This window comes from Pseudenhygromyxa sp. WMMC2535, from assembly GCF_011083025.2.
Genome location: NZ_JABJWV010000001.1, coordinates 7,887,021 through 7,944,691, shown reverse-complemented (window position 1 = coordinate 7,944,691; position 57,671 = coordinate 7,887,021). Strand labels below are relative to the sequence as shown.

The 57,671-nt window shown below is 72.2% G+C and carries 36 protein-coding genes (2 of these 36 cut by a window edge); 23 read left to right on the top strand and 13 right to left on the bottom strand.

Annotated features, from left to right (window positions below):
- The 3 genes from G6O69_RS30725 to G6O69_RS30715 all read left to right on the top strand — a co-directional run.
- On the top strand, positions 1-1,373 hold the 3' portion of the coding sequence (locus G6O69_RS30725) for a hypothetical protein (RefSeq protein ID WP_172307031.1). It extends 280 nt beyond the left edge of the window; 1,373 of the gene's 1,653 nt are visible here — the last part of the coding sequence; its start codon lies off the left edge, out of view; it ends in the stop codon at positions 1,371-1,373.
- Between the two features lie 188 nt (positions 1,374-1,561).
- The gene (locus G6O69_RS30720) at positions 1,562-2,521 is read left to right on the top strand and encodes a restriction endonuclease (RefSeq protein WP_176397188.1); all 960 of its coding nucleotides are present in this window, start codon (positions 1,562-1,564) and stop codon (positions 2,519-2,521) included.
- A 183-nt stretch (positions 2,522-2,704) separates the two neighbouring features.
- The gene (locus G6O69_RS30715; protein ID WP_172307029.1) at positions 2,705-3,049 is read left to right on the top strand and encodes a hypothetical protein; all 345 of its coding nucleotides are present in this window, start codon (positions 2,705-2,707) and stop codon (positions 3,047-3,049) included.
- Here G6O69_RS30715 and G6O69_RS30710 read toward each other — a convergent pair.
- The 3 genes from G6O69_RS30710 to G6O69_RS30700 form a co-directional block, all read right to left on the bottom strand.
- Complete coding sequence (locus G6O69_RS30710) at positions 3,021-4,232, bottom strand: thioredoxin family protein (RefSeq protein ID WP_172307028.1); 1,212 nt, start codon at positions 4,230-4,232, stop codon at positions 3,021-3,023. The genes G6O69_RS30715 and G6O69_RS30710 overlap by 29 nt on opposite strands.
- A 28-nt stretch (positions 4,233-4,260) precedes the next feature.
- Entirely contained in the window at positions 4,261-6,432 is a 2,172-nt protein-coding gene (locus G6O69_RS30705; RefSeq protein WP_172307027.1) for a cyclic nucleotide-binding domain-containing protein, read from the bottom strand.
- Positions 6,433-6,648: 216 nt separating this feature from the next.
- Positions 6,649-7,941: a hypothetical protein gene (locus tag G6O69_RS30700; protein WP_172307026.1), complete on the bottom strand. Its 1,293-nt coding sequence runs from the start codon at positions 7,939-7,941 to the stop codon at positions 6,649-6,651.
- 113 nt (positions 7,942-8,054) lie between these two features.
- On the opposite strand from G6O69_RS30700, the gene G6O69_RS30695 reads away from it, so the two are divergent.
- Entirely contained in the window at positions 8,055-8,729 is a 675-nt protein-coding gene (locus G6O69_RS30695; RefSeq protein WP_172307025.1) for a hypothetical protein, read from the top strand.
- Positions 8,730-8,732: 3 nt separating this feature from the next.
- Here G6O69_RS30695 and G6O69_RS30690 read toward each other — a convergent pair whose 3' ends face one another.
- Positions 8,733-9,806 (bottom strand): tetratricopeptide repeat protein, encoded by a 1,074-nt coding sequence (locus tag G6O69_RS30690; protein WP_172307024.1) that lies wholly within the window; start codon positions 9,804-9,806, stop codon positions 8,733-8,735.
- 203 nt (positions 9,807-10,009) lie between these two features.
- Positions 10,010-11,545, bottom strand: a complete 1,536-nt coding sequence (locus G6O69_RS30685) for a serine/threonine-protein kinase (RefSeq protein ID WP_172307023.1) — start codon at positions 11,543-11,545, stop codon at positions 10,010-10,012.
- A 237-nt stretch (positions 11,546-11,782) separates the two neighbouring features.
- Between G6O69_RS30685 and G6O69_RS30680 the strand changes: the two genes are divergently transcribed.
- The 10 genes from G6O69_RS30680 to G6O69_RS30635 all read left to right on the top strand — a co-directional run bounded on the left by G6O69_RS30680 (position 11,783) and on the right by G6O69_RS30635 (position 23,302).
- Complete coding sequence (locus G6O69_RS30680) at positions 11,783-12,325, top strand: hypothetical protein (RefSeq protein ID WP_176397187.1); 543 nt, start codon at positions 11,783-11,785, stop codon at positions 12,323-12,325.
- A gap of 45 nt (positions 12,326-12,370) precedes the next feature.
- Positions 12,371-12,904, top strand: a complete 534-nt coding sequence (locus G6O69_RS30675) for a DUF6249 domain-containing protein (protein ID WP_172307021.1) — start codon at positions 12,371-12,373, stop codon at positions 12,902-12,904.
- Positions 12,901-13,527: a sigma-70 family RNA polymerase sigma factor gene (locus G6O69_RS30670; RefSeq protein WP_172307020.1), complete on the top strand. Its 627-nt coding sequence runs from the start codon at positions 12,901-12,903 to the stop codon at positions 13,525-13,527. Before G6O69_RS30675 ends, G6O69_RS30670 begins: the two co-directional genes overlap by 4 nt.
- Entirely contained in the window at positions 13,524-14,018 is a 495-nt protein-coding gene (locus tag G6O69_RS30665) for a hypothetical protein (RefSeq protein ID WP_172307019.1), read from the top strand. Before G6O69_RS30670 ends, G6O69_RS30665 begins: the two co-directional genes overlap by 4 nt.
- Before the next feature lie 155 nt (positions 14,019-14,173).
- On the top strand, positions 14,174-14,992 hold the full coding sequence (locus tag G6O69_RS30660) for a PhnD/SsuA/transferrin family substrate-binding protein (RefSeq protein WP_176397186.1): 819 nt from the start codon (positions 14,174-14,176) through the stop codon (positions 14,990-14,992).
- 76 nt (positions 14,993-15,068) lie between these two features.
- On the top strand, positions 15,069-15,809 hold the full coding sequence (locus tag G6O69_RS30655) for a hypothetical protein (RefSeq protein ID WP_172307017.1): 741 nt from the start codon (positions 15,069-15,071) through the stop codon (positions 15,807-15,809).
- Between the two features lie 5 nt (positions 15,810-15,814).
- Positions 15,815-18,676, top strand: coding sequence for a hypothetical protein (locus tag G6O69_RS30650; RefSeq protein WP_172307016.1), 2,862 nt, complete (start codon positions 15,815-15,817; stop codon positions 18,674-18,676).
- Between the two features lie 153 nt (positions 18,677-18,829).
- Entirely contained in the window at positions 18,830-19,756 is a 927-nt protein-coding gene (locus tag G6O69_RS30645) for a hypothetical protein (RefSeq protein ID WP_172307015.1), read from the top strand.
- Positions 19,743-22,241, top strand: coding sequence for a sulfatase-like hydrolase/transferase (locus G6O69_RS42455; protein WP_176397185.1), 2,499 nt, complete (start codon positions 19,743-19,745; stop codon positions 22,239-22,241). Before G6O69_RS30645 ends, G6O69_RS42455 begins: the two co-directional genes overlap by 14 nt.
- 14 nt (positions 22,242-22,255) lie before the next feature.
- Positions 22,256-23,302, top strand: a complete 1,047-nt coding sequence (locus G6O69_RS30635; protein ID WP_172307013.1) for a hypothetical protein — start codon at positions 22,256-22,258, stop codon at positions 23,300-23,302.
- Between the two features lie 100 nt (positions 23,303-23,402).
- On the opposite strand, the gene G6O69_RS30630 is transcribed toward G6O69_RS30635, so the two are convergent.
- The 4 genes from G6O69_RS30630 to G6O69_RS30615 form a co-directional block, all read right to left on the bottom strand.
- Complete coding sequence (locus G6O69_RS30630) at positions 23,403-24,530, bottom strand: hypothetical protein (RefSeq protein WP_172307012.1); 1,128 nt, start codon at positions 24,528-24,530, stop codon at positions 23,403-23,405.
- 718 nt (positions 24,531-25,248) lie between these two features.
- Positions 25,249-30,372, bottom strand: coding sequence for a tetratricopeptide repeat protein (locus tag G6O69_RS30625; protein ID WP_172307011.1), 5,124 nt, complete (start codon positions 30,370-30,372; stop codon positions 25,249-25,251).
- A complete protein-coding gene (locus tag G6O69_RS30620; RefSeq protein WP_172307010.1) occupies positions 30,369-35,216 on the bottom strand; it encodes a hypothetical protein in 4,848 nt (1,615 codons plus the stop codon). The genes G6O69_RS30625 and G6O69_RS30620 overlap by 4 nt, the downstream gene beginning before the upstream one ends.
- 286 nt (positions 35,217-35,502) lie before the next feature.
- Complete coding sequence (locus tag G6O69_RS30615) at positions 35,503-36,225, bottom strand: hypothetical protein (protein WP_172307009.1); 723 nt, start codon at positions 36,223-36,225, stop codon at positions 35,503-35,505.
- Between the two features lie 51 nt (positions 36,226-36,276).
- On the opposite strand from G6O69_RS30615, the gene G6O69_RS30610 reads away from it, so the two are divergent.
- Entirely contained in the window at positions 36,277-38,568 is a 2,292-nt protein-coding gene (locus G6O69_RS30610; RefSeq protein WP_172307008.1) for a HEAT repeat domain-containing protein, read from the top strand.
- 19 nt (positions 38,569-38,587) lie between these two features.
- A complete protein-coding gene (locus G6O69_RS30605) occupies positions 38,588-39,322 on the top strand; it encodes a metallophosphoesterase family protein (protein WP_172307007.1) in 735 nt (244 codons plus the stop codon).
- Positions 39,323-39,521: 199 nt separating this feature from the next.
- Here G6O69_RS30605 and G6O69_RS30600 read toward each other — a convergent pair whose 3' ends face one another.
- Positions 39,522-40,274 (bottom strand): hypothetical protein, encoded by a 753-nt coding sequence (locus tag G6O69_RS30600; protein ID WP_172307006.1) that lies wholly within the window; start codon positions 40,272-40,274, stop codon positions 39,522-39,524.
- Positions 40,275-40,549: 275 nt separating this feature from the next.
- Between G6O69_RS30600 and G6O69_RS30595 the strand changes: the two genes are divergently transcribed.
- The gene (locus G6O69_RS30595) at positions 40,550-41,983 is read left to right on the top strand and encodes a WGR domain-containing protein (protein ID WP_172307005.1); all 1,434 of its coding nucleotides are present in this window, start codon (positions 40,550-40,552) and stop codon (positions 41,981-41,983) included.
- Positions 41,984-42,013: 30 nt separating this feature from the next.
- On the opposite strand, the gene G6O69_RS30590 is transcribed toward G6O69_RS30595, so the two are convergent.
- The 3 genes from G6O69_RS30590 to G6O69_RS30580 form a co-directional block, all read right to left on the bottom strand.
- A complete protein-coding gene (locus G6O69_RS30590; protein WP_172307004.1) occupies positions 42,014-44,110 on the bottom strand; it encodes a GGDEF domain-containing phosphodiesterase in 2,097 nt (698 codons plus the stop codon).
- A gap of 478 nt (positions 44,111-44,588) precedes the next feature.
- The gene (locus tag G6O69_RS42450; protein WP_172307003.1) at positions 44,589-46,748 is read right to left on the bottom strand and encodes a biosynthetic peptidoglycan transglycosylase; all 2,160 of its coding nucleotides are present in this window, start codon (positions 46,746-46,748) and stop codon (positions 44,589-44,591) included.
- Positions 46,749-46,761: 13 nt separating this feature from the next.
- On the bottom strand, positions 46,762-47,799 hold the full coding sequence (locus G6O69_RS30580) for an ATP-grasp domain-containing protein (protein WP_176397184.1): 1,038 nt from the start codon (positions 47,797-47,799) through the stop codon (positions 46,762-46,764).
- 192 nt (positions 47,800-47,991) lie between these two features.
- Between G6O69_RS30580 and G6O69_RS30575 the strand changes: the two genes are divergently transcribed.
- From G6O69_RS30575 to G6O69_RS30550, 6 genes are all read left to right on the top strand, one after another.
- Positions 47,992-49,689: a winged helix-turn-helix domain-containing protein gene (locus G6O69_RS30575; protein ID WP_172307001.1), complete on the top strand. Its 1,698-nt coding sequence runs from the start codon at positions 47,992-47,994 to the stop codon at positions 49,687-49,689.
- A gap of 3 nt (positions 49,690-49,692) precedes the next feature.
- The gene (gene lipB / locus G6O69_RS30570; RefSeq protein ID WP_172307000.1) at positions 49,693-50,349 is read left to right on the top strand and encodes a lipoyl(octanoyl) transferase LipB; all 657 of its coding nucleotides are present in this window, start codon (positions 49,693-49,695) and stop codon (positions 50,347-50,349) included.
- Positions 50,350-50,355: 6 nt separating this feature from the next.
- Positions 50,356-51,315, top strand: a complete 960-nt coding sequence (locus G6O69_RS30565) for a HEAT repeat domain-containing protein (RefSeq protein WP_176397183.1) — start codon at positions 50,356-50,358, stop codon at positions 51,313-51,315.
- Positions 51,312-52,202: a hypothetical protein gene (locus tag G6O69_RS30560; protein ID WP_172306998.1), complete on the top strand. Its 891-nt coding sequence runs from the start codon at positions 51,312-51,314 to the stop codon at positions 52,200-52,202. The genes G6O69_RS30565 and G6O69_RS30560 overlap by 4 nt, the downstream gene beginning before the upstream one ends.
- 45 nt (positions 52,203-52,247) lie before the next feature.
- Positions 52,248-57,416, top strand: coding sequence for a sigma 54-interacting transcriptional regulator (locus G6O69_RS30555; RefSeq protein WP_172306997.1), 5,169 nt, complete (start codon positions 52,248-52,250; stop codon positions 57,414-57,416).
- 123 nt (positions 57,417-57,539) lie between these two features.
- Positions 57,540-57,671 carry the 5' portion of a hypothetical protein gene (locus G6O69_RS30550; RefSeq protein WP_172306996.1) on the top strand. The gene runs 399 nt beyond the window's last position, so the window shows 132 of its 531 coding nt (coding positions 1-132); the start codon lies at positions 57,540-57,542; its stop codon lies off the right edge, out of view.

Genomic DNA, 57,671 nt, shown 5'->3' with positions numbered 1-57,671 from the left:
TCGTGGTCTTCGCGGCCGCCTGTGCGGCCCTCGGCGAGCCCGGCGTCGTGCCTCTGAAGATCCTCGGTTGCGCTGGTCTCGGGGTGACGGTCTATCTTCAATGGGCGATCGCCCGGCGCTTCGTCGCCCCCGTCGCCGCGCTGATCCCCGCGGCGATCTATACCTGCGCGCGTGGGGTGTTGTGGTGGACGGTCAGCGGGCTCGAGACGAGCGCGTACACGGCGCTGACTTGCGCCATCGTCCTCTTTGCGCTGCGCGGCATGGGCTTTGAACGCGTCCCCGCGAGCTGTGCAGGCGTGGCCACGCGGCGCAGCGAGAGCTGGCGGGCGAGGGACCTCGGCGTCGCTGGAGCCCTGTGCATGGTGGCGACAGTGACCCGGCCAGAGGGCCCGCTGCTGTGGATATTGGTTTTCGTCGCGGTTATCGCCCAGGCCGCCTGGGACGGTTACAAAGCTGGGGATAACTTGTGGAATAGCTGTGGGCGAGTGCGACGATCGCTGTACGCCTTAATGCTGTGTTTTTTGCCATCCGCGTTGCTCTACTTTGGCTGGAGGGTGTTCTATTTTGGTGAGCTCGTACCACACAGCGTGCTTTGCAAGTCAGGGTATGACGATCGCTTCGTGTTGCTGCGAGACTACTGGCAAGCCGCCGGGATCGTGGTGGTTGCGGCGCTGCTCCATCCGCTGCGAGAGCTCGACGCGAGGGTGCTGCTCCCGGCGACCATCGCGGCAGCCTACGCGCTCGCGTTGATCGGCGCCGATCCAGTCGTCGCCCACGACCTGCGCCACTTCCTCCCGGCGCACTCGCTGGTCTGCGTCCTCGCCGCGACCGGCGCCCTGCGAGTTGCGAGCTCGCTGTGGGCGGGCGAGGGCAGCGGCGGCCGGTGGATCTCGATCGGTCTTTTGGTGGTGCTCTTGGCCACAGCGAGCTCGCTGGGCCAGCTCCCCAGCCGCGACTCGCTGCACCAGCGCGCAGCTGGATATGCCAAGCGAGGGCAGACTCGTGCGGCTCTGGGCAAGTTTTTGACGCGGGAGCTCGGCGAGGGTGAGGCGGCCGTGCTCGGTGACGTGGGCGTGGCTGGATGGGTCAGCGAGCGCGACATCATCGATGCATTTTGTCTAAACGAGCCTGCGATGACTCAGCCGGCGCTCGCTGGCTCGAGCGCTCGCGCGGCCGACTGGCTGCTCTCGCAGGCGCCGGCCTTGATCGTGGTTCATTCGAAGCGAGCCGACGCCATCGAAGCTCGCGGGGCGATTTATCGCGAGCTCATCGAACGACCAAACTTTGTCTCGCGGTGGCGAGAGGTCTCGCGCTTCGTGACGGAGGGTGGCCGCTTTCACTACTTCGTGTTCGCGCCAAAAGGTGAACAATGAGCGCTCCCGCCCCCTCCCCATTGATTCAACAGTGGTGTTTCCTGAAGTAGCGCTGGGCTGGGATTTCGTGGCAAGTTAGATGTGTGGGGAGGGCTGAGCAACCGGAGCTCGCAGGGGCAGCGAGGCCGCGTCGTCTCTACCGCACTGTAGATATTCCCCAGGCCGATCGCCTCGCCAACGTTCGCCGCTTGGCGGTAGCAATTCGTGACGGGATCAGTCACCCGGACACGATGCAAGAATTTCTGGGCGTCGATCCGCGGCACTTCAACTACTACCGACAAGCGAGCGAGATCCTCGGTCTGGTCGAAGAGGGCGACTCTCGGGCGTTGGTGCTCACGGGCCTCGGGGACCGGCTGTTGGCGACCGGCGAGGGCTCCTTGGAGGAGCGCGCGGTGTTCCGCGAGGCCATCTCTGGGGCGACCTCGCTGCGTCCTTTTCGGTCTTTCTTCGAAGGTGAGGTGGTCGGTGTCCAGCAGCTCGCTGGGCGGCTGCAATCGCTGACTGGCATGGCGCAGAGCACCGCCGAGCGCCGCGCCCGGACACTGGTTCAGTGGCGTCGCTATGTCGAGTTCGAAGGTGGCGACGAGTCCGAGGCCGGCCCGCGGCTGCCCGATCTCGGCGATCAGCTCGAGCGGATCGTCGCCCACCACAACGCCGTGGCCAAGCAGCGCATGCTCGATTGGCTGGCCACGCTCAACCCGAGCCGCTTCGAGTCGCTGGCCGCGGATCTGTTGATCGCCATGGGCTACGTCGGCGTCGAGATCGTCGGTGGCAGCGGCGACGGTGGCGTCGACATCGTGGCCGATCAGATCGATCGCTGGGGACATCGTGTCAGCGTGGCGGTCCAGGCCAAGCGCTGGACTCGGGTGCTGGGCAGGCGGGTGATCGACGAGATGCTCGGCGTGCTCGTCCGCCAGCGCATCGGCCACTGCATCCTGATCACCGTATCGAGCTTCTCCGTGGCCGCGCGCGAGGCCGCTGCCGCGGATCCACGCCTGCGCCTGGTCGACGGCGCGCAGCTCGTCGAGCTGATGGCAGCCAACGGCGTGGTCGTGCGCCTGGGTCGTCACGGCGAGATCGTGCCCAAGGACGAGGGCATGGGCGTCCACGCCAGGGTTCGGCACGAACCTTGCTCTCCATCATCGTGAAGGCACTAGGAGCCCGTGGTGAAACCCAACACGACACCTCGCTTGGTCTTTTCGCCGAGTGCGTTGTCGCCAAAACTTGCAGTACGCCCGGTACAGCTGCGCTTTGGCTTCGCGCCCTCGACGAAAATCCCGGCGCCAGGAGCCGCGCTGGGTTCCACCACGGGCTCCTGAGATGGAGGGGAAGTGTTCGAAGCGCTCATCGCCGGGCTGATCATCGTCGCCCTGCTGCTCGCGGCCTGGCTGCCGCCGACGTGGATCCTGTGGCTCGGGGTCGGCCTGGGCGCGCTCGGGGCGATCGTGGGCGTGCCTGCGGGGATCGTCTATCACCTGCGCCTGTGGCGAGCGCTGCGGGCTGTCGGTCACCCGACCGCGGGGATGTGGATCCGACCCCACGCCCTCCACGAGCACCTCGACGAGGGCACGCGCGAGGGCATCCGGGTGATCTTCGCCCTCGGGGCGGCGGGCTTCGTGGTCACGCTGATCGGGGCGGCGGGGGTGGTCACTGCCGTGGCGCGCCTGCTTTGGTGAGCGCCTCGAAGCGCCGGACCTGGCGCTTGTAGTAGGCGCTCTCGGGCTCGAGGCGGCTGGCCGCACGGATCGCCTCGAGGGCGGCCGCGGGCTGATCGAGGAGGCGGCGCAGCTCGGCCTCGAGGTAGCGCAGCTCGGCGCTGTCCGGATCCTGCTCGATGCCGGCGAGCACGGCCTCGAGCCCCGCGTCGGGGCGGCAGTCGTGGCGGAAGGCGAACCAGCCGAAGCTGGCCTTGAGCTCGGGGTCCTCGGGGTCGGTCGCGACCATGGCCGCGAGGGCGGCGACGGCCTGATCCGGCTGCTCGAGCTGGCAGTGGGCGCGGCCGATGATCCGGTAGGCGCTGCGGGCCTGTCGGCTGTCGGGGAAGCGGGCCTGGAGGGCCTCGAGCTCGGTGATCGCCCGGGCCGGATCGGCGTCGAGCTTGAGGGTCGAGAACAGCGCGCGGTCGTAGAGGACCCGGGACGCGACGCCGGCGGTGTTTTGGGGATCGGCGGCGAGCAGCGCGTCGAAGATCGAGTCGGCCTGGGCTCGCTTGGCGGCGAGCAGGTAGGCGTGGCCCAGGCGATAGCGCAGCTCGAGGAGCCGGTCCTGCGGCTGATCGGGGTCGGCGGTCTCGACCGCGCGCTCGAGGTCCTCGAGCACGTTGCCGCCGGCGGCCGCGGCCTCGAGCTTGGCGATCAGCGCCTCGGGGGCGTGGGCGTCGACGAGCCGCGACTTCTCGACGCCGCTGCTCTCGAGCACGAGCATGGTTGGATAGGCCTGGACCTGGTAGCGCTCGACGAGCTCGGGGCCCTCGCCCTTCTCGGCGTCGATGTGCAGCGCGATGGCGTGCTCGCGCAGCCAGTCGCCGACGGCGGGGACCGTGAACACGGTCTCGTCGAGCTCGTGGCAGGGCGGGCACCAGTAGGCGCCGACGTCGACGAAGATCAGCTTGTCCTCGCGCTTGGCCGCGGCGATGGCCTGCTCGAGGTTGCCCTCGAACCAGTCGACGGCGAAGGTGATGTCGCCGTCCTCGCCGACGCCTGGGGTGGCCCTGGCGGGGGGCGGCTCGGGGGGCGGCTGGGGCTGCTGCGCGCTGGCGCCGGCGTCAGCGCTCGTCGGGGTCGCTGGCTCGTCTTTGCAGGCGGCCGAGAGCAGCGCGAGGGAGAGCAGGGAGGCGAGCCGAGAGGCGGAGGTGGACATGGCGTGGGGCGAGGGGGCTGCTCGGGCCTCAGGCGTCCCGGCCGTCGTCTTCGTCGTCTTCGCTGCCGAAGCTGGGGGCGTCCTGGACGATATCGATGGGCCGCGTGGCGCGGGTGTGGATGTCCGGAGGCAGGGGGGCGCCGTCCTGGAGGACGTCGATGGGGCGGGTGGCGCGGGTGTGGATGTCGTCGTCCGTGGACGGCGTCTGCGGAGGTGGCGGCGCGGCGGGCTTGGGCGCTGGCGCGGCCGCAGCGGGAGCTGGCGCGGCCGCAGGGGGCGCTGCCACCTTGGCCGGCGCGGGGGAGGGCGTCGCCTGGGGCGCGGCGGCAGGCTTGGGCTTGGCAGCGGGCTTGGGCGAGGCCGCGGGCGTGGGCGCGTCGGGGGTCGAAGTCGAAGTCAGCGGCGCGGGCTGGACCGAGGGCTTGGGCTTGGGCGAGGCCGCGGGCGTGACCGAGGTCGTGGGCGTGACCGCAGGCTTGGGCTTGGGCTTGGGCTTGGGCTTGGTCGCAGGCGAGGCCGCAGGCTTGGGCGCGGTGAAGGTGGGCGCCGCGGCCTCGGGCTGCCCGGGCTCGGCGGTGGCGCTCGGGGCCTGGGTCGCCGACGCGTGCCTCGCAGCCGTAGCGACCGCTGGCACGCCATCTTCTTGCCGCGGGGTCGGAGCGTCGGGGGAGCGTCGTGGCGTGGGCGCGTCGGGGGAGCGCCTGGGCTGCGGCGCCTCGGGATCGCGGTCTTCGTCGCGCTCGTCGAGGTTTTGCAGCTCGGGGATGGTCATCACGATCTTGCGCGCGGTGGTCGTGCGCTTGCGGCTGGTGCCGACCACGTGCTGGGCCGTGGGCGCCGCCCCCAGCGGGGTCGGGACGCCGCTTCGCTCGCGCAGCGCCGCCCGGGACATGGCGGTGCTCGACTCGCTCGGCATCAGCTCGTCGCTGAGGTCCTCGATCTCCTCGATCTCCTCGACCTCGGCGGGGGCCTCGACCGGGCGGACGGTCGAGAGCGCCTGAGAGGTCTGGCGCAGGCGCAAGTTGAGCTCCTGGACGAAGGACCACAGCAGCTTGACGGCCAGCGGGGCCTCCTTGCGCAGGATCTCGTAGAAGTCCTCGCTGTTGATGGTCAGCAGCTTGCCCTCGCCCAGGGCGGTGGCCGTGGCGTTGCGCGGCGCGGCGTCGATCAGCGCCATCTCGCCGAAGTACTCGCCCTGCTTCAGGGTGGTCAGGGGCTGGCCGTGGTTCGAGAGCTCGACCTCACCGCGCAAGATCACGAACAGCTCGTCGCCGATGTGGCCCTCGTGGCACAGCACGCTGCCTTCCTCGAAGGGGATGACCCGGGTCAGGTTCATGATCCGCACGAGCTGCTGGTAGGTCAGCTGGGCGAAGAGCGGGATGTTCTTGAGGGTGTCGAGGGTGAAGTTGATCTCGGCGGCGCGGTCGCTGCCGTCGGCGTTCTCGGGCACCTGGATGACCAGGGCGGTGATGTTGTCCTTGCCGCCGCGGGTGTTGGCGAGATCGATCAGCCGGCCGGGGATGTCCTTGATCTCGGTCAGGGAGAGCATCCGCGAGATGTCGCTGTCGTCGGTGTACTCGTAGAGCCCGTCGCTGCACAGCAAGAACGCGTCGCCGGGGATCATGTCGAAGTCGAGGGTGTCGACCTCGACGATCTCCTGGGGACCCACGGCCCGGGTCATGGCGTGCTTGAACTGGGCGTAGGGGCTGTCGTCGAAGTCCTCGGCGGTGATCTTGCCCTGGCGGATCAGCTCGTTCATCAGCGAGTGATCCTCGGTCAGCTGATAGACGATGCCGCCGCGCAGCAGGTAGATGCGGCTGTCACCGACGTAGGCGATGTAGCCGCGGTCCTCGACGATCAGCAGGGCGACGACGGTGGTGCCCATGCCCTTCTTCTCGGGCTCCTGCACGCCCTTGCGGAAGATCTGCTCGCAGGCCATGTGGACCGCGTACTCGAGCAGCATGCAGACCTCCATGTGCCAGGCCGGATCGTCGACGGGGTTCTCGAGCAGGTCGAGCTCGCGGTGCACGATGTTGCGGATCGTGTGCACCGCCATGGCGCTGGCGACCTCGCCGGAGGCGTGCCCGCCCATGCCGTCGGCGACGATGAACAGGCGCAGCTGCTGATCGATGAGGAAGTTGTCCTCATTGTGGGTGCGCTTGCGCCCGACGTCGGTTGCTGCCCAGTACTTGAGGTCCATGGGGACTGACACGATAAGCCGATCGCAGGGTGCGCCCAAGCCCTTCGCGCGCCGGAGGATGAGCGCGTAAGGAGGGGCACCCGGGAGGCGAGGGGCCCCAGGCTTGGACCACCGGCCGCTGACTCGCTCCTCGCTCCTCGCGCCTCGTCAGCAACCGGCGGTCCGGCGCCTGAGAGCCCTCGAGTCCTCTGGAGCGCGCACTCGCGGCCCGTGGGCTCAGAACTCGAAGGGGGTCATGAGCGTGTCGGGCTGGGAGAGCCAGTCGACCAGGCTCGGCTGGGCGGAGCTCGACAGCTGCCACTCGAGGCCCTCGAGCTCGCCGCGGTTGACGGGGCGGCCGTCGAGCCAGGCCCCGCGCGGGTGCCCAAAGTCCGTGCCGCGGCGGGTGTCCGTGCCAGCGCTGGGTCCGGGATCGAGGACCTCGCTGTCACTGCAGGCGTCCGAGTCCGCGACCGGCTGGATGACCTCGTCGAGATCCTGCTGGTGCAGGCGGCGGACCGCCGGGCGCTCGGCGAGGTGCATCAGAAATTCGACCTCGAGGCCGAGGGTTCGCGCCGCGCACAGCCGCCGGCGCAGGCGGATCGCCCGGGTGCCGACGCCGGCGGCGATGACCTGAACAGAGAGCTCACCGGGGTTTTGTGCCCGGTAGCGCATGGCGGGGCCCAGCCAGCTCGGCAGCTTCCCGCTGTCCTCGTCCTCGATGAAGATCACCAGGCGGTGGGCGAGGGCGCGGCCGCCGACGAGCACGCCAGTGCTGGGGAAGGTGCGATCGAGGCGGGAGGCCTGGCCGCCCAGGGTGGGGCCGTAGGGCACGGAGATCATGGCCTCGTCGGCGCTCGGGCTGGTCTTGCGGGCGCGCTCGAGCTGCCCGCGCAGATCGCTGAGCTGGGCGTCGACGGGCTGGATGCTCTCGTTGCCCTCGGCGTCGACGATACCGACGATCATGTTCGGCTGGCCCATGGTCAGGGCCGCCATGTGCTGGGACTCGTGGTCGAGGCGCCGGAGCAGGCAGGCCCCGGCGGCGCCGGTGCGCCGGGCCTCGATGTGCTCGGGATCGAGGTCGAGGGTCTGCGCGAGGGCGGCGCGGCCCTCCGCCGAGCGCAGCTGAACCGCGACGCGCTGCCAGTCGCGGCCCTCGAGCATGCGCAGGCCGTCCTCGGCCTCGCCGAGGGCGGCCACGGCCATGAACCACAGGCGCACGGGATCGGCGGCGTCGTCCTCGGCCAGGCCGCCGCGGGTCACGACCAGCTCGATGCGCAGGCTGTCCTTGCGCTCGCCCGCGATGCGCCGGGCCTCGAGCCAGCTCTGGAGCTGGTTGCCCGTGCTGGGGTCGACATAGAGGCGCAGCAAGGTTGGCGCTGTGCGCGGGCCGTAGCCCACGAAGAGGTCGTGGCCGTCTGTGCTGCAGCGCTCGAGGGTGCGCTGGCCCGAGTCTGCGCTCGCGGCTTCACCGCGGCCTGGCGCGAGGGCGAGGGCGGACGCGAGGGCGAGGGTGGACGCGAGGGGCACGGTGCAAGCCTGCCGTCGCGCCCCCGTGGGCGCAAGCGCCGAGGCAGATGGCCCGCGCGCTCGGCTCGGGGAGGTGCAGCAAGATGGGCGGCGATCGGGTAGGCTGCGTGGCCATGCGCGCCAGCTCTCGCGCTTTGCTCGCTCTATTCGTCGCCACGGGTGTGGCCGCGGTCCCGACTCGGGCTCGGGCCGCGCCGACGCAGGTCCAGGCCCCCGAGGGGGACGAGGCGCGCACAGGAGACGAGCCCGATGCGGGGGAGGGCGTGACGGAGCAGGTCCCGCCGGAGCAGGTCCCGCCGGAGCAGGCCCAGCCGGAGCAGGCCCAGCCGGAGCAGGCCCAGCCGGAGGAGACTCGGGCAGCGCCGAGCCAGCTGGAGCCGAGCCAGCTGGAGCCAGCGCCCACGCAGGCGGAGCCCGAGCCGGACGAGGATTGGGACGACGAGGACGACGCGCGCTTCGACGACTACAACCCGGTCCTCGACAGCCCCGAGGCCGCGGTCGCGCGGCGGTGGCTGGGGGCAGGGATCGCGGCGACCGTCGCTGGGGGCGTGCTCGTCGGAGGGGCGATCGCCATGGCCTCGACCAGCCCCTGTGACGCCTACGCGGGCAACAACTGCTTCGCCGACGCCCGCAACCGCGCGGCGCTGACCATGGGGGCGCCGGGCGTCGCCATGCTCATTGGTGGCGTGGCGATGACGATCGTCGGCGGCGTCCAGCGCAGGCGGCTGTGGATGAGCCTCGAGATGGATCGCGAGCGCGCCGGGCTCGTGGTCTTTGGCCGCTTTTGAGCCTCAGCGCGGCGTGAGCGGGGCCTCCGCGGGCTCGCGCGGCGCGGCGTGTCCTCGCGGAAAGGGACGCTCGGCCAGCTGCACGCCGGGGATGGCGGGCGGCGGCAGGGCACCGGCCGCGAAGGTCACGGGGTGGGCCGTCGCAGTGTCGAGCTGGAGATCGATGCGCTGCTCGAGGGTGGGCGAGCCCGGGCAGCTGACCGCGGCCTCGCGCCCTTTGGACTTGGACGACTTGGACTTGGACGACTTGGACTTGGACTTGGACTTGGACGACTTCGGGGGGCGCCCGCGGGCGATGCGGCGCTCGATGAGCAGGGCCGTGAGTCCCGTGATCATCGCGACGCCAGCGCTGGCCGCCGCGCCGCTGGCGAGGCCGAGCTGGACGTCGCCATCGCGGCTCGTGGCTGCGCCGATGCCGAGGCCGAGGCCGAGTGCGCCGGCGCCCACGGTGGTGCCGAGGAGGGCCGGGACGGCGCGCCCACGGGGGCTGTCGGGCCCCGAGCCGCCCGCGTCGAGGAGCAGCACGCGGCGCTCTCCCGCCTGGATCTCGAGCGGGAAGGGGTGCGCGTCGAGGAGGAGCTCGTGGCGGCCTGGCTCGACGGCGAGGCGATGGCTGGCGCCCTCGTGTTTGGGCATGGCCACGCCGTCGATGCACAGCCGCGAGCGCGGGCTGGCCGTGACCTCGACGATCGCGATCTGGGCCTCGATGGCCTGCATGTGCCGGCGAATCTCGCGGCGCTCCGCGGCGCTCTCGACCACGGTGACGACCTCGTCGAAGAGCTCCCAGGCCTCCGGCAGGCGCTGGGCCTTCTCGAGGGTGAGCGCGAGGTTGAAGAGGGTCACCGGATGGGGGTGGAGCTCGTGGGCCCGCATGAACGCGGCGATCGCCGTCTCGTAGTTGCCCTTGGCCGCGGCGTCCAGGCCCTCGTCGAAGGCCTGTTTGGCGGCGCTACGCGAGTCTCCCGCGGGCTGGTCTGGGGCCTCGGCGGTGGGCACCGGCGCGTCTTCGCTGGGGGGAGCGAGGACGCCGGTGATGGCCATGAGGGCCAATGAGAGCGAGAGGGGAGCGCTGGCCATGAACATGGCGAGGAGAGCACGCGAGGCTCAATGCGCTCTTCGAGGCGTCTCGAGGCGCTCGCGCAGCTACTCATAGCTACCAAGGAAGCTCGCTAGCGTCACGGGCTTTTGCCGCGCGTCGGCGGTCGAGAGCCAGCGAAGGTCACGTTCGGGTGACACGCGAGCTCGACGAGCTTGCCCTTTCGATCAGGCCGATCAGCCGATCAGATGTAGGGGTTGGGTTTGTAGTCTTCCAGCGGGCTGGGTTTGCCGCGGGCGTGGCCGCGCCTGGTCTTGCGAGGCACGTCGCCCTGCGCGTCGTCGTCACCGGGATCCGGCGCGCTGGCCTCTGCTGCCGAGTCGGCGCTCGCGTCCTCGCCCGCGGTCGGGGCGGGATCGGGCGCGGTCGTGCGCGCGGGCGAAGGTGAGCCCGAGAGCTCGTCGATCTCGTCATCGCCGACGGTGCCGGAGCTCGCGGCCTCGCTGCGCGCTTCGTCGCCGTCGCCGTCGTCACGATCGAAGAGATCGACGACGACGAGGCCGAGGAGGACCAAGAGCGCACCGGCGGCGGCCATGCTCAACCCGCGCGCCCAGGTCGGCAGCAGCGGCCTGGCGAGGGTGCGGTTGGGCCCGGTGGGATCGGCGGAGATCAGCGGGGGCAGGGGATCGGCCGGCTGGATCGCGCCCATGCGCTCGGTCAAGGCTCGAGCCCTGCGCGCGAGCTTTTGGCGGACCTCGGACTGGTTGACGCCCGCCCGGCGCATGCCCTCGTCGAGGGCGTCGGCGAGGGCCTCGGCGCTCGAGTAGCGATCGCTGGGATCGGCGCGCAGGCAGGTGAGCACGACCTGCGCGAGCCAGCTGGGGACGCGCGCGTCGCTGAGCGCCTCGCCGATCCGCTCGGGATCGCAGTTGCGCAGGCGCTCGAGGGTGCCGGGGGTGTGGTCGTCGCCAAAGGGCGCCACGCCCACGGCGAGTTCGAAGAGCACGCTGCCGAGGCTGAACACGTCGGAGCGCGCGTCGAGGGGCTCGATGCGGCTCTGCTCCGGGCTCATGTAGGGCAGCTTCCCGCACAGCACCCCGGTCTGCGTGTGGCCGAGCTGACCGCGGGCCTTGGCGAGGCCGAGGTCGATCAGCACCGTGCGACCGGTGACGTCGAGCATCAGGTTGTGCGGCGAGAGATCGCGGTGCACGACCTCGAGGGCCTCGCCGCGATCATCGACGACGGTGTGCACGGCGTGGAGCCCCCGGGCGGCGTCACAGACGACGCGCGCGGCCTCTGTGGGCCGGAGTCGACGCTCGGACTCGTTGGCGCTGCGCTGGAGATCGACGACCTGGAGCTGGCGCAAGGTGACGCCGTCGACGAGCTCGAGGACGAGGAAGTGGTAGCCGCGGTCTTGATCCGAGTCGACGGTGGCGACGACGTTCGGATGGTTGACCCGCGAGGCCACGCGGGCCTCGTCGAGGAAGCGCTCCTTGAAGCCGTCGGCGGCCGCGAGGTGCGGGTGGATGACCTTGAGCGCGAACTCGCGGGCGAAGCCTCCCTCGCTCTCGAGGCGTGCGCGATAGACCGTCGCCATGCCGCCGCTGGCGATGCGGCCGGTGATCAAATATCGGCCGAGGCTGAAGGTCTCGTCGTCCCCGCGCGCTCGCTTCGGGCGCGCGTCTTCCCACGCAGGTTGCGGGTCGTCGAGCACGACCGGGCGCGCGCTCGTGTCTCGGTCCTCGCTGACCGGGTTGCTCAGGGCGGGGAGACCAGGCATGACTGGCTGGTGAAGGGACGAAAGTCCGGTGCCAGCCTACCAGGGCTCGGGTCGAATGCCGAAGCATTATTTGGGCTTACATCGGATCCCATCCGTAATAATGGGACCTACAGCGCCAGTGGCGCGAATGCGCCGCTGATTGTTGCCATTGCAGCCATCTTTGCCGGTCTGGGTGGTGTCGTTCGTCTCGGCCCGGAGCGCGAAAACCTGTGCCGTCGAGCGCGTCCAGAAGATGACATGGGCGAGATCGCCGGGCCGGTCGGCTGGGTCATCGAATCCGAGGGGCTGCCGAACCTGCTCCACGAGCTCGTACACGCGCTCTTCTTGGGGCACCTCGATGACGATCATGGCTTCGACTATGGGCTGATCCCTCTCGACGTCGGGCGCGCGGATCACCGCAGGCATCTGTGGGAAGAGCTGGCCTGCTGTGTGATCAGCGTCGATTATGCGGCGCCCTTCGCCGAGGACCCGCGCAGCTTCGCCCGCGAGTGGTTCGCCGAGCAGTTCGAGATTCAGGGGGTCTTTTATGGTCTCGAACACGATCTTCGGGGGCTGCGCGAGATGGTCGACGATCTGCTGAGCAGCCCCGCGCGCCTCGATGAAGCCGAGGGGACTCTCACACGCGGACGAGCGCTGGTTGCGCGAGCGCTGCGCGAGCGTGGCTGGTCGGCGCCAGCGGGCTTCCCTGACCGCTGGCCGAGCTTTCGCGCGGTCTGGGACGGCTACCGCCGCGCCTGCGCGCCAACGCCCGGTGCCGCCTGGAAAAAGGGCGGGGTTTGAAACACCATCGAGGTCAGGGGGTTCTCAGGGAGGTCCATGGCCAGGATGCGCTCGAAGCAATTGTTCGTAGAGGCGGCCGCGTTCATCGCGGCGGGCCTGATGACCTTCGGGCTCTCCAGCACCGCGATGGCCGCCGAGTTCGTCCCGATGTCCATCGACGCGGGGATCAGCGGTCAGGCGTGCTCGGGAGCGCTCGGCTACCTGCTCGAGTTCGACTCGATGCTCTTCGCGCCCAAGGGGCCGAGCTGCGCAGGCTTCCGCGCCTTCGACCTCGCGTTTTTGGCCGTCGTCTCGCTCGTCGTGATCTCGGCGATTCGCTTCCGCCACGCGACCGCGCAGCGGCGCCTGGATCTCGCCCGGCGCATGGTCGAGAAGGGCCTCGAGCCGCCGGCCGAGCTGCTCGGGGGAGGCGCCAGTGATCTCCGCCGCGGGCTGGTCTTGGTGTGCACGGGGGTCGGCCTGCTCGTCGCTTCGCAGCTCGGCGGCGGCCACGGCCTGAGCCCCGCCGGCTTGATCCCCGGCTTCATCGGCCTGGGCTATTTGATCAGTCACCGCTTCGCGGTCAGGGGGTCCAAATGAGGGTCAGTGAAGTTTGGTCATCGGCCTCGGCCGGCACGCGGACCCTCGGCGCCGGTGAGGCCGAGATCTCCAGCCTCGACGACGAGGCGCTGGTCCAGCGCGCGGGCCGGGGAGGGGGCGACAAGCAGGCCTTCGCCGAGCTCGTCCGCCGCCACCAGGGCAAGGTCCGCGGGCTGCTCTTGCGGCTGACGGGCAACACCACCTTGGCGGACGACCTCGCCCAAGAGGTGTTCTTGCGCGCCTACCGGGGCATGGTCGGCTTCGAGGGCCGGGCGCGCTTCTCCACCTGGCTGTACCGCATCGCCTACAACGTGTTCTTGAACCACCGCACGCGCAGCAAGGAGCTCTCGGCCCTGCCCGAGGGCTTCGAGAGCCGGGCGGCCGCGCCCGAGAGCGAGCTCTCGGCGGCGCGCTGCGACCTGCGTCGGGACCTCGCCGCGGCGATCGCCGAGCTCCCCGATCGCTACCGCGCCGTGGTCACGCTCTACTACCTCGAGGACGTCTCCTACCCGGAGATCGCCGAGGTCCTCGATCTGCCCCTGGGCACCGTCAAGACCCACCTGCACCGCGCCAAGAAGCTGCTGCGCGAGCACCTGCGTGGGCACCAGGAGGTCGCCGCGTGAGCGCGGCCAGCGAGCGATTCCTCGAGGCCCTCGTCGAGCTGGAGCTCGACCCCGAGCTGCTGCGTGGAGATCCTTCGGGGCGCAGCTGGCTGCCCGAGGCGATGCTCGCGATGGTCGAGTCCGACGAGGACTGCGCCTTCGAGCTGCGAGAATTCGTGGACATGGAGCTCGAGCTGCTCGAGCTCCACGAGCCCAGCGACGCCTTCTTCACCCGCGCGGTCATGGGCCAGCTGCCGGAGATCGAGGCCGTCGACGATCGTCGGCGCAACTGGATCCTGGCCTCTGCCTACGCCCTGGCCATCGGCGTGGGCTACCTCCTGCTCGGGCCTGCGCTGCAGTCGGGCGAGCTCTCGAGCTCTCTCGAGCCGCTGCGTGCCTGGTACGAGTCCCACGCCCTCGAAGCTGGCGGGCTGTGGGGCGCCGTGGTGATGCTGGTGATCGCGGGCGCGCTGGTGGTGCTGCCCACGGACATGCGTCGGGCCGGTGCCTGAGACCCCACTTCAGATGGGGGCGGGGGAGCGCCAGGGTGTGGAACACCTGGTGTCATGTGCGTGTGCGCGCACACCTGTGAAGGCCCTCGATTTGCACTGACGCCCACGAGTTGCATAACTCGGGCGACGCCCCGTCAAAGGGCCCCGAGGTCACCGTGCGTATCCGAAACTTCGCCGCAGCCGCCCTTCTCGCTTCTCTTAGCCTCGCACCGCTGGCCGCCGACGCCGGCGAAAAGGTCAACGTGCTGATCCTGAAGGAGCACGGCGTGGGCAGCTCGGCGAGCGCGCAAGAGTACGTCGACAAGCTCATCGCCCACGTGGCCCAGCAAAACGGCTGGACCGCCGCCGAGGGCAAGTATCAGACCAGCCGGCGCATGGCGAAGACCTGGATCGGCGAGCAAGATCCCCACTACGGCATCCTCTCCCTCGCGGCCTTCCTCGATCTCCGCGCCGCGAACAAGCTCGAGGTCATCGGATCGGCCGAGGTCTCCGGTGGCGGCGGCCGCCAGTACTTCGTGGTCAGCGCGAGCGAGACCACGCTGGCGGGCTGCAAGGGCAAGACCCTGGGCACCGACCACGGCGACGACACCAAGTTCATCAATGGCGTCGTCGGCAAGCAGGACTTCAAGCTCGCGGACTTCGAGGTCGTCGACACGCGCCGACCGATGAAGACCATCAAGGACGCGGCCCGGGGCGAGGTCGCCTGCGCGCTGATCGACGACGCGCAAGAGGCCAGCATGGCCAAGGCCGGGGGCGAGGGGCTGAAGGTCGTGTGGCGCTCCAAGGAGCTGCCGCCGATGGTCGTGGTCGCCTTCCCCTCGGCGCCCGCCGCCGAGAAGAAGACCTTCTCGAGCAAGCTCGCCAAGGTCTGCTCGGGTGAGGGGGCCAAGGCCTGCAAAGAGGTCGGACTGTCCTCGCTGAGCGCGACCAGCGAGAAGACCTACGCCGGCGTGATCTCCGACTACGGGGGCTGAGCCGGGGCTGGACCGGTCGCCCTCGGCCCGCCCTGGGTGGGTCCCGGAGCGCGGCCGGTCGTGCTATCCCTCGGCGGTGACGGTCGACAAAGCTTCCTGGCTGATCGTGATCGTGATCGCGGCGCTCGGCGCCTTCGCCTGCAAGCCCGAGGGCAGCGTCGATCCGAGCATCGTCGAGGCCGAGCAGGCCGGCGCGTGGGCGACCTACGAGGCCCTCGAGGCGAGGATCGCCGCGGGCGCGGAGGGGCAGGGCGAGGGGGCCAGCGAGGCCGATCGCGTCACGGCCCTCGAGCAGGTCCGCGCGGCCGCTGACGACGACTCGGCGGCCTACGCCTACGCCCGGGCCGCCGTCGCGGGGCGCGTCGCGGAGCTGCGGGGGCTGCGGGCCCTCGACATCCTCGAGGAGATGCAGACCTGGTCCAAGCGGAGCATCGAGCGGGATCCGGCGTTCATGGACATGGCCGCGCAGCGCATGCTGGGCACGCTCTATGTGCTCGCGAGCAAGCACCTCGACGAGGGCGACTCGGAGGAGGGGCTCGAGCTGCTCGAGTCGGTCGTCGACGCCCACCCCGACGCGGCGATCAATCACCTGCGCCTGGCCGAGGGCTACATCTCCCTGGGCGACCCGGACCCCGCGTTCGACGAGCTGTGTGCGGCGCAGGCCGGGCGGGCGTCGCTGGCCGCCGAGGAGCGGGTGCTCCTCGATCGCCTGATCGCGGATGTCGGTGGGGGCGACGCCCTGGGCTGCGCGCCGCCACCAGACGAGGGCTCGGACAGCGAGGCCGCGCAGGCCGAGGGAGCCGAGGCGCAGGAGTGAGGCCGATGGCGAGGCGTCCAGAGCTGAGCCGCGGGCGAGGGCGTGGTCGCCTCTTCGCCCGGGCAGGGGGCCCGCGGAGCGTGGCGGCGGTCGCCCTGGCCAGCACCTTGTTCGGCTGCGGCGGCTCGCTGGTCCGCCTCGCCGAGCGCGGAGAGTGGGAGGCCGTCGATCGTCGCGCGCGCGCCCAAAAGCGCACGCCGACCAACAAGGCCGCGCGGGCCTGGGCGCAGGCGCTCGTGGCCCTCGGGCAGATCGACGAGGCGCGGGCCGTGCTCCTGCGAGACTTTCGCACCGGGGCGCGGGAGCCTTCGCTGCTCGCCCTCGCCAAGCTCGAGCACCAGCAGGGCCTGCTCGGCGTGGCCGCAGCGCACTACGTCCGCGCGCTGACCATCGATCTCGATCTGCTCGCGGGTGACGAGGACGCCGCCGAGATCTGCGGGCTGCTGATGGCGCGGGCCGAGGCCGAGGCGGGCCTCGGCGAGGCCCTGGCGGCGGACACGGACATGCGCAGGGCGGCGCTGATCTGCCCGGCGCAGATCGACGACGCGGCCCGGACATTCATGGCCGAGCTGCGCCCGAGCGCGGAGGCGCAGGCGCGGGCGCAGCGAGCGATGGCGTCGTTGGATCCGGCCGCGGGCGGCACGGGGGGGAGCAGCGTGGTCAGCGAGGCCGCGCTCGCCGAGCAGCTGGAGATCGCCCGCAAGCGCAGCCCGAGGGCGCTGGCGGAGCTCGCCGAGGCCGAGGGGGCCGCCCTCGCGCCGGCCGACGTGGCCATGCTCCTCGCCGCGGAGTTCAGCGGCGCGCTGGGCCCCGGGCTGGTCTCGCCGCGGCAGATCTCGGCGTGGATCGGGGAGCGCGAGCTCGCCGAGATCGAGGCGGCCATCGACGCGCTCCCCGACGGCGTCCGCGAGTACGCGCGCCTGCGAGTGGCGAGCGCCCGCGGCGGTGGTGAGGACGATCGTCAGGCGTGGAGCGTCGCGGCCATGCGGGCGCTCGAGGGCGAGGGCTCGCTCGAGCGCGCCAAGGCCTGGCGGGTGTCCGCGGCGATCGGCAACCTCAGCGGGGCCGAGTTCGCGCTGACCACCAGCTTGCGAGACACGATCCCAGCGCGGGTCGAGGCGGATCCGGGCGGGGAGTCGGCAGGGGGGGCGCCGGCGTCGAGCGACGCGCAGGAGGCTGGCTCGGGCGCGCTCGCAGGGTCGCCGCCGCCTCGCTCCCTGGCCGGACACTGGTCGCTGCGCGTGCCCGTGGAGCGGCGCAGCGTGGACCTCCTGCTGACCCTCGCGCGCCTGCTCGAGCTGCGCGGTGAGCAGGCCCAGGCCCTCGGCCTGCGCCTGCACGTGATCGCGGCGGGCTACGAGGCAGGGATCGCGCAGATCGGCCCGCAGGCGGCGGCCGAGGTCCGGCGTCAGCTGGTCATGGGCAACGCGTGGCAGGCCCTGGCCATCGCCGAGGCCGTGCCGGGGCCGCTGGTGGACGAGGTGCTGCCGGTGGTCGCCTCGCTGCTCGCGCTCGAGGGGGCGGCGGGGGATGCCGTGGGGATCGACGCGCAAGCGATCACCGAGGCGGACCGCGTGGCCGTGCGCCGCGCCCTGGGCGACGAATGGTTCGCGGGTTGGGAGCCGCAGCTGACCAACGCCATGGCCGGGCTCGATCTGCGCGAGAGCGGGCGCTGCCCCCGGTTGGGCACCTGGCTCGACGAGAGCGCCGAGGCCGAGGCCGCCCTGCGCGAGGTCGGCCTCGATCCCGCGCGCAGCCGGGCCGCGCTCAGCGAGGCCTTTGGCGCGGCCGCGGCCCCGACCACCGGCGCGGCCTTGGCCGCTGCGCTCGAGTCGGACCTCGCCCTGAATTGCTCGGGCCCCGTGATCGTGCCGCTGCTCTTCGCCGGCGAGCACCAGGTGATCCTCTCGACCCTCGACGAGCGTCTGACCCACGCCCCCGAGCTCGCCGGCGCGCAGCAGCAGCTCCACGCCGAGCTGGCCCTGGCCCACGGCGAGCAGGGGCGGGCCGAGCAGCTGACCCTCTCGGCGGCGGGCCTGGCCGAGGATCCGCGCGCGCTGTGGACCCGGGCCGTGCTCGCGGGCAAGACCTACGGGGCTCGCGAGTACACGCTGATGGCGCTGCGCGGGGTCTTGGCCCACAGCGAGGGCCTGCGCGACGAGGACGCCCGGCGCGAGCTGCTGGCGACGCGCCTGCGCGACGTCGACAGCGACGCGCCGCTGCGAGCGGGGGGCGAAGGCGAAGGGGGGAGCGGCGCGGGGAGCAAGGGCGCTGCCGAGCTGCGCGCCCAGGTCTCGGCCTATCTGCGCGAGGTCCCGGCCCAGCAGCGCTGGTCTCGTCGCGATCGCCTGCTGCTCGAGATGGCCGGGGAGCCGCGGGCCGACGCGCGGGCGTGGGCGCTGCTCCTCGAGGTGCTGATCGACGACGCGGTCCGGCGCTCGCACCCGCGCTCGGTCGCCGCCCTCGAGCGCGCCGCTCTCGGGGCGAGCGAGGAGGCAGACCCGGCGGTGGGCACTGATGGGATGGGTGGGATGGGGTCCGAGGGAGCGATCTTCGCCTTCCTCGGTGACGCCGACGCGCTGTGCGAGCTCGCTCCCTGGGCGCGCGTGGACGCCCTGGATCCCCAGTCGATCCCGATCCTCGCCGGCGCCATGACGGCCTGCGACCCCCGGGGACGAAGCCGGGCGGCGGCGGCCATGGTCGCGCTCGGCCGCCGCGACGGCGAGCTCGAGGCGCTGCGCGCGAGGTTGCTGGCGGGGCCGCTCGCCGTCGAGGCCGATATCGACCAACTCGGCGTCCTGCGGGTGACGCCGGCGGTGCCCAGCGAGGCGTCGATCCTGCGCCTGCTCGCCGGGCTGGATCTCTAATCTCTAGCAGCCCGTGGTGAAACCCTCGACGAAAATCCCGGCGCCAGGGGCCGCGCTGGGTTCCACCACGGGCTCCTAGCAGCCCGGCGAGCACGCTATGCTGCACCCCACGCCCGCCCGCGCCGCTGGCACGCCCGGGCCACTCACGCGCTCATGATCACCCTCCCTCGCAGCCTGTTGATCGTCGCCCTGGTCGGGCTGGTGCTCGCCTGCCTGGGGGCGGTGTGGGCTGGCGGCGCCGCCACGCGCGAGCTCGCGGGAGAGCGCGAGGCCGCCGACGCCCTCGACGAGCTGGCCTTCCTCGCCGGCCTCGTCGACGAGCACGGCCAGCTCATGCGCCCCGAGCCCATGGCCGTGGAGGTGATCCAAGACGGCGGCCCGCTGTGGGCGCAGGCGGCCGTGGAGCGGGCGGTGGAGGACAACGCCGCCTTCGCGGTCGGCAACAGCCCGCACCTGCTGCGCGTCGAGGTCGTCGAAGGTGGGGCCGGCGTCGCGCTCCAGCTGCACCTGTGGCGCGCGGGCTGGGATCTGCGCGTGCCCCAGCCCAGGCGGATCTGGGTGGCGCCCTGGGCCGCGATCATCGCGGGCGTGCTCGGGGCCGTGGCTGGGCTCTTGGGCCGGCGGCTGAGCTTGGGGTTCGCGGCCGCGGGGGTCTGCGCCCAGCTGCTCTTGGGCCTGGCCCCGCTGCCCGCCGACGTCTTCCCGCCCCAGCGCCTCATCGAGGCCTGGTCCGAGGGTCCGCTGCTGCGTCGGCTGCTCGCGTTCATCGACGGCATGGGCGCGATCCACCTGGCCGTCGCCGCCGCTGTCGTCGCCGCGTGCGTGGTCCTGGTGGCCTTCGATCACCGGCGCAGCCGCGAGCGCGAGGACAGCCTCGACCTGGGCAGCGCCAGCTTGCTCGCGCTGCTCGGGACCTGCGGGGCCCTGGCGTGGATCGAGGCGGCGAGCCGCGGCTCGCTCTTCGTCGCGCTTCACCCTCGCGCGTGCTGGTGGGCCGGGGGCATGGCCGTGCTCGGGATTCTGGCCTGCTGGGTGCCGGCGGGCTGGGTCGCCCTGGAGGGCTGGCGTGCGCGTCGCTGAGCGGACGAGGGAGGCCCTGACGCGCGCGCACGACAACCCGATGGCCGCGCGCGCGTGGGGAGGGCGCTCGCTCGGTGAGGCGAGCCGAGGCGCGTGGGGCTTGGCCGTGCGCGTCGTGCTGCTCGCGCTCGTGTTCATGACTGCCTGCGGCGACGACGGGCCTCAGGCGTCGGGCAAGCGCGAGCGGGCCGCGGCTTCGGCGAGCGGCGAGCAGCTGGCGCCGGTCGCTCGCGTCGAGGCGACCGACGCCTGGCAGGACCTGATCGCCCAGCGCCCGAGCGCGGTGCAGCTGCGCGAGGGCCGGGTGTGGATCGACCTCGGCCGACCGAGCGCGCGCAAGCACCTGCAGATCGTCGCCGCGGGCTCGTCCTGGCGCCTCGCCCAGGACGTCGGTGATCGCCGCGCCGGGGTCTTGGTCGGTCAAGGTGGCGCGCTGACGATCCCCCTCGACGGAGCGCTGTCGCCCAAGCTCAACCCCGATAGCCCCTTCGAGCCCGCGCCGGGCGAGCCGATGCCGGAGGAGCCCCCGCCCCCCGAGGCCGGCCTGGCCATGGCGATCACCATGCGCGCCCTGGCCCCGGATCAGGCGGTCACCGTGCTGTGGGAGGAGCGCCCGCTGGCCAACCTGCGCGTGGGCGAGGAGTGGGAGCGGCGCACGCTCTCGCTGCCTGGAGACGTGGTCGTCGACGGGGAGAACCGCCTGCGTCTGCACTTTCGCTCGCTCGCGCCGGCCGAGGGACCCCTCGCGCAGAGCCTGGCCGAGGCCGGCGGGGACGCCGAGGTCCAGGTCGCGGCGGCGATCGAGAGCGTCGAGGTCGGCACCCTCGAGCGCATCCGCAAGGGCCCGCCCAAGGAGCGCGACAACACCTTCCGGGCCCGGGGAGAGCACGCCGAGTTCGAGGTCCCGGCGGGCTCGAGCCTGGTCTACTACATGATCCCGCCGCGCCGCGCCCGGCTGAAGATCGAGGTCTCGGGGCGCGGCGGCCTCGAGATCCTGGCGAGCACGGACGTGGATCACCGCTTCGGCCGGCGCCCGGCGGAGCTGCTCCAGCAGCCCCTGCGGGCGACCGGGCGCAGCGTCAGCGTCGACCTCTCGGGCTACGGCGAGGTCCCGACGCGCCTCGAGATCCGCGTCCGCAGCACCCGCGAGCCCAAGCCGGGGGAGCCGCCCGGGCAGGCCACCTTCGAGTCCATCGACGTGGTCGCCCCGCGCTCGATCCCCGTCGACAAGCGCGATCGCAAGGTCCGCGACGTCTACGTCCTCGCCCTCGAGGGCGCGCGCCCGGACGATCTCTTCGAGCCGCAGCTGCGCGGGCCGGAGCTGCGCCACGTCACCGACTTCGTCGAGGACGCGCTGGTCTTCGAGCACGCCTACGCCCTGGGCGCGGCGGCCGTGCCCAGCCACGCCGCGCTGCTGTCGAGCGTGGTCCCCTCGGGGCACCTGACCTTGCGCGGGACCTTCGTGGCCGAGGGCCAGACGATGCTCGCCGAGGTCTTCGATCGCGCCGGCTACTTCACCTCCAACGTCTCGGCCAACACCTACTTCAGCGAGGAGCGCGGCCTGACCCAGGGCTTCGCCGATCACCTGATCCTCAAGCGCAGCAACACCCGGGGCAACGACGCCCAGAAGCTCGTCGCGCACATGCTCGGGGAGATCGAGCGGCGCCCGGCCCCGCGCTTCGTCTACGCGGTCTTCAACGACGCCCAGGCCCCCTACGATCCGCCCAGCGAGGTGCTCGCGGGGGTCGTCCCGCCCGAGGGCGCGCCGCCCCAGCACCGCACGCACATCTGGATCGACCGCGTCCGCCGCGAGGTCGTCGAGTACGACCAGGCCCAGCTCGACTACGTGCGCCGGCTCTACCGCGGCGAGCTCCAGGTCATCGACGGGGCGCTGGGCGAGCTGCTCGCGGCCCTCGAGGCCCGCGGCGAGCTCGACGAGGTGATCATCGTGCTGGTCGGCGTTCACGGCGAGGAGTTCCTCGAGCACGGGGGCACCGGCCACGGGCGCACGCTCTACGAGGAGAGCATCCGCGTCCCGCTGGCGATCCGCGCCCCGCAGCTGCTCGCCCCCGGCCGCGTCGACGCCCCGGTCGACCTCCTCGACCTCGCGCCGACCCTCGCGGACCTCCTGGGCCTCGAGTACTCGCCGCGCTGGCTGGGCGAGAGCCTGGTCCCGCTGATCGACGACCCCCAGCCGCCGCCGCGCCTGGTGCTCTCCTACCTCGGCGACGGCAGCCGGGCGGCGATCATCGGGCACTACAAATTCGTGCTCGGCCCCGGCCAAGGTCGTGAGTCCCAGCACTTCTATGACCTCGATCTCGACCCCGGGGAGCAGGTCGAGCGCATCGCCGAGGGGGGCGTGGCGCTGCGCATGGTGCGAACCGCGCTGGGCTGGGAGCTGCTCGAGCAGCCCCATTGGAGCCGTCCGCGCTGGGGAACGGGGGCCAACTTGCTGCCGGCCTTCGCCCTCGACCACGGGCTGTGATAGAAGCCGCGGCCATGGCTCAAACCCAGGCTCTGCTCGACGAGATCGCCAAGCTCCAGGCCGCTCAGGACGCCGCTGCGCTCCTCGGCCTCGAGGACCACGAGGACAAGAAGGTCCGCAAGGCCGCGCGCAAGGCCATCCACGTGCTGCGCAGCAAGGGGGTCGAGATCCCCGAGACGGCCAAGACCTGGGCGGGCGCCAGCCTCGATGGTCTGCGTCGCCACGGCGGCCCGATCGCGATGATCGACATGAGCGCGTCGCCGGGGCTCAGCCGCGTGACCTTGAGCCTGCCCAACGACGAGGAGGGCGCGGCCCTGTTCGTGGCGATCCTCGATCCCGAGGACCGCCTGCTCGACTTTGGCGCCTACTACCAGACCGACGGCCAGCAGGGTCGCACCGCCCGCGACTGGCAGCGCGACGCCGACGGTCGCATGGTCGACGTCGACTGGATCCGCGCGCGCCTGCGCTGGGCTCGCGAGGCCACCTTCCAGGCCGGCCGCGAGGTCCCCTCGGGCTTCGACGATCACCTGCCCCGGCTCGGCGACGCGCCCGAGGCTCACCCCGAGCCGACCTGGCTCGACGCGGCCCTGGCCGATGTCGCGGCCGCCGAGGGTGAGCTTCAGGACGTGATGCTCGGCGCCCGGGTCCACGAGTGGCCGGTGCTCTTCGACGCCAACAACTTCTTCGAGGTGCTCAACGAGCGCATGAAGGACGTGGATCCCCAGGCCCTCGAGGACGCGCAGCGGACCGAGCACATCGAGGGCGCCGCTGCCGGCGACGAGGGTCTGCGCGAGGGTCTGCGCGGGCCGCTGGCCAACGCCCTCGACGACGCCGCGGTGGTCTTGTGGCTCGACGGCTCCCTGGGCGAGGCCCGGCGGATCCGCGACCTCGCCACGGCGCTGCGCGGCGCCGAGGCGCCCGAGACCGTCGACGGGGTGACCACGCTGGTCCAGATGCAGATCACCTCGGCGGCCATGGAGCAGCTGCGCCGCGGCGGTGGGATGCAAGGTCAGGACTACGACGATCACGACCTTGACCACGATCAGGGTCACGACAACTGATCGCTTCGCCCGGTCTGCGAGTCTGTAGATTGAAACGAGCTGCGCCGGCGCGATCACGATCGCGCCGGCGCAGCTCTTTTTGTCGCAGGGCGTCGCTCGACTACTGCGCCGGGAAGGGCCCCGCGGTGGTCGGGAGCACGTCTTGCTCCGGCGTGATCGCCCGCAGCGTGCCGTTTTTGTTGTTGGCGCGGGTGAACCAGATGGTCTCGTAGGCCACGGCGGTGCCGTAGTTGCCAGCGTTGACGTTGAGGTCCTGGAGGCCGTCGTCGATGAAGCCACCGCCGGGGAGCTCGAGGGTGACGAAGGCCTGGGCGTTGTCGTAGGAGATCACGATCAGGTAGCCGTCGGCGTTGATCGTGACGTCGGTGGGGTAGGTGACGAGCTCGCCGGGGGTGTCCTCGAGGGCGATCGGCGAGAGCTCGCTTTGGGTGGCGGCGTCGTCGAAGCGCACGACCCGGGCGTTTTGGGCGTCGGCGACGTAGAGCGAGCCGTAGCCGTAGGCGCAGCCGCGGGCGCCACCTTGGGGGAGGTCGCTCGAGGTGGTCAGGCCGTTGCCGGGGGAGCCTGGGTTGCCGGGGATCCCGGTGGCGAGGCCGTCGCCGACGCGGGTGAAGCTGGCGTCGCTGCCGTCGAGGTCGCTGGCGTCGATGCGCCACGCCGATCCGTCGCCGAGGTTGATCATGTAGAAGCTGGCGATGGCGGCGCTATCGTCCCAGCCGCCGAAGCACAGGCCGCTGGGGTTCTCGAAGGCGTCAGGGGCGTCGGCGCCGTCGAAGCTGGCGACCACGCTGCCGTCGTGCTCGAGGATCACGAGGCCGCCGGCGTCACCTTCGCCGCCCTGCTCGAAGATGGCCCAGATCCGCTGGTGATCCGGGGCGGACACGGCCATGGCGCCGGCGAAGCCGAGGGCGGTGCCGTCGAGGATCGCTGTGGCGGCGGCGCCGGAGGGATCGCCGCTGGGGTTGGAGGCGTGCATGATCTCCGAGGTGCCGTAGTTGGCGACGAAGATGTCGCCGCCTTCGACCTCGTCGTCGGTGAGCGGATCGTCGGGGACGATCGCCAGGTCGAAGGGGAAGTTGAAGCCGGTCACGACGCCGTCGAAGAGGCCGTCGAAGGTGCCCACGGCCGAGGTCTCGTCGGCGCCGTCGCCATCGTCGGCGCAGGCGAAGGCGAGGAGCGCGACGGGGAGGGCGAGGAGGTGAAGGGGGCGTTTTCGTGATGGGGTCACGTCTGCTTGGACCGAGCGGGGGGGTGGTGCTTCCAAGCTTAGACGGGGAGCTGGGTGGTGGTTTTTTGTTGGGGGTGTGTGCTCTCGTTGGGGGGGGAGCTGGGTTTCTGGAGGAGAGCCGCTGGTTTTTTGTTGGGGGTGTTGGTGCCGGTGGAGAGCGCACGGGACAGCAGGGGACCCTGCATACTCAGACAGACTTGCTGACTTTGGCGGGGTGTCTGGTGGGTGGGGGGTTTTGTTCGAGGAGAGTGGCTCGGGAAGGGAGGGTACGTACGCAAAACTCGTCTGCAGGGTCCCCTGCTGTCCCTTTTGTGCGCTTCTTTGTTCGGAGGGCGTGGCCCGATCCGGAGAGGTTGGGGATGGTGGCTGGAGGAGAGGCTGGGCCCGCTGGGAAAGGCTGGTCTGCTGGAGGAGAGGCTGGGCCCGCTGGAGGAGAGGCTGGGCCCGCTGGAGGAGAGGCTGGGCCCGCTGGAGGAGAGGCTGGGCCCGCTGGGGAAGGCTGGTCTGCTGGAGGAGAGGCTGGGCCCGCTGGGGAAGGCTGGTCTGCTGGAGGAGAGGCTGGGCCCGCTGGGGAAGGCTGGTCTGCTGGAGGAGAGGCTGGGCTCGCTGGGGAAGGCTGGTCTACTGGGAAGGGTTGGTCTGCTCGCTCGGGGTCGAAAATGTGAAGAGCCGGCTGGGGAAGCCGGCTCTCGTTGCGAAAGATCGGGGATGAGGGGGGTCAGAGCACGATCTTGCGCAGGCGCAGATAGTCGTCGCCGAGGACGAAGGCGAGCAGGGCCTGGGCGGCCTTGGAGCGGTTGATGCGTTGCTTGAGGGGGCCGCCGGCGACGCCGTCGAGGATGCAGGCGGCCGCGAGGACGCCTCCGATGTCGCCCGAGAGCAGGGCGGCGAGGCGCAGGTCCGAGGCCAAGGTGGCGCGGGCGGTGGCCGAGGGGGCGAACTCGTAGCCGGAGAGGCTCTCGCAGGCGCGCTCGATCAGCTTGCGGTTGCGGCGGGGGAGGTGCTTGCCGAGCTGGGCCGAGAGCTCTTGGAGACGGCGGGCGTCGGGGTCGGCGGTGATGGCGTTGAAGACCCGCACGCTCTCGAAGCAGGTCGCGAGCAGGAGGTCCATGTCGATGGCCGGGAGGGCGCGGACGAGGGCGCCGCCCCAGGCTCGGCGGGCGAGGGCGACGGCCGCGAGGCCGCGCCAGCTCTGCATGTCGCCCTGCATCCACAAGTTGGCGCCGAGGCGGAGGGTGGGGGGATCGCCGGGTAGCAGGACGCAGGCGTTGTGCGTGCCGGAGGCGACCATGGTCGGGGTGGGGATGGCGACGGTCACTGCCCAGCGGCCGAGCAGGACGCTGAAGCTTGTCGCGTCGGCGCTGGCGGGGATCGGCTGGGCGTCGACCTCGGACAGGACCTGGAAGTCGCTGGCCATGCGCGGGAGCACGGGGTCGACGGCGGAGAGCAGCTCGTGGAGCTCGGCGAGCTCGTTGCTGGCGAGCAGGAGGTCGCGGTGCTGGGGGGTGCCGAGCACGGCCTGGAGGCCCGCGGAGGTGGCGGGGCGCAGGTGCTCGGTGGGCGGCGGGCCGGAGCTGGGGTCGATGGCGTAGGCCACGGCCTCGGCGGTGGCCGAGAGCTGGGGGCTGTGCTTGCGGCTGATCCGGGTCAGCAGCTGGAGGTCGCGCAGGGAGAGGGCGGCGCGGCTGATCTTGTGGATCATCGCGCCGCGGATCGCCGGGAGGTAGCGACCCAAGCGCTCGGACTGGCCGCTGCGCGCGAGCAGGGTGGTCAGCAAGGCGACGGTCTCGCGGTGGCCGGGGTTGAGCTGTACGGCCCGCTCGGCGGCGGCGAGGGCGTCGGCGTCGTGGCCGTGGCTGGCGGCGAAGAGCCTGGCCTGGCGCAGGTTGATGTCGTGGAGCTTGCCGCGGTCGCGCTCGCGGGCGCGCAGGCGATCGAGGAGCTTGGCCGCCTCGACGCGCTGGAGGCTGCGCTCGAGCAGGTCGGCCATCAAGGTGACGGCGCGCGGGTCCTCGGGGCGGGCGTCGAGCACGACGCGGGCGTGGCTCGAGGCGCGCTCGAGGGTCGTGGGATCGTTGCCCAGGGAGGCAGCGATGCCCATGCGCAGGTCGATGGCCGAGGGCTCGCCGATCTCGTAGAGCTCGAGCAGGCGCTCGGTGGTCTCGACGGCCTCGCGGTCGCGGCCGAGCTGACGGTGGCAGCGGACGAGCTCGTGGAGGGCCTGCTTGCCCTCGGGGTTGGCCTCGACGGCGTCCTCGAGGTAGCGGACCGCGGTCTCGAGCTCGAGGGCGTGCTCGGCGAGGAGCAGGGCGAGGTCGTAGCGGGTCTCGCGGTGCTGGACGCGGGGGAACACGCGGGTGATCAGCTCGAGGGCGGGGCGCGGATCGTCGAGCTGGTTGGCGAGGCCGCGGGCGAGGCCGAGGGCGTCGCGGTGGCCGGGGTCGCGATCGAGGATGCCGGTGAGGATGTCGATGGCCTTGGCGGCCTCGCTCGGATCCCCAGACGCGCCGGCACGGACCGCGGCGTCGCGGGCCTCGGCCATGAGGTTGTGCAGCGAGACCGTGGGTGCTTCGGCGGCGGCCTGGGGCAGCTTGCCGGAGCGGGCCTTCTCGAGGCGGGCGAGGCCGAGGGCGGCCGGCTGGAGCCCGGGCAGGGCCTCGAGGGCGGCCTGGTAGGCGCGGCGGGCCGGATCGACGGCGCCGGCGTGCTCGAGCAGCTCGGCGCTCTCGAGGTAGAAGATCGCCCGCTCGGCGTCGGACTGGGCCCGCACGGCGCGCGCGCTGACGGCGTCCAGGGCCCGCAGCGGCGGGTTGGGCTCGCTGAGCAGGCGCTCGAGGTGGCGGACCGCGTAGGGGTTGCCGGGGTCGGCGTGGAGGGCCTCGAGGATCGCGGTCGCGGCGAGCTGGCGGTCCTCGGCCACGCGCACGGGGTCTGGGGTCTCGCCCTCGTCTGCGCCGCCCTCGGCGAGCAGGAGCTCGGCGGCCTCGACGAGCAAGGTCGCCTTGAAGTGCAGGTCCTCGCTGGCCCGGGCGGTCTGCAGGTAGATCGAGGGCAGGGTCTGGCGGTCTTCGATGAAGCGCAGCAGCGTCTCGAACTCGCGGCGGAGCACGGGGTCGTTGGGCGCGCGCTGGAGGGCGCGCTCGTAGGTCCGGCGCGCGGCCTGGGCGGCCTCGGCGTTGCGGCGCAGCTTGGTCCCCGGGCGCGTGGCCTGGAGCCGGGCGAGCTGGGTGAGCAGCGCGGTCTGGCTGGGGCCCTCGACGTGCTCGGACAGGGCCTCGACCAGGCGCACGAGGTTGTCATGATCGTGGTGGGCGACGAGCAGCCGGCGCGAGCGCTCGGCGGCGAGGCCGTGGTTGGGCTGCACGCCCAGGGCCGCGCGGTAGTGCTGGAGCGCGGCGTCGAAGCGCGCGGCCGCCTGCTCGAGCTTGCGCTTGCTGGCCCCGCCGACCTGGGCGGCCTGGCGAGCCAGGGCCTCGGCGAGCAGGCCCAGGCGATAGTGGTAGTCGGCGAGCAGGGGCGCGGGCTCGGGCAGATCCTGGGCGCGCAGGAGGTCGTAGGCCTCCTCGATGCGGTTGTTGACCGTGAGCAGCTGCTGGAGCAGCTCGCGGGCCGGGAGCAGGTCGGGGTTGGTCTCGTAGGCCCGGCGCAGGTAGTCGATGGCGCGGTCGTGATCCTGGAGCTCGTCGAGGCACACGCGCGCGGCCTTGAGGGCGAGCACGGCGGGATCGGTGACCGAGTCGACGTCGGGCTCGTGCAGGCCCAAGAGCGCGTCGAGATCGCCGTTGTCGCGGTAGAGCCGGGCGAGGGCGCGCAGCGCTGGGGTGTAGCCGGGGGTCAGGCGAAGCGCGCGCTCGTAGGCCTCGCGGGCCGCGTCGCGGCGCTTGAGCTGGAGCTCGAGGGCCTCGCCGAGCTCGACGAGCACGGAGGTCCGCGAGACGTCGTCGTCGAGGCGCTCGACGAGGTGCTGCAAGGTCGTGACGAGCACCGGGGTGCGGCCCTCGGCGCGGCACAGCGCGGCCAGCTGGAAGAGCGAGAGCAGGTCGTCGGGGTCGATGCGCGTGACCTCTTCCAGGGTCGCGATCGCCAGGTCGACGTCCTCGAGCTCGTGCTGGGCCATGGCCGCGACCCGGCGCAGGGCTGCGAGGCGCTCGGGGCCGTCCTCGGTCTCGTCGGCCTGGCGCTGGAGGTTGGCCACGGCCTGCGGCCAGCGGCGCATCTTCTCGTAGACCCGGCCCAGGGCGCGCAGGCAGGCGGGGTTCTCGGGATCCTCGGCCACGGAGAGCTCGTAGATCTCGGCGGCGCGGGGCAGATCCTGGCGCAGGTTCTCGTGCACGGCGCCCAGGCGCAGCAAGATGGCCGCGCGCCCGGGGCCGGCGGTCACGGTCCGCGCCCACTCGTCGAGGTGGAGGACCAAGCCGGCGTGGTCGCCCGTGTACTCGAGCAGCTCGGCCAGGGCCTCGCGGACCCAGCGGTGCTCGGGGAGGTTGACCAGGCAAAAGCGCAGATCGGTCTCGAGCGCGCGCACGAGGTCCTTGCGATCCTCGGACAGCTTGGGCAGGCCGGTGACCGTGTCGGCGGGATCGGGGTTCTCGTCGACGAGGCGGCGCAGGGTCTCGCGGCGCAGCCGGGCCATCTGCTCGCGGACCAGGGCCTGCTCGCGCGGGGCGTCGAGGGTCTGGGCCACGCGATCGAGGATGTGCAAGTTGGCGGGCAGGCCCTCGGCGTCGCCCGAGGCCACGCGCTGCTCGATGTAGAGCGCGACCTCGGACAGGGGGGCGAGCATGTCGGAGCCGTCGCTGACTCGGGGCTCGCGGGCGGCGAGCTCGCGGACCAGGCTGTCGAAGGGCTCGTTGGACTCGGCCAGGGTCAGGAAGGCCAGGTGCAAGGCGGTGCTCGCCGACAGCGGATCCTCGGCGACGTCGGCCAGCTGGCGGTAGAGCTTGCCCAGGCGCACGGAGTCGCCGGTGGTCGCGACCAGGCGGATCAGCCGGCGCAGGGCGGTCTCCTCGCGCGGGTCGGCGTCGTGGGCCTGCTGGACCAGGCGCAGGCGCTCGTCGGGATCCTCGCTGAGCTCACTGAGCTCGAGCAGCAGCCACACGCGCTCGCGGGCGCTCTCGCAGGTGTCCAGGCGGCGGCCGAGGGCCTCGCGGCCGGCCGCGACGTCGTTGGTGATCGCGGCCGCCTCGGCGCTGAGCAGCAGCGCCTCGGGGTGGTCGGCCTGGCAGGCCAGGGCCTCGCGGTAGGCGTCCAGAGCCCGCTTGCGGTTGCCCATGGACTCCTCGCAGAGCAGCCCGAACTCGACCCAGGCGGCGGCGCGCTCCTCGGGGTCGCGCTTGGGATCGGAGCCGGCTTGCTCGAGCTCGGCGAGGGCCTCGGCCACGGAGTCGTCGCCGCTCGGGCGCAGCTCGAGCAGGGTCTTGGCGACGGCGCTGCCGCTGTCGCGCAGGAGCAGCTGGCCGTCCTCGCGGCGGCCCAGGCGATCGACCAAGATGCGCCCGGCCTCGGCCATGAGCGCCGCGCCGAGCAGGGGATCGCCGACCTCGCGGCTCTCCTCGGCGAACTCCTCGGCGAGCAGCTGCCAGGCGTCGGCGGTGCCCATGGGGACCGCCGTGGACATCAGGCTCGAGTGCAGCCCGGAGTGCACGCCCCACAGCAGCGAGGGGCTGTCGACCAGGGCCGGGGGGGCCTGCTCGCCACCTTCGCCGCGCTCGACTTGATCGAGGAGATCGGAGAGGTCGATGGCCCCGCTGATCTCCTCTTCGATGGGCCGGCCCACGCCGGAGTGGCGCGTGGTGAACATCTCCCCACGCAGCTCGAGATCGCTTCGTCGTCGTCGGCTCATCCGGGGAGAACCTCGAGTTGTTCGTGGGCGAGGGCCACCTGGTAACCGAGCGAGCGGCGCAGGCCGAGGTGGTCATCGCTGAGCAGGTAGCCGAGCAAGGCGGTGGCGCGCTCGCCGAGCAGGATCTTGTGATCGCCGCCGGCGAGCAGGCGCTCGAGGGCGGGGCGGGGATCGGCGGCCGCGAGCACGCCGGCGCGGTCTTGGGCCATGGTCAGGGCCTCGCGCAGGCGCTGGGGATCGAAGGTGTCCGTGGACTGGGCGAAGCTGCGCGCGGCCTGGTGGAGGTCGACGCGCGAGGCGGCGTCGGGCAGCAGCTTGACGACCCAGTCGGCGAGGCGGCGATCGATGGCCGGGACCTCGCCGCGGGCCGGGGCGAAGGCGTCGTCGGGGAGCTCGAGCTCGAGGGCGCGGCACAGGCCGAGGAGCAGGCCGAGCAGCCGCGGCTGGGCCTTGTCGGTGTGCAGGAAGTCGCCGCCGGTGGCCAGACGCATCATCGCCCGGCCGAGCTCGTCGCGGGCCCGGGGCGCGAAGGGGGCGCTGTTGATCTTGCGCCCGACGATCAGCGCGGGGCTGAAGCCGAGGTAGGCGACGACCGACTCCTCGGGCGCCTTGGGATCGAGGAAGACCAGGGGCTGAGAGATGCCCAGGGCGTCCGCGAGCGCGCGGGCGACCATGACCACGCCGGAGTTGCTGGGCAGCGCGCGGCCGCTGGCGAGGTCCACGGGGGGCGCCGGGGCGCCGGGTAGGTCGGAGAGCAGGAACACGCCCTCGTGGAGGAGGTCGAGGGCGTTGGAGCAGGGCAGGTCGCCGACCAGGAGATCGAGGGGCTTGCCGTCCTGGGCCGCGGGCAGCGGCCACGGCTCGGTCTGCAGGCGGTCGCAGGACACCCAGCGCGTCCCGCTCTCGCGCTCGTCCTCGGCCTCGCAGGTGACCTCGAGGATCGCCGTGGCCAGGTAGACCCCGTCGACCTCGCCGCACATGTCGAAGAGCTCTCGCAGCCCGCGGACCGGGGCGTGGTCGATGTCCTCGCTGCGCGGGAACTTGGCGCGCACGCCCTCGGCGCGCAGCCACGCGCGGTGGTGGGCGACGCCGGCGAGCAAGGTGGCCTTGGCCTCCTCGCGGCGGCCGAGCTTGCGCAGCGCCCGGTGGAGCTCGCGGAGCACGTCGAGGTCCGTGGGCTGCAGCAAGAGCAGCTCGCGCATGAGATCGACGGCGACGTCGGGCTTGCCGAGGGGGCCGCGGTGGAGATCCGCGAGCGCTCGGAGGCTGCGCACGCGCTGCTCGCCGTCGCCGAGCTCGACGAGCAGCTGGAGGGCCTCGACGCGCTGGGAGATGGCGCCCTGATCCGCGGCGATGCGGTCGGCGCAGAGCAGGGCGTGGCGCGGGTGGAAGCCGCCGCGGCCGGCCTCGAGGTAGTGGACGATCGCCTTGGCCGCCTCGCCGGCGCGCTCGAGGGCGTCGCCGGCGAAGTAGTGCAGGGCGGCGGTGCGCTCGGGCGAGAGCTCGCGGGACAGGGCGCGCTCGAGCTCGGCGACGACCTCGGGCCAGCGCTCGAGGCGGGCGTAGCCCTGGGCGAGGTCGGCGTGGATGCCCGGATCTTCGGGGTAGTCGTCGAGGCCGAGCTCGAGCAGGTCGACGGCGGCCTCGGGCCCGTCGGTGTAGGCGGCCAGACGGGCGGCCTCGCGCACGGCGTTGGGGTTGAGGCGGCCGTGCTTGGTCAGCGCCTCGAGCCGGCGCTCGAGCAGGCGCTGGAGCGGCGGCGCGCCGTGGTCACCGTGGGCGGCGTGGGTGCGCTCGAGGCCGCGGAAGGCCAGCTCGTCGGCGGGGTCGATGGCCAGGGCGCGGGCGAACAGGCCCCAGGCCTGGGAGTTGTGCGAGTGCAGCTCGGCGCTGCGCAAGGAGATGCTGCCGGCGCGGGACAGGGCGCGGACCTGGTGGCTGTGCAGCACGAGCACGTCGGCGAGGTGCTCGAGGGTGAGGATGGCCTCGCCGATGCGCTGCGGCCCGCCGAGGCGCTCGAGCACCCGGGCCTTGCAGTGCAGGGCGGGGGCGTAGTCGGGGCGGCGGGTGAGCGCCGACTCGGCGCGGGACAGGGCGCCCTCGAGGTCGCCGCGGCGCTCGTGGAGCTCGGCGGCGATGGTCTCGAACGCGGCCTGCTCGACCTCGTGCTCGGCCGAGGCCCCGGCGCGCTGGAGATCTTCGGAGCGGCGGTTGGCGTAGGTGTGCTGGCGCTTGCGCTTGACCCTCAGCCGCCCGCGGCGGGCGAGTGCGTGCCCGGGGGCGCGGTCGAGGATCCGCGCGTAGCCTGCGTCGGCGCTGTCGAGGTTGCCGGCGGCCTCCTCGGCCCGGGCGGCGCGGAACAGGTGCGCGAGCAAGCTGGGGTCGTCTTCGCGGGTCTGCTCGGCGAAGCGCTCGGCGGCGGCCTCGAGGGCGCCGGCGGCCCGCGAGGGTCGGCGGGCCCGGAACGCGGCCCGGGCGAGGCGCAGCTGGGTGACGAAGTCTTCGGGCCGGGCCTCGGCGACGGCTCCGAGGTACTGGATCGCAACGACGGCCTTGGGCGTGAGCTCGGCGAGCTGCAGGGCCAGGGCGCGGCGATCGTCGGCGCCGCGCTCCGTGGTCAGCCCGGCCTCGGCGAAGGCCTGGAGCTCGCGGCTGAGGCCGCGCTGCTCGTAGAGGCGCAAGAGCAGCGCCCGGGCCACGCCGAGCTGCGGCCACAGCTCGAGGGCGCGGGCGAGCTCGCGGATCGCCCCGTCGTGATCACCGAGGTGCTTGGTCCGAACGTTGGCGGCGCGGTGCAGGAGCAGGGCGCGGGTGCGCGGGCCCTGGACCGCGCTGGCGTGCTGCTCGAGCACCCGGACCAGGGTCTCCCAGCGGCTCAGCCGGGTCGCGAGGTTCTCGGCGGCGTGCAGCGCCGGCAGGTGCCTGGGCCAGCGCTCGAGCAGCTGCTCGAGCTCGCCGAGGGCGTCCTCGGAGCGGTCGAGGCGGGTCGCGAGGATGCTGGCGAGCTCGAGGCGCAAAGACACCTGGCGCCCGCGGTCGGTGGCGTAGAGCAGGCGCTTGCGCAGCAGCGAGAGCAGCCGGTCCCAGTCACGATCGCCACGCAGCAGGGCCTCGAGGCTGTCCATGCCGGCCTGGTGATCGTCGACCTGCTCGAGGGTGCCCTCGAAGAGCTCGCGGGCGCGGTCGCGGTCGCCGAGCTCGAGGGCGAGCTCGCCGGCGCGGTGCATGAGCTTGGCCTTGCGGACCGGGCTGAAGGTCAGGCGGACCTCCTGCTCGGTGATCTTGAGCAGCTCCTTGGTCTTGCCCGTGCGCGCCATCAGCCGGGCGAGGCGCTGGAGCGAGGGCATGTGCTCGGGGACCTCCTTGAGCAGCGCGACCAAGTACTTGATGGCGTGCTTGGGATCCTCGGCGTTGGAGTGGAGCTGGCCGAGCACCGAGAGCAGGAAGACCCGGCGCGGGCTGGTGTCGGCGGCCTCGAGCTCGGCCTCGTAGAACTCGGCGAGATCCTCGGGCCTGCCCATCTGGTGGAGCACGCGCTCGAGGCGGTCGCGGGTCGGCCGATACTGCGGGGCGATCTGCGAGGCCTCCTCATAGAGGCGGCGGGCGCCCTCGAGCTCGCTGAGGTGCTCCTCGAGGACCTGGCCGGCGCGCAGGTGAGCCTGGGCGGTCTCGGCCTTGGTCAGCCCGGCCTCGGTGGCGGTCGCGGCCTGGAGCTTGAGCAGCTCGAGCAGCTGGGACCACAAGCCGTTGGTGATCAGGTAGCGGGCCGTGTCCTCGACCGCCGGCACGTGGGCCGGGAACAGGCGCAGGGCCTTGCGCATGGCGGCGAGGCCCTCGTTGACCTTGTCGAGGCGGATCATCGCCAGGCGACCGACGCGGTAGAAGAGCTCGGCGCGCACGGCCGGCTCGCCGTCGCCGATCGCCCGCAGCTGACCGAGGCAGGCCTCGAGCGCGACCTCGTAGCCGCTCGAGCTCATCGCCAGCTCCTCGAGGTTGCGCCACAGCGAGAAGTTGTCGGGCTGGGCCTGGGTCGCGGCCAGCAGCAAGGTCACGGCCGCGCCGCGCTCGCGGTGGTCGTGGAGCACCAGGCTCGCGCGCGCCAGCGGCATGGCGCGCAGCCGGGCCGGGCGGGCCTCGGCCTCGACCTCGAGGGCGCGGAGCATCAGCGCGGGGTCGCCGGAGAGCTCGGCGATGCGGAAGAGATCCGTGATCAGCCCGAGGTGACCCGGGACGAGCTCGAGGGCGTGGAGCAGCATGTCCGCCGCGAGGTCGAGGTCGCCGGCGTGGCGGGCCTCGAGCATCGCGAGGTCGTGGAGCAGGCCGGCCGAGGCGCCGCGATCTTGGAGGACCTCGAGCTGCTGTTCGAGGTTGGCGATGGTCCCGAACACGTCGCCGCGAGCGAGGGAGACGCGCTCGACGGAGCGGAGCACCGCGAGGTCGCGGGGCGTGGCCTTGAGCGCGGCCTCGTGGCACTGCTGGGCAGCGCGGAGATCTCGGAAGAAGCGCTCGACGAGCTGGCCGCGCTCGCGGTAGAGGGCGGCGGCCTCGCGCGGGTGACGGGTCGCTCGGATCTCCTGGTCGAGGAAGGTGACCGCGTTGCGGACGTCGTTTCGCTCGCTGTAGATCCGGTAGAGCAGGCGCATCGCCGGGCGCAGCTCGGCGATGGTCGCCAGCGCGGCGCGGAGGTGCTCGACCGCCTGCTCCTCGTTGTCGAGGGCCATGGACCAGCGCGCGATGGTGAAGGAGAGCACCGCGCGGAGCTGGCCGTTGCTCGCGGGGGTCGAAGCGAGCGTGCGAGCGACCTCGTCGATGGGCATCAAGGCCCGCGACACGGAGCCTGGCATCAGCGCGCTCCTCCTGAAGACGGCTGGCCCGATCCCGACGCGAGCGCCGGCTCCGAGGCAGGGGTCACGAGCCGGCCTCCTCGCCGTGGGTGCCCGCAGGCGCGCCGCGCCAGGGTCGACCATGGACGCTGGGCTCGCGCTCGAGGTCGAGTCGGCCCGGATCCCGAGCGCTGAGCGACGCCGCGCATTCGTCCGGGATTGTACACGCCGCGGCCCTTGCTGGGGCAGCACGGCGCGGTCGATCGTACCCGCGAGTGGCGCGGGTCGAGGACCTCCCCGGGCGCGCTCAGCCGGCGAGCTCCTCGAGGTAGTCGTTCAGGTGGTAGAGAGTGGGCTCGCGGCCCTGGGAGGCGGCCCGCGTGGCGAGCAATTCGAGGATCAGCAGCAGGGTCTCGAAGCGGCCCGTGAGGCTGTAGTACTGGTCCTCGGGCATGGGCGGGGCCTCGTCGAGGCGCTCGAGGACCCACTCGTGATCGCTGAGCGCGGCGGGCCCCTCGGCCGGGGCGTCGGCAGGTGCTCGCTTGCGCAGGTGATAGGCGCCGTCGAGCTCGGCGCCCTCGGGCAGGCGCGGGTCGTCGCCACCGGGTGGCCCGGAGAAGATCGCCTCGTAGGCCATGTCGACCGGGGAGAAGTGCACGAAGGCTGGCTCGAGGAGCAGGCGCAGGCGTCGGGGCTCGGTGCCGTCGCCAACCCACCTCGCGCCAATCTCGCGGCAAATCAGCTCCCCGAACCACGCCCCCGCCTGCGCGGCGATCAACCGCAAGATGGGCTCGCGCTGCTCTCGGCGGAGCAGGCTCAGGTAGTGGTCGACGTAGGCGAGGGCGACGGGATCGTCCTCGAGAGGGATCCCCAGGGCGCGGTCGAGTTGCTCACGAAAGCCGCCTGTCAGCTGGTCGACCAGCTGGCGGGTTCGATCGGGACCGCCGTCCCCGGGCGGGGGGGACCCCGAGGGATCGGAGAGGTCGGACTGCGCGCCTGTTCCGCGGGTGCTGTGCTTGTCGTCCGTCACGATGTCCGGTGCAGCTTTACACTGAGAAGACCGCGGCGCTATCGTTCGCCAGTGACGAAGGTCCTAGGCTCGAGCTGGGCCGTCGACGTGACCTACGCCTGTCGATGCGGCACCCACTATCGGGCGACTCGCTGGCGTTGGATCGACCGCGAGACGATGGCTGAGGAGGCGGATCGCTGCCGGGTGGACGGACCCCTGCGAGGCCAGTGTCCGTCCTGCTCCACGCCGGCCTCGGCGCGGACCCACTGGCTGGAGATCGAGCCGTCGCGCGAGCGCGCCGTGCTCTACCTCGGGCCGCACCAGCGCCACCAGCTGGTCGAGGCGCTCGCGGAGCACCTCGAGGGCGTGCGCGCGCGGGTCGAGGCCGGCGCGCTGATGCACGCGGGGCCGTGGCTGCTGCGGCCGCTGTGGCACTTCGATGACAGCACCACGAGCGCTGTCACGGCGATCCGCGAGGTCAACCCGCGGCTGCTCGGCTCGGACCACGAGGACACGGCCAAGCGCCGCGCGCCCACGGGCTCCGGCGTGCCCAAGATCGTCGGCGCGCACCCCTGGCCCGCGCCGGTCCCGGCCAGCGAGGCGCCGGACACCTACCTCACGATGCTGAGTATGGATCTCGGCGCGGCCTCGGGGCAGGACGACGAAGAGATCGTGACCATCGATCTCGTCCTCGACGAGCCGGGCCGGGCGCTGTGGGGGCAGGCCGCGCTCCAGGTCCGGCCGATCCACCTGCGCGAGCATGGCTACCCGCTGATCGGCGTGCGCTTGGTCGCGTCCTACCTCGGGCGCATGTCACTGATCGACGGGATCGTCGACGTCGGCAGCGAGCGCGCCGCGGAGATCTTCGGCGCGCTCTCACGTCGCTTCCGCGTCCAGCTGGTGCTGCGCGGGGACGGCGTGACCTCGGTGGTTCGGCGTGAGGTCTCGGCTCGAGATCTCGAGCGCAACGCGGCGCTGTGCCTCGAGTCGGCGAGGGCCGCCCTCGCGCGCAGCGAGTACCCCCGCGAGGCCTTCGCCTCGGCCCTCGAGCACCTGCGCGAGACCCCGCTGGAAGATCGCCTGACCGGCGCGCCGCAGACCCTGGTCGCCGGCGCCTACCGTCACCTGATCTCGCCGCGCGAGACCTGGGTCGCGCTCGAGCACCTCGAGGCCTCCTCGGACAAGAAGAACCTCGCGCACCTGCTCGAGGTCGACGGCCTGTCCGTCGACGAGTACGAGGCGATCCGTCGCCGGGTGCTCGTCGCCTCCGTCGAGCATGGCCTGTGCGCGCCGCGTCGCTTCTGGCGACGGATCATCGCCTCGGGCCTCGCCGACGACTTCAACGACTACGCCTCACGCCTGGCGCGAGCGCGGGCCGAGGCGGATCAGGACGGCGACGATCTCGACACGGAGCAGCGCGCGGCCTCGTGGTCGCGGATCGCCGAGCTGTGTGATCTCAAGCAGCTCGAGTACCCCGTCGAGCTCGTCCGCAAGCTCGGCCTCGAGGCCGATCGTCCGCGGCATCGCGGCGGGACGGAGCCCTCGGGACGCCAGCTCTCGCGGCGTGAGCCCGGCGTGGGCCGGCGGGTCGCGGCGGGTGAGATCCTCGCCCGCCCCGGCGGTCGGGACGGGAGCGGGAACCTGCGCGAGCAGCTTCGGGATCCGCAGATGCGCCTGCGCGTGGCGACGGCTGCGCTGGCCAACGGCGGGACGCCCGAGTCGCTCGAGGCCGTGTTCTCGGCCCTCGAAGAATTCGACGAAGAAGAGCTGCTGGCGATCATGCCGAGCCTCGCCGAGCTCGGCACCCAGGCCGTGCCAGCGCTGCACGCCAAGCTCGGATCGCCGCGTCAGCAGGTCCGCCACGCGGCGGTGATTTTGCTCGGTATCGCGCGAGATGCTTCGAGCATCGTTCCACTGATCCGAAGGCTCACGCAGGAAGATACCCGCGTATGGTTTGATGTCGCGCGGGCCATCGGCGCGCTCGGGACGACAGCGCTGGAGCGATTGTGCGCGTTGCTACGTCAGAGCAAGCGAGGCGAGCAGTTCCCCATCGAACACCGCGAGCTCATCGGTCGCGCGGGGCGGGCGATGGCGGAGGTGGTGATTGCTGGAGGTGGACCGGACGGCATCGCACGCGACGCCGTGGAGGCGCTCGCGCAGTCGAGCGAGACAGACATCGCTCTCGCGGCGGGTCGGGCACTTGCTACACTGCACGACGTGAGCGTCGCGGGAGCACAGATTCGCGGAGAGCGATCGCTGCCAGACATCACACAGCTGCGGGGCTTTGCTCGTCGCGCCTACGAGGCGATCTTGGTCCCCGAGCTCGACATCCTCGACGAAGAGGTCGAGGCCGAGCTGCTCTAGCGTCAAAAGCAGTCCTCAAATGCGCTACGGAATCTTCAGCGACACGCACGCCAACCTCACGGCCCTCGAGGCCGTCATGCGCAGCTTCGAGGGCGAGAAGGTCGACGCGCTGATCTGTCTCGGCGACACGGTCGGCTACGGCTCGCAGCCCAACGAGTGCTGCGACATCGTGCGCAAGAACGCCAAGTTCACCATCCTCGGCAACCACGACGCCGCCGTCGCCGGGCGCATGGACTACAGCTACTACTACGACGCCGCGCGCGAGGCCCTCGACTACCACCGGCGGATCCTCAGCGACGAGAACATGGAGTGGCTGCGCAGCCTGGCCTTCATCGAGAAGGACGAGGACACGCACTTTTGCCACGGCTCGCCCGTCGACCTCGAGGAGTTCGAGTACATCTTCAGCGTCGAGCAGGCGGCGACCTGCATCCCGATCTGGGACCGCCTGGGTCAGGCCACCTTCATCGGCCACTCGCACCTGTGCAAGGCCTTTGCGATCAGCCGCGAGCGCGTGTTCGAGGTCGTCACCCGCGAGTTCGAGGTCCGCAGCGAGTATCGCTACGTGATCTCCGTGGGCAGCGTCGGCCAGCCGCGCGACCACGACCCGCGGGCGAGCTACACGATCTACGACAGCAGCCGCCGGCACTTCGAGTTCAAGCGCGTCGAGTACGACGTGGCCGAGGCGGCCAAGCGCATCTACGACATCGGCCAGCTCAGCGACAGCTTCGGCGCGCGGCTCTTCGCCGGCGTCTGAGCGCCGTCGAAGCGCGGGCGAGCCGAAGCTGCTCGCGAGACTGCCCGGGGCTCGGCCACGGGCAGTTTTCGTTTTGTCGTCGGGCGTGCGCAGCGACGCCGTGACGAGCAGCGATACGGTGACGGGCAGCGACGCCGTGACGAGCAGCGATACGGTGACGGGCAGCGACGCCGTATGAGGGAGCGGGCAGGAGTGAGGATCAGGGAGCGGCCACGCTCGCCTCGATCAACTTGGTGTCCTCGAGCTCGGGGAGCAGGGGGCTCGCCTTGGTGCCCGCGTCCTCGAGCATGCGCAGCGTGGAGGCTGCCTCGCTCGCGTCCCGGGCGACGACGAAGAGCCGCGGCTGGCGGTGACCGTGGCGGCGCGAGGGCTGGGCGCCGAGCAGGAGGGCGCCGCCGGACTCGCTCGATGCGAGGCTGGTGGCCAGCTCGATGGGCTTGGCCAGGGTCGAGAGATCTCCCGCGAGGCCTACGCGGTGACCGTCCAGTACATCGAGCAGCGCGGGGATGTTCGGAGCCTTGGTGACGGCGACCCGCGCACTGCGCGAGTCACCCGCGTCGGGCTGATCCCCAATCCAGCGCAGGCCACCTTCACGCACTGCGATTGCGACGCGCGCACGGTCGGACTGCCCCGCGCTGACCATCAGCGACGCGACGACGTTGGCCGCGCGGGTGGGGGCGTCCCCCGGGAGCACGGCGAGGGCGTAGCTGCGGGTGGACTCGTCGACCTCGAGCCACAGCCGCCAGCGCGCCGGCGGTCGACCGACCAGGCCTTCGCTGGAGCCCACTCGGATCGCCGCTGCGCCCAGCCAGCGCTCGACCCAGGGGTGAATCATCGACTCGATCTGCCACAGCGAGAAGCTCTCTCCGAGCGCACGGCGCTGCGCCTCGAGGCTCGCGAGGCGGTCGAACCAGGGCGGAGAGGAGATGGGGGTCCTGCGCGGATCGTTCATGGGCACTCCAGACGAAGGCAGGCCGACGGCGAGCGTCGCGCGGCGAGCGGTCGAGGGTTTGTGGCATCGCCCGCATGCGCTCGGCTTCTGGGGTGCTTTGGGGTCCCCTGGCGAGCGTAGCGAGTGACGTTCACTCCGACTCTAGCAGGGGCGAGACATATCGTCACTGGTAAACTGTGTGACCGGGGCATCTTTTTTTTGCCCTGGTGATCCCCGGATACGAAGCGCTGCCAGGGCGGTATCGGGTGGCCAGCCTCGTCTATGCTCACGCTTCGATGCCGCGCTTCGAAAGCGAGGATCGCTTTTGGGAGATCGAGCGCGAAGGCAGGATCCTTCGCATTCGCTCCGGCAGGATCGGTGAAGCCGGAGACGATACCCAGCGGAGCGAACACTTCGTCGCTGTCGCCAAGCGTCAGTTCGACGAGGCGATCGCAGCCAAGCTCGCCGAGGGCTACGTGCAGGTCGAGGACGTCGGGCTGCGGGACTTCCCGCGCAACGAGAGCCTCGAGCGTCGCTTGCTCGAGGAGCTCGATCCCGACAGCGAAGGCGAGGCCGCGATCGCGTGGGCGGTGCTCGGCGACTGGCTCGACGCGCGCGGCGATGTCCGTGGCCAGCTGATCGCCATCGACGAGGCGCTGCGCCGCTTCGATGAACTCGCGGGGGCAGGGGGCAGCGAGCTCGAGCGCAGCCGGCTCGAGGCGCACCGAGATCGTCTGCTGCGCGAGTGGGTGCCCAAGTGGATCGGGGATCTCGCCCACCTGTGCGGCAAGGAGCGCCCGCTCGAGGTCACCTGGGATCACGGCTGGATGGCCGGCCTGCGCCTGGGGACCTTGCCCGGCCGCCTGGATCTGTCGAGCTGGCGCCTGGGCATCCGCGATCTGGTCCCCGTGCTCGAGCAGGTGCTCGAGCACCCCCTCGCCGGGCTGCTGCGCAAGCTGGTCCTGGCCGAGCTCGATCCCCGCGGCCGCCGAGACTATGGCCAGGCGCTCGCGGTCCTGGCCGCCCAGCCGCGGCGCGCGTTGATCCGCCTCGAGCTCGGCGCGCTCACCCAGGAGGACTGGGTCCGCGACGTCAACGGCAGCTACAAGCAACGCACGGTGCTCACCCGCGCGGGCTTCCTCGAGCCACTGGCCGAGCTCGAACGCTGGGCGCCGCGGCTGCGAGCGCTGCGGATCATCGGCCGTCAGCTCGGCCCGCTGCCGCCCATGCCCCAGCTGCGCGCGCTCGAGCTCCAGGTGCCGACCTTGACCGTGGGGCTGCGCTCGAGCCTGGCCAACAACCCCTGGCCCAAGCTCGAGCGGCTGTGGCTGCGCTGCACCGACGTCTACGATCCCTGGTCGCGGGAACAGCTGGGCAGCGGGGCGGAGCTGCGTCGGCTGCTTTGCGGCCTCGCCGGTCCGCTGCGCGAGCTCGGCGTCCAGGGGCCGACGGCGCTGGTCACCGTGCTCGAGTTCATCGACGAGCTCGAGCTGCGAGCGCTGCGGCTGCCGCGGCTGAGCGAGCCCGCGGCGCGGCTGCTGCTCGAGCAGGCCGGGCGCCTCGACAGCGTCGAGCACATCGTGCTCGAGGACGCGAGCTGCGATCCGAGCTGGCCCGAGCTGCGGGCGCGCTTCGGGGCGCGGATCGTCTCGCTGCGCGGCGCCTTTGCGGAGCTCGAGCAGCCCGATGGCCCGGGGCGCTGGCTCCCGGACCGCGTCTGGCGGGGTTGAGCGCGCGGGGCTGAGCGCGAGGGGGGGGGCCTACTTGAGGATCCGGCGCTCGATCAGCTTGGCGGCCAGGTCCCGCGGCACGGGCTTGGAGAACAGGTAGCCCTGGGCCTCGGCGCAGTCGAGCAAGGTCAGCTCGTGGGCCTGCTCGTGGGTCTCGACGCCCTCGGCGACGACGCCCACGCCGAGGTTGTGGGCGAGGCCGACGATGCTCGGGACGATCGCGGCCTTGCGATCGTCGATCCCGACCATGTCGACGAAGCTCTTGTCGATCTTGAGGCCGTCGATCGCAAAGCGGTGCAGGTAGCTCAGCGAGCTGTAGCCCGTGCCGAAGTCGTCGATGTAGAGCTGGATCCCGCGGTCGCGCAGGCGCCCGAGGATCCGCGTGGCGGTGGTCGGGTCGTCGATCAGCGTGCTCTCGGTCAGCTCGAGCTTGACCGAGCGCGGGTTGAGGCCGGTCTCGGCCAGGACCTTCTCGATGTCGGTGACCAGGGTCGGCGAGCCGAGCTGGTGTCCCGAGAGGTTGATCGAGATCGAGACGTCGTTGGCCTCGGGGTAGCGGCGGTGCCACGCGGCCATCTGCGAGCAGGCCTCGCGGAACACGAACTGTCCGATCGGCACGATCAGCCCGGTCTCCTCGGCGAGGTAGATGAACTCGACGGGGCCGATCACGCCGCGGCGGGGATGGTTCCAGCGGACCAGGGCCTCGAAGCCGGTCAGCTTGCACGAGCCGAGCGCGACGATCGGCTGGTAGTAGACCTCGAACTCCTGGTTGACGATCGCCTCGCGCAGCTGCATCTGCGTGCGCAGGGTGTTGAGCGCCTCTTGGCGCATGGCCGAGTCGAAGGTCGAGCTGCGCGACTTCCCGCGCCGCTTGGCGCGGCTGGTGGCCACGCCGGCGTCGCGCAGGACCTCGGCGGGGCGCTCGTAGTTGCGGCTGCTGTTGGTGATGCCGATCGAGGCCGTGGTGAAGATCGTCTGCTCGTCGAGCTGGAAGGGCTGGCGCAGGGCCTCGTGGATCGCGTCGGCGAGGGTCGAGGCGTCTTCGAAGCGCTCGATGTTCTCGAGCAAGATCGCAAACTCGTCGCCGCCGTAGCGGCAGACCAGGGCGCCCTCGCTGACGCAGCCGCGCAGGCGCTGGGCGAGCTGCGCGAGGATCTGATCGGCGGAGTCGAGGCCGATGCTGTCGTTGAGCACCTTGAAGCGATCGAGGTTCATGAACAGCACCGCGAACTTGAACTCGTCGTCGCGGCGGGTGCTCTCGATCGCCCGCTCGAGCCGCTCGATGAGCACGCGGCGGCTGGGCAGGCCGGTGAGCTCGTCGTGCATGCCCGAGGCCGTGGCGTCGCTGCGCTTGCGCCAGTTGATGTCGGTCAGCGAGCCGGCGAGGGCGACGGCGCGGCCCCAGCGATCGCGGCGCACGAGCCCGCGGCTGAGCACCCAGCGGAAGTTGCCGTCGCGCTGGCGGATGCGGTGCTCGAACTGGTGGATGTTGCGGCGGCCGTCGATGTGCGCGCGGATGTCCGCGCGCAGGCCGGGCAGATCGTCGTGGTGGACGCGCGAGAACCAGGTCTCGCGGCTGTCCTCGAAGGACTCGTCGCTGAGTCCAAAGAGCTGGTGCCAGCGCGCGGAGTAGCGGACCTCTTCGCTGCGGAGGTCCCACTCCCACAGGCCGTCGTTGGCGGCCCGCAAGATCAGCTCGTGGCGCGCTCGAGCCTCGTGCAGGGCGACGTTCGTCTGGGCCTGCTCGAGCGCGTGGCGGATGCTTCGCTCGAGCATCCGCGGCTCGAGATCGTCGAGCCCGAGCACGTCGATGGCTCCCGCGGTCCGCATGCGCTCGCGCGAGCTCTGGCCATCTAGGCACAGGGCGAGCAGCGGGGTCTCGTCTCCGCTGTCACTGCGGCGCACGTGCGGGTCGAGGGTGCTGGCGTCGACCAAGAAGACGTCGACCTCGGCGTCGCGGCGATCGAAGTCGAGCGCGGTCGGGTGCACGGTGGTCGTGGTGAAGCGCCACGCTTGCGCAGCCTCGAGCGCCGCCGTGACTCGCTGGGCGATCTCGGCTTCGGCACCGATCAACACGTGGGCCGTGGGGCGGTCGTCCTGGATCGTGCTCTTGCGGTCGCCGGTCACGTAGGCTCAGGTCCCCTTGCGCGCTGATCAGTCTTCGAGGTGCCGACGAACGAGGTGGTCACGGCGTGACCCAGGCGGCGGTCGTGCCGCGCAACGCGAGCGGCGATGAGACAAAGTGAGCGAGGCGCTCACGAGCGGGCCCTCATTTCACGGGTTGCTGGCCATGGTCGTCAAGCCCCGCAATTTGCGTAGCGGCGCACTCGGTCAGCGAGGGCGGTGAGATCCTCGCAAAGTCCGCGACTTCCCGACCTGGGTCCAGGCCGAGACCCACCTGGCGGAGGGTGAAGCTTCGATCACGCTGTGCGGACGAGCGGTGCTCGGCCACCGCGGAGCTCACGGCGTCGGGAGCCAGGCTGGGCGCGTCGTGGGCGCGTCGCCACAGAGACGGTCGGCCGTGGGCTGTGCGAGGCGCGATCGAGTCGATCGCGCACGTCCAGATCGACCGGCGCCGGCGAGCTCGGGCTCAGCGCGCGGGGGCTCAGAGCTCGGGGTGCGGGAGCAGCTCGAGGCGCGCGGCGTTGGTCGAGTTGGCGCGCTCGCGGGTGATCAGGTGGCGGATGCGGAGGCGGTGGACCTGGTGGCGAAGGTGCGCGCGCCACTGCTGATCAATGTCGCCGTCGGCGAAGCGCCGCGAGTAGGCGACGGGCGCGGGGGCCAAGCTCGCGAGGTGCAGGGCCTCGTGGAGCTCGAGCTCCCGGGCGTCCTTGCCAAAGTGGTAGCGGGCCGCCTCGGCGACGCCGTGGATCTCGGGGCCGAGCTCGATGATGTTGAGGTAGACCTCGAGGATCCGCCGCTTGTCGACCTCGCGCTCGAGCTCGGCGGCGATCAGCGCCTCGGCGAGCTTGCGGGTGATCGAGCGATCGATGCCCAGCCACAGGCTGCGCGCGGTCTGCTGGCTGATGGTGCTCGCGCCGCGGCGGACCCGGCCCTCGAGCACGTTGAACCAAAACGCCCGCTCGAGCTGCTCGCGGTCGAAGCCGTCGTGCTCCCAAAAGCGGGCGTCCTCGAGGATCACGAAGGCGAGCTCGAGGTTGGGGACCTCGCGCAAGCTGACGAAGTCCTCGTCGCCGGGGGCGAGGGTGCGGCGCTCGACCCTGCCCGCGCCGGTCACGAAGTCGTGGTGGTAGACGCCGCGCAGGCCGTCGAGGTCGACGCCGGGGCCGAGGCGCTCGACGCTGCACGCCTCGAGCACGGGGAAGTCGAAGCGCAGCTCGCCGGGGGGCACGAAGGCCTCGTGCTCGGGGAGCACCAGCTCGCCGTCGACGAGGTTCTTGGTCCGCGCCGCCGCGAGCTCGGCGAACTCGATGTCGAGGCCGAGGTGGACCTCCAGCTCGCCGCGCAGCTCTGTGCCCGCGAGCACCGGCGCCGCGCCTTCGGGCAGGGCGTCGAGGAGCTGCTGGCAGGGGAACTCGGGGGTGTCGAGGGCCACGCGCAGGCCCTCGTCGTCGTACTCGCCGGTGATCTGCGCCCAGGCGCCGGCGTGGGCGACGAGCAGCTCGCCGCTGGTCCGCGCGCCGGGGATCCCCGGGCCGCGCTCGCGGCGGAGCTGGCCGTCGAGGTCGAGGGTCTCGAGCTTCAGGGGGCGGGGCGCGAGCAGCTCTCCGCCCACGCCGAGGCCGCGCAGCTCGATCGACTCGAAGCTCGCCTGGCTCAGGCCGGGGCCGCGATCGATGATCAGCCGCCCGTCCATGCGCGCGGCGTCGAGGTCGAGCTCGAGGCGATCGCCGAGGCGATCGGAGAGCTGGCGGCCGAGGAGCGCGGCGATCGGCTCGAGCAGGGCGAGGGGGAGGTCCTCGGCCTCGAGCTCGAGGCGCTCGCCCTCGCCGGCGCGGGACAAGCTGAGCCGAGCCTGGCCGCCGGCGCTCTCGCGCAGGGCCACGCTCCCGCCCTCGGGGCCGACGCGCCCGAAGATCTGCAAATTGTTGTGCGCGGGGGCCTCGTCCCGATCGGCGAGGGCGAGGTTGACGGTCCCGGCGAGCTCGAGCTCCCGGGGGCGCTCGTCGGAGGTCGCCACGCTCATGTCGGCCCGGACCCAGGCGTTGTCGTCGCCGTCGCCGAGCTCGACGCGGCCGCGGGCGAAGATCGGGCCGTCGCCCGGGAGCTCGACGCTGGGATCGCGCAAGGTCGCGGTGAGGCCCTCGCTCAGCTCGAGCTCGGCCTGACCGCGGACCTGGACGTGGATCGGGACGCCGCGCAGCTGCACGAGCATGCGGGCCAGGGGATCCGCGGCGGGGGGATCCTCGCGCGTCTCGCTGGCGGGCTGCTCGGGCTGGGAATTTTCGCTGGCGGCGGGCTCGCTGGCGCTGGGCCGGGGGCCGCCGCGGCGAAGGAGCGCGCGCAGCCCCTCGATCTCGACCTCCACGCCGGCGCTGCCAGGGCGCACGCGGATCGAGTCGGCGTGCACGTGCCCGCGCTCGCCGGGCAGGGGACGATCGACGCCGCGCAGCTCGAGGCCGCCGAGATCGAGGTCGATGACGAAGCGCTCGCCGGCGCCGAGCCGGTCGCGCAGGCGCTGGTGGGCCGAGGTCTCGGCGAAGGCGGGCGCGCTGGCGGCCGCGGTGGCCAGGCCCATGCTCAGGACCCAGGCGCCGATCGATCGGCGCCCACGCGGGGACTTGGCAGAGGAGCGGTGGGCCACGGCGGTCTCGGGCTCAGCGGAGCGCTTGGGTGAGGGAACGGGGGAGCTCGCGGGCGGCCAGGGTCCCGCTGAACAGGCTGGCAGCGAGCTCGAGGAAGGACATGCCGGCCGCGCGGGCGACCCGGGCGACGACGCTGTCGCGGTGCACCGGGGGCAGCGGCTCGACCTCGAGGATCACCTCGTTGTCGCGGGGGGTGACCACGAGATCGACCCGGGTGGGCCCCTCGTCCAGGCCGAGGGCGGCGCTGGCTCGCAGGGCGAGGTTGCTCAGGCCGACGCGCCGGGTGGCGTCGAGCTGGGGCGGGCAGGTCATGGTCTGGATCCGCGAGCCGGTGCGGGGGTCGTCGGTGAAGGTCCGGCCGATCTCGGCCATGCCCAGTACGGCACCGCGGAAGACGACCACGGAGATCTCGCGGCCTTCGATGGCGCGCTCGACAAGGATCTCGGGCTCGAGGGAGCGCGGGTGTTCACCATCACCGAGCTCCGCGAGGGCGCTCATGACGGCCTCGTGGCCCTCGAAGCGGCGCAGCCCGGCTCCCGCCGCGCCGCGGCGGGGCTTGAGGACGCAGGCGCGGCCGAGGCGCTGGAGGGCCTGGCGGGTCTTTTGGACATCGCCCCCCGGGACCACCGTGCGGGGCACGGGGAGGTTGTGGAAGGCGAGGCGCTGGCGGCAGAGGAGCTTGTCGTAGGCCCCTGCGATGGCCTGGGGGGCGGGCCCGAGGACCGGCAGGCCGCAGTCGCGGGCGGCCGCGTGGAGGCGGCCAGTGCCCCCTGCGGGGCCGTGGGCGAGGATCAGCAGGCGATCTACCGCGGCCCCGCGCGGCCCGAATTGATCGGCCATCATCGCGGCCACGGTGCTCGGCTCGGCGCTGCTGGGGAGGCGAAGGATCGGCGCCTCGAGGCCCAGGAGCTGGGCGGCGTCTTGGAGATCCTCGCCGCTGCGGCGCTCGGCGGGCTGCCAGGGGCCAGCGTCAGCGTACGTTGCGCTCAGGCCCCGAGGGGTCGAGGCAGGGCCGGAAGACACCGCAATACCGAGCGTGAGGGCACCCATTGCTTGGCCGCTAGCAGGGCTTGCCAACGGCCCGCAAATTTTCGGATAGTTTTAGGGCTCTCTCTGCCGCGCCGGTCTGGCGTGGTGGTCCACCGAGCCGGCGACCTTCGCCGCCAACGTGGCCCGAGCGCTGCGCCGTCGTCCACCTCTCGGCGCGCAGCCGAGAGGGAAGGGCCCTCCGGCAGCCTCAAGATGACCTTTCTCGAAGCCGCGATCGAGGTTCTCCGAGACGCCGACGGTCCCTTGCACTACAAGGAGATCGCGCGGCTCGCCGTGGACCAAAAGCTCCTGTCCCACGTGGGGCGCGACCCCGAGGCGGCGATGCAGACCTGCCTCAATCAGGCTGTGCGAAGCAAGGTCCACGATGGGGCCGTCACGCGCTCCAAGCCTGGGCACTACTGCATCCGCGCCGGGGCCAAGCTCCCCGATCCGCCAGAGCCCCCCGCGGCTCCCGAGCCGCTCCCGCTGCCCGCCGAAGACAAGTCGAGCGACACGCGAGGGCGCAAGAAAAAGTCCAGCAATTCCAAGAAGAAGGCCAGCAAGTCTTCGAAGAAGGACGAGCCAGCCGGCGGCAAGAAGCGGACCCGTCGGCGCAAGAAGGCCGAGCCCTCCGAAGAGGAGGAGACGCCCGACGAGCAGGTCGAGGCGTCCAGCGAAGAAGACAGTGGTGAGGAGGCCGCGGAGGAGACCGCGACCACAGCCGAGCCCGAGGCCGAGACCGAGACCGAGACCGAGACCGAGACATCCTCGGAGCGCGCCGCCGAGGCTGCGGCCGCGGCCACGCTCGACGTCACCGCCGGGCCCCCCATCCCCATGCCCACGCTCGATCCCAGCAAGGTCCGCTTCCACGGACCCGAGGGCTCTGGCCTCGAGGGCGAGACGGACATCGCGTTGGTCATGGCCAACGCCATGTCGAGGTTGGTCGACGAGCGACCAGAGCTACGAGAGGAACTCGACGCCATGCAAAAGGGTCAGGCACCCGTTCCCGAGGTCATCGAGGTTGGTCGCAAGCGCCGCCGAGACAGCGATCGAAACGACCGCAGCGACCGCGACCGTGGCGAGGATGAGCGCGGAGGACGCCGCCGTCGTCGTCGCCGCCGCAAGAGCCGCCGCGTCGACTGGTCCGAGGGCGCCGCCGTCTCGGCCTCGCGCGGCCAGGAGCTGCTGGATCAGGTCGCTACCGTGCTCCTCGAGGCTGGCCCGCGCTCCTTGCACGTGCGCCAGATCGCCGAGAGCCTGGCCAGCCAGAACGTGCTGGGCGGTGAGATCTCCGAGATCGAGCGTGCGGTCACCGCGGCGCTCCTCCTCGACGTCCACGTCCGCGGGGAGGCCTCGCGCTTCGCCATCCGCGGGGACGCGCGCTACCAGCTCCGGGGCGCCCGCCTGCCCGAGAAGGCCGCCGCCGCGGAGTACGCCGCGCGCCGCGCTGTCGAGCAACTCGAGAAAGAGACTCATGGTCAGCTTCTCTCGTGGTTACAGACACTTGGGGCGCGTTCCCTCGAGTCTCTCGTGAGGGTTTGGTTGGACCGCGAATCCTACCCGTTGGTTGCCACGCTCCCGCCTGCGCGGGGCCTGGGCAAGCTGATCGTCGAGGACGCCGAGGGCGACAGCGACGACTCGCGCCTGCTCGTGCTGATCGTCCCGCGCAAGACCAGCCTCGAGCCCAAGCTCTGGGAAGGTGACGCCGAGCGAAACGGCTGTGGGGCGATCATGGTGTTCGCCATGTGCGATCCCAGCGCCGACGCTGGTACGGGTGACGCACGGGTCATTTACGCTCAGGAGTTCGCGCGCTGGCTCCTCGACAACGGGGTCGGCGTGAAGACCGTGACCTTCTCCGTGCCGGTGCTCGACGCCGACATCATCGAGTCCGTCGGCGGTCTGGACACCTGATCCATGAGCGCTTCGCGCGAGCTCGCCGGCCGCTGGGTCGGGCGCATGGACTTCGCGCCTTGCCTCCAGGAACAGCTTCGCGCGCGTGACGCGATCCTCGAGGGGAGCGGCCCCGAGACCCTGATCATGGTCGAGCACCCGCCGACCCTGACCCTCGGTCGGCGGGGTCGACGCGAAGATGTGGTCTGGACGGACGAGCAGCTCGCCGAGGAGCAGGTGGCCGTCTGCGAAACCCCCCGTGGAGGTGAGGTCACGCTTCATGCGCCGGGTCAGCTGGTGGCCTACCCGATCGTCCGCATCGACAAGCAGATCCGCGCGCACATCCAGCACATGTCGGATGCGACCATCGCGCTGCTTGGGGAGCTGGGCATCGACGGCGTGGCATACCGTGACGATCACCCGGGGATCTGGCGAGGCGAGGCCAAGATCTCCTCGCTCGGGATCCACATCAGCCGGGGGGTCACGGTGCAGGGCATGTCCCTCAACCTCGCGGTCGCGCCCAAGCTCTTTGGCGCGCTGGTGTCGTGCGGGATGCCGGGGATTCAGATGACCAGCGTCGCCGACCTGCGAGAGGAGCCCCTGCCGCCGATGGAGCAGCTCGCGCGGCGCTGGGCCGAGCTCTTCGCCGAGCGGGCCGGCTACGCGCTGCGCTGGAGCTGACCGGGTTTGGCCTGCCAGATCTGCTATGGTGGTGCGACGCAGCCGATGCTTCGTCGCGGCACGATCTTCGCTCTGACCGCAACGCTCGGCGCCTCGGTGGCGAGCGGCTGCCGTGGCCCCGAGCCGGAGGTCTTTCAGGTCCGGGTGACCTCCATCGACACGCATGGAGGTCCGGCGCTGGCCGACGAGCAGGTGGAGGGGATCATGCGCCACTCGCTCGAGCGCGCTCCGAGCTTCAGCCCGGCGGAGCGTGACCAACGCAGCCAGCGAAGCCGCGGGAACGTCGAGGTGCTCAACGCGAGCCTCGAGTACCGCGAGATCCCCGACGCCGCCGACAACGGCCGTGACCTCCTGGTTCGCCTGTTCATCGAGCCGCCCGAGGATCTCGGCGATGAGCTCGGGCGCGATGGCCTCGACGCCACGGTCATGCTCGAGCGCAAGGCCGGCGAGGCCGACCTCGAGTCTGACCTCCAGCTGGCGACGGATCGCCTGGCGATCATTTTACAGGCGCGCGCTGACCTCGCGCGTCGATCCGAGGGGGCGGTCGAGGGGCTGCTCGCCACGCGGGACGCCGAGATCATCCTCGAGACCCTGGCCTGGATCCGCCGCCACCCCCAGGATGCCCAGTCTCGCCAGGCCGCGGATCGAGTCGCCGAGCTGATCAACGATGAGGATGAGAACGTCGGGCTGCTGGCCATCGAGACCATCGGTGAGATCGGCGGACCCGAGCACGTGGCCATCGTCATCGACCGGATCCAGCTCACCAACGCCGGCCAGGTCAGTCGCGCCTACGAGGCGATCGCGCGCCTCGGGGGCCCGGACGCCGAGGGCTTTTTGCGCTTCGCCGCCCGCAACGAGGACGAGCCCAACCAGCGGGCCGCGGCCGAGCGAGCCCTGCGTCGCGTGGCGGAGGTCGGCGGGGCCATGGACGAGGCTGGACACGCGCGAACGCGAGGCCACCGATGAGCACCATCTCAGCGATCTTTTCTTCTCTCGTGGTGATGGGCCTGGCGAGCGCGCCGCCCAGCTTGCCCGAGGAGCCGTCTGCCGAGACTTCCATGGAGGTCACCCCGCCAGCGTCCGAGTCTGGGGCTGACCAGCCGGAGATCGAGTCGCCAGAGCAAGTCCGCGACGATGCCGCTGCGGGCCAGGGCGCGCTCCCACCGCCAGAGCAGGTCCGCGACGAGGCGGCTGCGGGGCAGGGCGCCCTCCCTTCGCCGGAACAGGTCCGCGAGCACCAGGTCGCGGCGAGCCCCACGGCGCCCCCGGCAGAGGGTGTCTACGCGATTGGCAGTAGCGGTGTCGCACCGCTCCCACCTCCGCCACCTCCGGTGTCACCCTCGGCGATCCCCCGCGGGGACTGGCGGGGGCGTGGCTGGCTGGCGGTGCGTCTGACCGCGGTCGGCCCGATCTCGGGAGAGGCCCCCGCGCGTCCGACGGTGATCGCCCTGGGTGGCGGCGCCGAGGGTGGCTGGCGTCCCTTGCAGTGGCTGGGCCTGGGTGCGTCCTTCTCGCGGCAACCCCACGAGATCTACGTCTCCTCCGCGGCGATCGGCAGCGCCCGCACCAAGGGCCACATGACCGCCTGGGATGTCGGCTTCGTGCGGCTCTGGGCGCCGGTCCGCGGTCGCGTGGAGCCCTTCGTCGACGTGGGTGGCGGGTTCGCGTTCTACGATCCGGCGCGCTTCGGCGTGACGACCATGGGCGGGACGGTGCGGGCCTCCCTGGGCCTGGACGTGTGGATCACGCGGAGCGTGACTCTCGGTGCCTCTGGGATCTACCGCGCCAACTTCATCGAGGGCGGGATGGCCAACGTCTGGCAGGCCGCTTTGGAGTTGGCAGTTCATTGGTGAAAATTTTAATGGATCGCCTACGATGCTGCCTACGTTGTAGGCGGTATGGTGGCTCCCGACGATGATCTCCTAGGTACGCTGGCATCGTCGCGCTTCGGCGACGTGCAGCGCCTGGGCGCGGGGGCCGAGGGCGGGACATGGATCGCGCACGACCCAACGGGTCGCAGCGTCGTCCTCAAGCACGTCCCCGCCGGGCGCACGGCCACGGTCGCCCGGGCCTTCGAGGTCCTCCGCGGCGTGTCGTCGCCGCACCTGCCCGCGGCCCTCGAGCTGATCGGCGACGGGCGAGGGGGCGCGTGGCTGGTCACCGGCTACGTCGAGGGCGCGCCCCTCGGGCCGGGCCCGGTCCCCCTCGAACAGGCCCTCGCCGAGGCCCTGGGCGTGGCCCATGCCCTCGCGGCGATCCACGGCCTGGGCACGCACCACGGGGACGTCAGCGCCAACAACGTGATCGTCACGCCGACCCACGGCGTGGTGCTCACGGACCTCGGCCAGCTCGGGGCCTTCGGCTGCGGCACCCCTGGCTTCGTCGCCCCCGAGGTCCTCGCCGGTGGCGGCGGGCCGGCGGCCGATCGCTTCGGCGTGGGCAGCCTCCTGTGCCTGCGCCTCTTTGGCGAGGTGCCCTGGCGGCGCCCGGAGGCGCTGCTCGCCATCGATAGCAGTGGGGGGAGCAGTGGGGGGAGCGGTGGGAGGATCCGCGGGCGCCTGCGCGACCTGGCTCGCGCCGCCGGCATCGCGCTCCCGCGTCCCGTCGAGGCCCTGCTCGAGCGCCTCTTGGATCCCGATCCCAGCCGCCGAGTCGCCGACTCGGAGCTGCTGGTGGCGCGCCTGCGTCAGCTCCAGCGGGCGAGCAGCGCGGGCGAGCTGATGCGCGCGCACTCGGCCTGGTGGCTGCCGAACCGCTGGCGCTACCTCGGTGACCAGGCCGGGCTGCGCCGCGCCGCCGAGGCGATCGAAGTGGGTCGCTGTCGAGTGGTCGCGGTGGTCGGCCCGGTCCACGCGGGGCGGGGGCGGGTGGTCGAGGAGATCGTCGGTTTGCTGCAAGTCGCGAGGGCGCGGGCTCAGGGCGCGGCGTCGCCGGTGCGCCTGGGCGACGCCGAGCTCCTGGCCGCGAGCGCCGGGGCAGACGAGAGCGCGCAAGACTGGGTGGCGGCGTGGATCGACGACGGCTCCGACGCACAGGCTGGGGTCCTCGAGCACGGCCTCGGGCCGGCCGTCTTTGGCCTGCGGGATCCGCCGCCGTGGCCGGCTCGCCTGGTCGACGCGCCCGAGCTCCAGGCCGCCGTGCTCCAGGCGGGGGCGCGCCTGGGCGCCGTGGCCCTCGTCTTGCCCGTCGACCTCGCGCTCGGCCGCGCGCTCGCGGCTGCGCTCGAGACCGGGGAGCAGCCGGGCCTCGTGCTCGTCGAGCTCGAGCGTTGGAGCGAGGCGCGGGTCGGGGAGTGCCTCGTCGAGGTCGTCGAAGATCCGCGCGCGGAGGGAGAGCGGCTGGCTCGCTGGGCGGCGGCGATCCACGCCGCGACCGGCGGGTGGCCGGCGCGGGTGATCCGAGCCATCGAGGCCTGCGCGCGGGTGGGGGCGGGCTACGAGGCCCCCGATCGCGCCGCCGTCGAGCGGGCGCTGGTCGCCGTCGCGGGCGAGCCTCGCCTCGATCCCGAGACCGCGCGCAGGGTCTTCGATCGTCGCTGGGGGCTCCCGGTCGAGCTCCCCGAGGGCCTGTTGGCGGGGGACGAGCCGCTGGCGAGCGCCGTCGCGGCCGCGCGGGTCGGCCTGGGGGAGACCGTCGAGGCGCTCGCGCGGGCGACCCTCGAGCAGGCGCGCGCGGCCGGGCGTGGGTTTTGCCTGGCCCTCGCCCTGGACGCCAACGACGCCAGCGCCGTCGAGGCCAGCGATCGCGCGCAGTGGCTCGACGGCCGCGAGCTGCCCAGCGACCTCGTGGCCTGGCTCGAAGGCGGCGGCGCCCTCGAAGTTGGCCCGCGCCTGCGCCTGCGAGCGCTGCGGGAGCTGATCCGTCGCGGTCAGGCCGACCGCGCCCTGGGTCTGCTCGAGCGCATCGCCGAGACCGGGCGCCCGAGCCCGGCCGAGGCCCTCGAGGGCGTGCGCGCGCGGGAGCAGCTGGGTCGCGCCGAAGAGGCCCTGGTCGCGATTGACTCGCTCCTGCCGCATACCCACGGCTCCGATCGCGATCGCGCCCTGGGTCTGCGCTGGCGGGCCCTCGTCGACGCGGGCCGAGCCGCCGAGGCGCGGGCCGAGGCCGAGGCCTGGGCGCAGGCGCGGCCGCAGGGCGAGTCACCCAGCTGGCGCCGCGCGGTCGCCTGGCTGTGGGGCGCGCTGGCGAGGATCTACAGCGGCGCGGATCCAGGCACCTGGCTAGAGGCGGCCCTCGACGAGTGCCGGGGCGAGCATGGCCTCAGCGCCTCGCGCGAGATCGCGGGGCTGCGCGCGCGCGTCCATCAGCTCGAGGCCAACTTCGCCCAGCTCGCCGGTGACGGGGAGCGGGCGCGGGAGCGCTATCGCCTGGCGGCCGAGTGCTTCGTCGAGGCGGGGGAGGGCCTCGGCCGCGTGCTCGTCGAGGGCAGCCTCGCGGCCATGGCCGTCGACGCCGGCGACCTCGCCGAGGGCCTCGAGCGCGGGCGTCGGGCTGTGCGTGGGTTCTTGGCGCGCGCCCAGGTCCAGACCTTGCCCGCGGCCTGCTTCAACCTCGTCCGGGCGCTGGCGCAGATCCGTGCCCTCGACGAAGGCCGGCGTCTGCTCGGCCTGGTCCGGAGCATGTGCGAGGCCGCGGGTGATCCTTCCCCGCTGACGCGCGCACGCCTGGCGCGGGTCGAGCTCGAGCTCGCGCTCGCGGCGGTGCCTGGCGGCGCCGAGGGGCGCTTGGTCTGGCGCCGCGAGCTGGCCGGGCGAGCGCGGCGCTGCGCCGAGGCCCTGGTCGAGGCCGGGGCGACCAGCGAGGCCGCCGACGCGCGCCTGCTGGCGGCCGCGCTGCTGCGGGTCGCCGCCCGCAGCGAGCCCGGGCGCGGCCTCGTGGGGCAGGCGCGTGGCGAGCTCGAGGCCGCGGTCACCCTCGCGCGCCGAGCCTCCGAGCTGGCGGGGGGAGAGCTCGAGCTCGGGCTGCGCCTTGGCGTGGCCCTCGAGACCCTGGCCCAGGCCGCGGACGGACCGGCGCTGCGTCAGGCCCTCGAGGCCCTCGCGGCGCTGCCGTCTCCGGCCGAGCTCGAGCGCCTCGGGCAGCGTCAGCTCGCCTGGACCTACGACCGCACCTTGCTCGCCGCGCTGCATCGCGGCGGCGTCGTCGGAGAGGCGAGCGCCGCCTCCGTCGCGCGTCGACTGCTTCGAAACCTGGAGACCTTCATGGCCAAGGCACCCCCCCTCGATCGCGGCGCGCTGCGTCACTCCCTGCTCCTCGAGGCCGGTGAGGCCGACGCCCTGCGGGAGCTCGCGCTGGAGCTCGAGGCGGCCGAAGCCGAAGCCGAAGACGCGGCCGCGCGGCGGGCCGCGAGCGAGGCGACTCATCCGGCGCGCTCGCAGCCGCTGGCCGACGCGCACGCGGGCGAGGACGAGGCAGGCCGCGCCGCCGATCACCTCGAGGCGGCCTTCGGCGCGAGCGCAGCGCGTCCCCCCGCGGCTCGCGGCGCGCCGGAGCGCCCGCTCCCCGGCAGCGGCGAGGCCCGCCTTCAGCAGCTGCTGCGCGTCTTTCGTCGCCTCGCCCGAGAGGACGAGCTCCAGCGCGTGCTCGAGCTCGTCGTCGACGCGATGATGGAGCTGACCGACGCCGAGCGCGGGGTGGTCTGCATCGGCCACGGCGACGCGCGGATCGAGGTCGCCCGCGAGATGGCCTGGGACGAGCGCCAGGACAAGGCCGTGGCCTTCTCGCGCTCGATCATCGAGCGCGTGCTCGCGGAGGGCGAGCCCGTGCTCAGCGTCGACGCGGCCAGCGACGATCGCTTCGACGGCTCGCGCTCGATCAGCCACCTCAACTTGCGCTCGGTCCTCGGCGTCCCGCTGATCTTCCGCGGCGAGGTGCTCGGCGCGGCCTACGTGGACCACCGCCTGCGCCGGGGCAACTTCGACGCCGAAGACCTCGCGCACATGGAGGACTTCGCCGACCTCGCGGCCCTCGCCGTAGCCCACGCCCGCGCCCTCGCAGAGGTCCGCCGCCAGGCCGACGCCCTCGAGACCCAGCGGGCCGAGCTCGCCGAGCTGCTCGCCGATCGCGAGGCCGAGGTCGTCAACCTGCGCGAGGAGGTCCGCTCGGCCCCGGAGCGCCGCATGTATCGCGGCATGGTCGGGAGCTCCAAGGCGATGCAGCGGGTGTTTCGCCTCGTCGATCGCCTGGCCGACTCCGAGGTCCCCGTGGTGATCTACGGCGAGAGCGGCACGGGCAAGGAGCTCGTCGCCCGGGCCATGCACGACGCCGGCGCCCGCGCAGAGGGGCCCTTCGTGGCCGAGAACTGCGGTGCGATCCCCGAGACCTTGCTGGAGAGCGTGCTCTTCGGCCACGCGCGCGGGGCCTTCACGGGGGCCCAGAGCGCGCGCCCGGGCCTGTTCGAGGCCGCCGACAGCGGGACGATCTTCCTCGACGAGATCGGCGAGATGAGCCCGGCGATGCAGACCAAGCTGCTGCGCGTGCTCCAGGAGGGCGAGGTCCGCCGCCTCGGCGAGACCAAGGCCAGGCGCGTCGACGTGCGGGTGATCGCGGCCAGCAACCGCAGCCTCGAGCAGATGGTCGAGGCCGGGAGCTTCCGCCAGGACCTCTACTACCGGATCAACGTGGTCAAGCTCGAGCTCCCGCCGCTGCGCGAGCGTCGCGAGGACATCCCGGCGCTCATCGACCACTTCCTCGCGCGGCACATCTCGCGCTCGCGGCAGCCCGAGGGCGCGCTGGCTGTCAGCGCCAGCGCGCTGCGCAAGCTGACCCGCTACCCCTGGCCGGGCAACGTCCGCGAGCTCGAGAACGAGGTCCAGCGCTGGCTCGCGCTGTGCGAGGAGCGGGTCATGCCCGAGGACCTCTCGCCGAGCATCGAGGGCTCCCAGACGCCGGTCGACGACCCCGATGATCTCGAGCTGCGCCCACGCATCGAGCGGCTGGAGCGCGAGCTGATCGGCCGGGCCATGTCCCGGACCGAGGGCAACCAGACCCAGGCAGCCCAGCTCCTCGGTCTGAGCCGCTATGGCCTGCAAAAGAAGCTCAAGCGTCTCGAAGAGGACGAGGGCTGACAACTTTGTTGGCAGCGTATGCTCAGATCGTCAACTCCGTTGAATTCGCGCGCACACAAACCCTCGAAACCATTGCATCGTTGACCGGATCGCTTCTTGCTTTTGCTCAGAGGGAGTCCGCGCATGTCGAAGCGCCAACGCGAAGCCAGCACCGCAGCCTCCACGACTCGGGCCCCACGCCGTGGTCGTGGCTTCCTGATCGTGGGCGCGCTGCTGGGCCTCGCGCTGAGCACGAGCGCATGCGTCGAGCACCAG

Excerpts from the sequence above, each read along its gene's own strand:
- G6O69_RS30685 (WP_172307023.1), bottom strand. The coding sequence starts at position 11,545 with ATGCCTGGTCTCCCCGCCCTGAGCAACCCGGTCAGCGAGGACCGAGAC.
- G6O69_RS30695 (WP_172307025.1), top strand. The coding sequence starts at position 8,055 with ATGCGCGCCAGCTCTCGCGCTTTGCTCGCTCTATTCGTCGCCACGGGT.
- G6O69_RS30625 (WP_172307011.1), bottom strand. The coding sequence starts at position 30,372 with ATGAGCCGACGACGACGAAGCGATCTCGAGCTGCGTGGGGAGATGTTC.
- G6O69_RS30580 (WP_176397184.1), bottom strand. The coding sequence starts at position 47,799 with ATGGGTGCCCTCACGCTCGGTATTGCGGTGTCTTCCGGCCCTGCCTCG.
- G6O69_RS30690 (WP_172307024.1), bottom strand. The coding sequence starts at position 9,806 with ATGGCCAGCGCTCCCCTCTCGCTCTCATTGGCCCTCATGGCCATCACC.
- G6O69_RS30680 (WP_176397187.1), top strand. The coding sequence starts at position 11,783 with ATGGGCGAGATCGCCGGGCCGGTCGGCTGGGTCATCGAATCCGAGGGG.
- G6O69_RS30675 (WP_172307021.1), top strand. The coding sequence starts at position 12,371 with ATGCGCTCGAAGCAATTGTTCGTAGAGGCGGCCGCGTTCATCGCGGCG.
- G6O69_RS30575 (WP_172307001.1), top strand. The coding sequence starts at position 47,992 with ATGACCTTTCTCGAAGCCGCGATCGAGGTTCTCCGAGACGCCGACGGT.
- G6O69_RS30620 (WP_172307010.1), bottom strand. The coding sequence starts at position 35,216 with ATGCCAGGCTCCGTGTCGCGGGCCTTGATGCCCATCGACGAGGTCGCT.
- G6O69_RS30605 (WP_172307007.1), top strand. The coding sequence starts at position 38,588 with ATGCGCTACGGAATCTTCAGCGACACGCACGCCAACCTCACGGCCCTC.
- G6O69_RS30705 (WP_172307027.1), bottom strand. The coding sequence starts at position 6,432 with ATGGACCTCAAGTACTGGGCAGCAACCGACGTCGGGCGCAAGCGCACC.
- G6O69_RS30555 (WP_172306997.1), top strand. The coding sequence starts at position 52,248 with ATGGTGGCTCCCGACGATGATCTCCTAGGTACGCTGGCATCGTCGCGC.
- lipB (WP_172307000.1), top strand. The coding sequence starts at position 49,693 with ATGAGCGCTTCGCGCGAGCTCGCCGGCCGCTGGGTCGGGCGCATGGAC.
- G6O69_RS30560 (WP_172306998.1), top strand. The coding sequence starts at position 51,312 with ATGAGCACCATCTCAGCGATCTTTTCTTCTCTCGTGGTGATGGGCCTG.
- G6O69_RS30645 (WP_172307015.1), top strand. The coding sequence starts at position 18,830 with ATGATCACCCTCCCTCGCAGCCTGTTGATCGTCGCCCTGGTCGGGCTG.
- G6O69_RS30650 (WP_172307016.1), top strand. The coding sequence starts at position 15,815 with ATGGCGAGGCGTCCAGAGCTGAGCCGCGGGCGAGGGCGTGGTCGCCTC.
- G6O69_RS30670 (WP_172307020.1), top strand. The coding sequence starts at position 12,901 with ATGAGGGTCAGTGAAGTTTGGTCATCGGCCTCGGCCGGCACGCGGACC.
- G6O69_RS30600 (WP_172307006.1), bottom strand. The coding sequence starts at position 40,274 with ATGAACGATCCGCGCAGGACCCCCATCTCCTCTCCGCCCTGGTTCGAC.
- G6O69_RS30595 (WP_172307005.1), top strand. The coding sequence starts at position 40,550 with ATGCCGCGCTTCGAAAGCGAGGATCGCTTTTGGGAGATCGAGCGCGAA.
- G6O69_RS30710 (WP_172307028.1), bottom strand. The coding sequence starts at position 4,232 with ATGTCCACCTCCGCCTCTCGGCTCGCCTCCCTGCTCTCCCTCGCGCTG.
- G6O69_RS30635 (WP_172307013.1), top strand. The coding sequence starts at position 22,256 with ATGGCTCAAACCCAGGCTCTGCTCGACGAGATCGCCAAGCTCCAGGCC.